The sequence below is a fragment of the Streptomyces tatrensis genome, assembly GCF_049310065.1.
GTDB lineage: Bacteria > Actinomycetota > Actinomycetes > Streptomycetales > Streptomycetaceae > Streptomyces.
Genome location: NZ_JBMDLB010000011.1, coordinates 2,412,686 through 2,470,356, shown reverse-complemented (window position 1 = coordinate 2,470,356; position 57,671 = coordinate 2,412,686). Strand labels below are relative to the sequence as shown.

At 70.7% G+C, this 57,671-nt stretch carries 51 protein-coding genes (2 of these 51 running past the window's edge); 35 read left to right on the top strand and 16 right to left on the bottom strand.

What is annotated here, in order from left to right; genetic code table 11:
• The 5 genes from uvrB to ACODT5_RS26900 form a co-directional block, all read left to right on the top strand.
• A protein-coding gene (gene uvrB / locus ACODT5_RS26920; protein ID WP_422521790.1) for an excinuclease ABC subunit UvrB crosses the window boundary here: on the top strand, positions 1–1,837 show its 3' portion. It extends 323 nt beyond the left edge of the window; 1,837 of the gene's 2,160 nt are visible here — the last part of the coding sequence; its start codon lies off the left edge, out of view; the stop codon is at positions 1,835–1,837.
• An 87-nt stretch (positions 1,838–1,924) separates the two neighbouring features.
• Positions 1,925–2,503: a TerD family protein gene (locus ACODT5_RS26915; protein WP_385369842.1), complete on the top strand. Its 579-nt coding sequence runs from the start codon at positions 1,925–1,927 to the stop codon at positions 2,501–2,503.
• A gap of 103 nt (positions 2,504–2,606) precedes the next feature.
• Positions 2,607–4,568 carry a TerD family protein gene (locus ACODT5_RS26910; RefSeq protein ID WP_422521789.1) on the top strand — a complete coding sequence of 654 codons (1,962 nt, stop codon included), beginning with the start codon at positions 2,607–2,609 and terminating at the stop codon, positions 4,566–4,568.
• A gap of 267 nt (positions 4,569–4,835) precedes the next feature.
• A complete protein-coding gene (locus tag ACODT5_RS26905) occupies positions 4,836–5,819 on the top strand; it encodes a TerC family protein (protein ID WP_422521788.1) in 984 nt (327 codons plus the stop codon).
• 112 nt (positions 5,820–5,931) lie between these two features.
• A complete protein-coding gene (locus tag ACODT5_RS26900) occupies positions 5,932–7,155 on the top strand; it encodes a serine hydrolase domain-containing protein (protein WP_422521787.1) in 1,224 nt (407 codons plus the stop codon).
• Between the two features lie 13 nt (positions 7,156–7,168).
• Here ACODT5_RS26900 and ACODT5_RS26895 read toward each other — a convergent pair whose 3' ends face one another.
• The 3 genes from ACODT5_RS26895 to ACODT5_RS26885 all read right to left on the bottom strand — a co-directional run bounded on the left by ACODT5_RS26895 (position 7,169) and on the right by ACODT5_RS26885 (position 10,086).
• Positions 7,169–8,500, bottom strand: coding sequence for an MFS transporter (locus ACODT5_RS26895; protein WP_422525049.1), 1,332 nt, complete (start codon positions 8,498–8,500; stop codon positions 7,169–7,171).
• A gap of 200 nt (positions 8,501–8,700) precedes the next feature.
• Positions 8,701–9,357 (bottom strand): MBL fold metallo-hydrolase, encoded by a 657-nt coding sequence (locus ACODT5_RS26890; RefSeq protein WP_422521786.1) that lies wholly within the window; start codon positions 9,355–9,357, stop codon positions 8,701–8,703.
• A 27-nt stretch (positions 9,358–9,384) separates the two neighbouring features.
• A complete protein-coding gene (locus ACODT5_RS26885) occupies positions 9,385–10,086 on the bottom strand; it encodes a maleylpyruvate isomerase family mycothiol-dependent enzyme (protein WP_422521785.1) in 702 nt (233 codons plus the stop codon).
• 188 nt (positions 10,087–10,274) lie between these two features.
• On the opposite strand from ACODT5_RS26885, the gene uvrA reads away from it, so the two are divergent.
• Entirely contained in the window at positions 10,275–13,250 is a 2,976-nt protein-coding gene (gene uvrA, locus ACODT5_RS26880; protein ID WP_422521784.1) for an excinuclease ABC subunit UvrA, read from the top strand.
• A gap of 55 nt (positions 13,251–13,305) precedes the next feature.
• On the opposite strand, the gene ACODT5_RS26875 is transcribed toward uvrA, so the two are convergent.
• Together ACODT5_RS26875 and ACODT5_RS26870 are read right to left on the bottom strand one after the other, a co-directional pair.
• On the bottom strand, positions 13,306–14,046 hold the full coding sequence (locus ACODT5_RS26875; RefSeq protein WP_422521783.1) for a hypothetical protein: 741 nt from the start codon (positions 14,044–14,046) through the stop codon (positions 13,306–13,308).
• Positions 14,047–14,229: 183 nt separating this feature from the next.
• On the bottom strand, positions 14,230–14,880 hold the full coding sequence (locus ACODT5_RS26870; RefSeq protein ID WP_422521782.1) for an NAD(P)-dependent oxidoreductase: 651 nt from the start codon (positions 14,878–14,880) through the stop codon (positions 14,230–14,232).
• 100 nt (positions 14,881–14,980) lie between these two features.
• Here ACODT5_RS26870 and ACODT5_RS26865 point away from each other — a divergent pair, with 100 nt between their 5' ends.
• Positions 14,981–15,586 (top strand): TetR/AcrR family transcriptional regulator, encoded by a 606-nt coding sequence (locus tag ACODT5_RS26865; protein ID WP_422521781.1) that lies wholly within the window; start codon positions 14,981–14,983, stop codon positions 15,584–15,586.
• Here the strand turns inward: ACODT5_RS26865 and ACODT5_RS26860 are convergent.
• Positions 15,561–16,460 carry a carbohydrate kinase family protein gene (locus tag ACODT5_RS26860; protein ID WP_422521780.1) on the bottom strand — a complete coding sequence of 300 codons (900 nt, stop codon included), beginning with the start codon at positions 16,458–16,460 and terminating at the stop codon, positions 15,561–15,563. The genes ACODT5_RS26865 and ACODT5_RS26860 overlap by 26 nt on opposite strands.
• Before the next feature lie 126 nt (positions 16,461–16,586).
• Between ACODT5_RS26860 and ACODT5_RS26855 the strand changes: the two genes are divergently transcribed.
• Complete coding sequence (locus tag ACODT5_RS26855) at positions 16,587–17,018, top strand: Rieske (2Fe-2S) protein (RefSeq protein ID WP_422521779.1); 432 nt, start codon at positions 16,587–16,589, stop codon at positions 17,016–17,018.
• Between the two features lie 65 nt (positions 17,019–17,083).
• On the opposite strand, the gene ACODT5_RS26850 is transcribed toward ACODT5_RS26855, so the two are convergent.
• Positions 17,084–18,127: a hypothetical protein gene (locus ACODT5_RS26850; RefSeq protein ID WP_422521778.1), complete on the bottom strand. Its 1,044-nt coding sequence runs from the start codon at positions 18,125–18,127 to the stop codon at positions 17,084–17,086.
• Positions 18,128–18,376: 249 nt separating this feature from the next.
• Between ACODT5_RS26850 and ACODT5_RS26845 the strand changes: the two genes are divergently transcribed.
• From ACODT5_RS26845 to pgi, 13 genes are all read left to right on the top strand, one after another.
• Complete coding sequence (locus ACODT5_RS26845; RefSeq protein ID WP_422521777.1) at positions 18,377–19,018, top strand: papain-like cysteine protease family protein; 642 nt, start codon at positions 18,377–18,379, stop codon at positions 19,016–19,018.
• A gap of 19 nt (positions 19,019–19,037) precedes the next feature.
• Entirely contained in the window at positions 19,038–19,862 is an 825-nt protein-coding gene (locus tag ACODT5_RS26840; RefSeq protein ID WP_422521776.1) for a hypothetical protein, read from the top strand.
• 115 nt (positions 19,863–19,977) lie between these two features.
• Positions 19,978–21,990, top strand: coding sequence for an excinuclease ABC subunit UvrC (gene uvrC, locus ACODT5_RS26835; protein WP_422521775.1), 2,013 nt, complete (start codon positions 19,978–19,980; stop codon positions 21,988–21,990).
• Positions 21,987–22,991, top strand: a complete 1,005-nt coding sequence (gene rapZ / locus ACODT5_RS26830) for an RNase adapter RapZ (protein ID WP_422521774.1) — start codon at positions 21,987–21,989, stop codon at positions 22,989–22,991. The genes uvrC and rapZ overlap by 4 nt, the downstream gene beginning before the upstream one ends.
• Complete coding sequence (locus tag ACODT5_RS26825) at positions 22,988–24,058, top strand: gluconeogenesis factor YvcK family protein (protein ID WP_422521773.1); 1,071 nt, start codon at positions 22,988–22,990, stop codon at positions 24,056–24,058. The genes rapZ and ACODT5_RS26825 overlap by 4 nt, the downstream gene beginning before the upstream one ends.
• Positions 24,049–25,050: a DNA-binding protein WhiA gene (whiA, locus tag ACODT5_RS26820; protein ID WP_112449750.1), complete on the top strand. Its 1,002-nt coding sequence runs from the start codon at positions 24,049–24,051 to the stop codon at positions 25,048–25,050. The genes ACODT5_RS26825 and whiA overlap by 10 nt, the downstream gene beginning before the upstream one ends.
• A gap of 158 nt (positions 25,051–25,208) precedes the next feature.
• Positions 25,209–28,166 carry a M14 family metallopeptidase gene (locus tag ACODT5_RS26815; protein ID WP_422521772.1) on the top strand — a complete coding sequence of 986 codons (2,958 nt, stop codon included), beginning with the start codon at positions 25,209–25,211 and terminating at the stop codon, positions 28,164–28,166.
• A gap of 208 nt (positions 28,167–28,374) precedes the next feature.
• The gene (gene gap, locus ACODT5_RS26810) at positions 28,375–29,379 is read left to right on the top strand and encodes a type I glyceraldehyde-3-phosphate dehydrogenase (RefSeq protein ID WP_243338363.1); all 1,005 of its coding nucleotides are present in this window, start codon (positions 28,375–28,377) and stop codon (positions 29,377–29,379) included.
• A gap of 140 nt (positions 29,380–29,519) precedes the next feature.
• Positions 29,520–30,731, top strand: coding sequence for a phosphoglycerate kinase (locus tag ACODT5_RS26805; RefSeq protein WP_422521771.1), 1,212 nt, complete (start codon positions 29,520–29,522; stop codon positions 30,729–30,731).
• Positions 30,732–30,737: 6 nt separating this feature from the next.
• A complete protein-coding gene (gene tpiA / locus ACODT5_RS26800) occupies positions 30,738–31,526 on the top strand; it encodes a triose-phosphate isomerase (RefSeq protein WP_422521770.1) in 789 nt (262 codons plus the stop codon).
• Positions 31,527–31,669: 143 nt separating this feature from the next.
• Positions 31,670–31,906, top strand: a complete 237-nt coding sequence (gene secG, locus ACODT5_RS26795) for a preprotein translocase subunit SecG (protein ID WP_385369804.1) — start codon at positions 31,670–31,672, stop codon at positions 31,904–31,906.
• A gap of 177 nt (positions 31,907–32,083) precedes the next feature.
• A complete protein-coding gene (locus tag ACODT5_RS26790) occupies positions 32,084–32,419 on the top strand; it encodes an RNA polymerase-binding protein RbpA (protein WP_007263454.1) in 336 nt (111 codons plus the stop codon).
• A gap of 155 nt (positions 32,420–32,574) precedes the next feature.
• Entirely contained in the window at positions 32,575–34,278 is a 1,704-nt protein-coding gene (pgi, locus tag ACODT5_RS26785; protein WP_422525048.1) for a glucose-6-phosphate isomerase, read from the top strand.
• 72 nt (positions 34,279–34,350) lie between these two features.
• Here the strand turns inward: pgi and pgl are convergent, their stop codons facing one another.
• The 5 genes from pgl to tkt form a co-directional block, all read right to left on the bottom strand.
• A complete protein-coding gene (gene pgl, locus ACODT5_RS26780) occupies positions 34,351–35,133 on the bottom strand; it encodes a 6-phosphogluconolactonase (protein ID WP_422521769.1) in 783 nt (260 codons plus the stop codon).
• A 271-nt stretch (positions 35,134–35,404) separates the two neighbouring features.
• Positions 35,405–36,436, bottom strand: coding sequence for a glucose-6-phosphate dehydrogenase assembly protein OpcA (gene opcA / locus ACODT5_RS26775; protein ID WP_422521768.1), 1,032 nt, complete (start codon positions 36,434–36,436; stop codon positions 35,405–35,407).
• Positions 36,433–37,959, bottom strand: coding sequence for a glucose-6-phosphate dehydrogenase (zwf, locus tag ACODT5_RS26770; protein WP_243338381.1), 1,527 nt, complete (start codon positions 37,957–37,959; stop codon positions 36,433–36,435). Before zwf ends, opcA begins: the two co-directional genes overlap by 4 nt.
• A gap of 5 nt (positions 37,960–37,964) precedes the next feature.
• Entirely contained in the window at positions 37,965–39,083 is a 1,119-nt protein-coding gene (gene tal / locus ACODT5_RS26765) for a transaldolase (RefSeq protein ID WP_422521767.1), read from the bottom strand.
• 35 nt (positions 39,084–39,118) lie between these two features.
• Complete coding sequence (gene tkt, locus ACODT5_RS26760; protein ID WP_422521766.1) at positions 39,119–41,206, bottom strand: transketolase; 2,088 nt, start codon at positions 41,204–41,206, stop codon at positions 39,119–39,121.
• Between the two features lie 270 nt (positions 41,207–41,476).
• On the opposite strand from tkt, the gene ACODT5_RS26755 reads away from it, so the two are divergent.
• From ACODT5_RS26755 to ACODT5_RS26745, 3 genes are all read left to right on the top strand, one after another.
• On the top strand, positions 41,477–42,424 hold the full coding sequence (locus ACODT5_RS26755) for a heme o synthase (protein WP_250742345.1): 948 nt from the start codon (positions 41,477–41,479) through the stop codon (positions 42,422–42,424).
• Positions 42,425–42,493: 69 nt separating this feature from the next.
• Entirely contained in the window at positions 42,494–42,844 is a 351-nt protein-coding gene (locus ACODT5_RS26750) for a hypothetical protein (protein ID WP_422521765.1), read from the top strand.
• 141 nt (positions 42,845–42,985) lie between these two features.
• A complete protein-coding gene (locus ACODT5_RS26745; RefSeq protein ID WP_422521764.1) occupies positions 42,986–44,104 on the top strand; it encodes an amidohydrolase family protein in 1,119 nt (372 codons plus the stop codon).
• A gap of 55 nt (positions 44,105–44,159) precedes the next feature.
• Here the strand turns inward: ACODT5_RS26745 and ACODT5_RS26740 are convergent, their stop codons facing one another.
• From ACODT5_RS26740 to ACODT5_RS26725, 4 genes are all read right to left on the bottom strand, one after another.
• Positions 44,160–45,128 (bottom strand): COX15/CtaA family protein, encoded by a 969-nt coding sequence (locus ACODT5_RS26740; protein ID WP_422525047.1) that lies wholly within the window; start codon positions 45,126–45,128, stop codon positions 44,160–44,162.
• A 25-nt stretch (positions 45,129–45,153) separates the two neighbouring features.
• Positions 45,154–46,290 (bottom strand): hypothetical protein, encoded by a 1,137-nt coding sequence (locus ACODT5_RS26735; RefSeq protein ID WP_422521763.1) that lies wholly within the window; start codon positions 46,288–46,290, stop codon positions 45,154–45,156.
• A 79-nt stretch (positions 46,291–46,369) separates the two neighbouring features.
• A complete protein-coding gene (locus ACODT5_RS26730) occupies positions 46,370–47,137 on the bottom strand; it encodes an ABC transporter permease (protein WP_422521762.1) in 768 nt (255 codons plus the stop codon).
• Complete coding sequence (locus ACODT5_RS26725) at positions 47,134–48,060, bottom strand: ABC transporter ATP-binding protein (RefSeq protein ID WP_422521761.1); 927 nt, start codon at positions 48,058–48,060, stop codon at positions 47,134–47,136. The genes ACODT5_RS26730 and ACODT5_RS26725 overlap by 4 nt, the downstream gene beginning before the upstream one ends.
• Positions 48,061–48,388: 328 nt before the next feature.
• On the opposite strand from ACODT5_RS26725, the gene ACODT5_RS26720 reads away from it, so the two are divergent.
• From ACODT5_RS26720 to ACODT5_RS26670, 11 genes are all read left to right on the top strand, one after another.
• Complete coding sequence (locus ACODT5_RS26720) at positions 48,389–49,180, top strand: formate/nitrite transporter family protein (RefSeq protein ID WP_422521760.1); 792 nt, start codon at positions 48,389–48,391, stop codon at positions 49,178–49,180.
• Between the two features lie 119 nt (positions 49,181–49,299).
• A complete protein-coding gene (locus tag ACODT5_RS26715; protein WP_327252122.1) occupies positions 49,300–50,061 on the top strand; it encodes a helix-turn-helix transcriptional regulator in 762 nt (253 codons plus the stop codon).
• Entirely contained in the window at positions 50,058–51,473 is a 1,416-nt protein-coding gene (sufB, locus tag ACODT5_RS26710; RefSeq protein WP_422521759.1) for a Fe-S cluster assembly protein SufB, read from the top strand. The genes ACODT5_RS26715 and sufB overlap by 4 nt, the downstream gene beginning before the upstream one ends.
• A gap of 59 nt (positions 51,474–51,532) precedes the next feature.
• Positions 51,533–52,711, top strand: coding sequence for a Fe-S cluster assembly protein SufD (gene sufD, locus ACODT5_RS26705; RefSeq protein ID WP_422521758.1), 1,179 nt, complete (start codon positions 51,533–51,535; stop codon positions 52,709–52,711).
• Positions 52,711–53,028, top strand: a complete 318-nt coding sequence (locus tag ACODT5_RS26700; protein ID WP_030292248.1) for a bifunctional 3-phenylpropionate/cinnamic acid dioxygenase ferredoxin subunit — start codon at positions 52,711–52,713, stop codon at positions 53,026–53,028. The genes sufD and ACODT5_RS26700 overlap by 1 nt, the downstream gene beginning before the upstream one ends.
• A gap of 7 nt (positions 53,029–53,035) precedes the next feature.
• Positions 53,036–53,803, top strand: a complete 768-nt coding sequence (sufC, locus tag ACODT5_RS26695) for a Fe-S cluster assembly ATPase SufC (RefSeq protein WP_327307359.1) — start codon at positions 53,036–53,038, stop codon at positions 53,801–53,803.
• Positions 53,800–55,059, top strand: a complete 1,260-nt coding sequence (locus tag ACODT5_RS26690; RefSeq protein ID WP_422521757.1) for a cysteine desulfurase — start codon at positions 53,800–53,802, stop codon at positions 55,057–55,059. The genes sufC and ACODT5_RS26690 overlap by 4 nt, the downstream gene beginning before the upstream one ends.
• Positions 55,060–55,088: 29 nt before the next feature.
• Positions 55,089–55,550, top strand: a complete 462-nt coding sequence (gene sufU, locus ACODT5_RS26685; protein ID WP_422521756.1) for a Fe-S cluster assembly sulfur transfer protein SufU — start codon at positions 55,089–55,091, stop codon at positions 55,548–55,550.
• Positions 55,547–55,891 (top strand): metal-sulfur cluster assembly factor, encoded by a 345-nt coding sequence (locus ACODT5_RS26680; RefSeq protein WP_073913993.1) that lies wholly within the window; start codon positions 55,547–55,549, stop codon positions 55,889–55,891. Before sufU ends, ACODT5_RS26680 begins: the two co-directional genes overlap by 4 nt.
• Positions 55,892–56,085: 194 nt before the next feature.
• Positions 56,086–57,510 carry a hypothetical protein gene (locus ACODT5_RS26675; protein ID WP_422521755.1) on the top strand — a complete coding sequence of 475 codons (1,425 nt, stop codon included), beginning with the start codon at positions 56,086–56,088 and terminating at the stop codon, positions 57,508–57,510.
• Positions 57,507–57,671, top strand: the 5' end (the start) of a protein-coding gene (locus ACODT5_RS26670; RefSeq protein WP_422521754.1) for a DUF3616 domain-containing protein. It continues 1,227 nt past the right edge of the window; the window shows 165 of its 1,392 coding nt (coding positions 1–165); it begins with the start codon at positions 57,507–57,509; its stop codon lies beyond the right edge, outside the window. The genes ACODT5_RS26675 and ACODT5_RS26670 overlap by 4 nt, the downstream gene beginning before the upstream one ends.

The following is a 57,671-nucleotide window of genomic DNA, read 5'->3' as shown; positions in this document are numbered from 1 at the left end:
GGCGTACGTACCGCAGTCGGACACCTACATCGAGAAGGACTCCTCGATCAACGAGGAGGTGGAGCGGCTGCGCCACTCCGCGACGAACTCCCTCCTCACCCGGCGCGACGTCATCGTCGTCGCCTCCGTGTCCTGCATCTACGGCCTCGGCACCCCGCAGGAGTACGTGGACCGGATGGTCCCCCTCAAGGTCGGCGAGGAGATGGACCGGGACCAGCTCCTGCGCCGCTTCGTCGACATCCAGTACACCCGCAACGACGTGGCCTTCACCCGGGGCACCTTCCGGGTGCGCGGCGACACCATCGAGATCTTCCCGGTCTACGAGGAACTGGCCGTCCGCATCGAGATGTTCGGCGACGAGATCGAGGCCCTGTCCACCCTGCACCCGCTGACCGGCGAGGTGATCAGCGAGGACCGCGAGCTCTACGTCTTCCCCGCCAGCCACTACGTCGCCGGCCCCGAGCGCATGGAGAAGGCGGTCCGCGGCATCGAGGCCGAGCTCGCCGAGCGCCTCGCCGAGCTGGAGAAGCAGGGCAAGATGCTGGAGGCGCAGCGCCTGCGCATGCGCACCACCTACGACCTGGAGATGATGCGCCAGATCGGCTCCTGCTCCGGCATCGAGAACTACTCGCTGCACATGGACGACCGGGAGCGCGGCTCCGCCCCGAACACCCTCATCGACTACTTCCCCGAGGACTTCCTCCTCGTCATCGACGAGTCGCACGTCACCGTGCCCCAGATCGGCGCGATGTACGAGGGCGACGCCTCCCGCAAGCGGACCCTCGTCGACCACGGCTTCCGGCTCCCGTCGGCCCTCGACAACCGGCCGCTGAAGTGGGAGGAGTTCCAGGAGCGGATCGGCCAGACCGTCTACCTGTCGGCCACTCCGGGGAAGTACGAGCTCTCGCGCGGCGACGGCTTCGTCGAGCAGATCATCCGCCCGACCGGTCTCATCGACCCGGAGGTCGTGGTCAAGCCCACCGAGGGCCAGATCGACGACCTGGTGCACGAGATCCGCGCGCGCGTGGAGAAGGACGAACGCGTCCTGGTCACCACCCTCACCAAGAAGATGGCCGAGGACCTCACCGACTACTTCCTGGAGCTCGGCATCCAGGTCCGCTACCTGCACAGCGACGTGGACACCCTGCGCCGCATCGAGCTGCTGCGCGAGCTGCGGGCCGGCGAGTACGACGTCCTGGTCGGCATCAACCTGCTCCGCGAGGGCCTCGACCTGCCCGAGGTGTCGCTGGTGGCCATCCTCGACGCCGACAAGCAGGGCTTCCTGCGGTCGGGGACCTCGCTGATCCAGACCATCGGCCGCGCGGCGCGCAACGTCTCCGGCGAGGTCCACATGTACGCGGACAGCATCACCCCGGCGATGGCCCAGGCGATCGACGAGACGAACCGGCGCCGCGAGAAGCAGGTCGCCTACAACACGGCCCACGGGATCGACCCGCAGCCGCTGCGCAAGAAGATCAACGACATCGTGGCCACGATCGCCCGCGAGGAGCTCGACACCGAGGAGCTCCTCGGCACCGGCTACCGGCAGACGAAGGACGGCAAGGCCCTCAAGGCGCCCGTCCCGGCGCTGGGCGGCAAGGCATCGCAGGCCGCGTCGGGCGGCAAGGCCGGGGCCAAGGGCGCCAAGGGGTCGAAGGGTCCCGTGGTCGCGACGGACCGTCCCGCCGCCGAACTGGCCGCGCTCATCGAGCAGATGACCGAACGGATGCGGGGCGCGGCCGCCGAGCTGCAGTTCGAGGTCGCGGCCCGGATCCGGGACGAGGTCGGCGAGCTGAAGAAGGAGCTGCGACAGATGAAGGAAGCGGGCCTCGCCTGAGCCGGAGGCGGTCAGTAGGGTTGGCACCAGCCGCAGGTACACGCTGCGCACCCCCATCGGGGGAGGGCTATGGAGAGGGGACAGCGCGTGACGGTCAACATGACCAAGGGTCAGGCCATCAATCTGCAGAAGGCGGACGGAGGCACGCTGACCGCGGTCCGGATGGGCCTCGGCTGGCAGGCGGCCAAGCGCCGTGGGCTGTTCGGCTCACGGACCCGGGAGATCGACCTCGACGCCTCGGCGGTGCTCTTCGCCGACAAGCAGCCCGTGGACGTCGTCTTCTTCCGGCACCTGCAGAGCGACGACGGCTCGGTCAAGCACACCGGTGACAACCTCGTCGGCGGCGTCGGCCAGGGCGGGGACGACGAGTCGATCCTCGTCGACCTGCAGCGCGTGCCGGTGCACATCGACCAGATCGTCTTCACGGTGAACTCCTTCACCGGCCAGACGTTCCAGGAGGTGGAGAACGCCTTCTGCCGCATCGTGGACGAGACCAACGGCCAGGAGCTGGCCCGCTACACGCTGGACGGTGGCGGCCAGTACACCGCCCAGATCATGGCGAAGGTGTCGCGCGTCGGCGCCGGCTGGCAGATGACGGCCCTCGGGAACCCGGCCAACGGCCGTACCTTCCAGGACCTGATGCCGTCCATCCTGCCGCACCTGTAAGCAGGACCGGCAGCACCGCAGTACGTCAGAACAGCACGGCACAGCACGACCGGGCACGATCGAGGGCCCGGCGGAAGAACGGGTACGGGGGAGGGGCTGCACGATGACGGCCGAACTGGTCCGGGGGCAGAACCACCCCTTGTCCCGGAGCCGAGTGGAGATCAGGGTCTCGGCGGGCACACCCGTGCTCGCCCTGGCCCAGCTCGGCGACGACACGGGTCGGCTCGCCGGCCCCGGTGCGGTCGCCCACCCGGGCGCCCGCACCCTCCCCGGGCTGGAAGTGCCCGGGGAGGCCTCCGGGCAGCACCGCATAGCGGTCGACCTCGACGCGGTCGCACCGGCCGTCCACCGGGTCGGCTTCGTCCTGGTCCTGCCGCCCGGCGGACCGGGGCACTTCGGCGCGGTCCCCGCCTCCTACGTGTCCGTGGCCGACCCGGAGGGCGCGGAGCTCGCCGGGTACACGCTGACCGGACTGGAGTCGGAGACCGCGGTCGTGGCCCTGGAGCTGTACCGGCGCCAGGGCGCCTGGAAGGTGCGCGCCGTCGGCCAGGGGTACGCCGCCGGCCTCGGCGCGCTCCTGACCGACGCCGGGCTGCCCGCCCCGGCCGCGGTCGAACTGGCCGCGGCCGCCCTGGGCACGGCGCCGGCCGGAGACATCACCCTCGCCGTCATGCCCGGCGGGCCGGCCCCGACCGTCCCGCGCGGGCTCCGGGCCCCGGCCACGGCCCAGACACCGGCCCAGACACCGGCCCCGACCCCGGCCCCGCAAGACGTTCCGGCCGCCCCCACGCCCCCGCCGATGCCCCCGCAGCCGGTCGCGGACACCGCGGGCGGCCCGCCCACCATCAGCTACTCCCATCCCCGCCGCCGCACCAGCACCGAGTCGCCCGAGCCCGGGCCGCGCCCGGCCGCGCCACCCGGGCCGGGCGAGGCGCCCCGCCCCGTCGCCGGGGACGCGAGCGGCTGGTCCATGGAGGAGCGGCTCTACAACCAGGTCTGGGGCATGTTCGAGGACCTGGCCCGCGCCGTCGCCGCCTACCGCGGCGCCGTCGAGTTCGCCGACTCCCGGATGGACCGCGAGCTCGACGAGGCGCTGTCCGACCCCCGCCACCGGCTCGGCGGCTCCGGAAACGCCGCCCGGGACACCGCCCGGGCCCGCCGCGAGGAACTGGTCGCGCGGGCGCAGGAAGTCCTCGACCGGGACCTGGTCCAGCTCACCTCCGAGTCCGAGGTGGTCGAGCCCGCGCTGCCCGCCGCGTACGCGCGCTGGGACAACCCGGTCTGGCAGGCGCACGCCGTGCCCGCCGAGGCCCCCCTGGCCCTGCGCCTGGGCGACCTCCACCTGCCCGAGCGGCCCGACCTGCGCATCCCCATGCTGGTCCGGGTCCCGCTGGAGCGCGGCCTGTGGATCGACAACGGCCGCACCGGCTCCGAGGCGGCCATGGCGATGGACACCGACCGGCTGCGCCGGGCCGCCATGGACATGGCCGTCGCACACGCGGCGCGGATGCTGGCAGCCCACCCCGCCGACCGGTTCGCCGTCCACGTCATCGACGCGGCCGGCGCCGGAGCCGCCTCGCTGGCCCCGCTGGTGCGCGCCGGAGTGCTGGCAGGGCCGCCCGCCGCGGGGGCCGCGGGGGTCACCGAGACCCTGGAGCGGCTGACCCGCCGGGTGGACCTCGTACAGATGGCGGTGCGGGCCGGGGCTCCCGAGGACCTGCCGCCCGATGTGGACACCTCCGACCAGCTGCTGATCGTGCACGACTTCCCGCACGGCTTCGACGACCGTGCCGTCACCCGTTTGCGCTACCTCGCCGACGAGGGTCCGGCAGTCGGCGTGCACCTGCTGATGGTTGCGGACCGTGACGAGGCCTCGGCGTACGGGCCGCTGCTGGATCCGCTGTGGCGCTCGCTGATGCGGCTGTCGCCCGTACCGGACAACCACCTCGCCGACCCCTGGGTCCACCACGCCTGGATCTTCGAGCCGGACCTGCCCCCGCAGGCCAGCCGGGTCCTCGACCAGGCACTGGAGCGGGTCGCGGCGGCCCGGGGAGGCGCGCGGTAGCGGCGGCCGGGCGGTCCGCCGCCCGCCCCGGATGACCGGCTACTGACCAGTTCTTGGGGTCCCCTTTACCTTTCGCGCCCACGGCGGGTACCCTTGTGAGTGCGGAGGGGAGTATTCCTGCTTTCCTGCTACGGCGTGCCCGTCAATACGGACTGCAATCGGTCCCGGGGCGCCGGCCCGTGGCCTCCTGGCCGTCCGGGTGGAAGAGACCTCCGGCAGCGATGACGCTGACAAAGTTCTGAGCCATCTGCCGGAGGCGTGTAAATAGTGGACGTTTCGTTGACCCTCTGGGTGCTGACCATTCTCGGTCTGAGCATCCTCATCGGCGCCGATTTCTTCATCGGCCGCAAGCCGCACGACGTCTCCATGAAGGAAGCGGGCATCTGGACGGTCGTCTGGATCGTCCTCGCGGTGCTCTTCGGCCTCGGCCTGCTGGTGTTCGGGAACGGCCAGGCCTCGCAGGAGTTCTTCGCCGGCTTCATCACCGAGAAGTCCCTGAGCGTGGACAACCTCTTCGTCTTCGTCCTGATCATGGCGAAGTTCGCGGTCCCCTCACAGCTCCAGCAGCGCGTCCTGCTGATCGGCGTACTGATCGCCCTGGTCCTGCGCGCCATCTTCATCGCCGCCGGCGCCGCGATCATCACCAACTTCTCGTGGGTCTTCTACATCTTCGGCGCGTTCCTCATCTACACCGCGTGGAAGCTGATCCAGGAAGCCCGCAAGGACGAGGACGACGAGGAGTTCGAGGAGAACCGCCTCCTGAAGTCCATCGAGAAGAAGTTCGGCGTCGCCGACCGCTACCACGGCACCAAGCTCTTCATCCAGAGCAACGGCAAGCGCATCCTGACCCCGCTGATGGTCGTCATGCTCGCCATCGGCACCACCGACGTGCTGTTCGCCCTGGACTCGATCCCCGCGATCTTCGGTCTCACCCAGGACCCGTACATCGTCTTCACCGCCAACGCCTTCGCGCTGATGGGTCTGCGCCAGCTGTACTTCCTCATCGGCGGCCTGCTCAAGAAGCTGGTCCACCTCAGCTACGGCCTCTCCGTGATCCTCGGCTTCATCGGCATCAAGCTCGTGCTGCACGCCCTGCACGAGTCGGGCCTGCACGTCCCGCAGATCTCCATCCCGGTCTCCCTGGGCGTCATCTGCGGTGTCCTGGTGATCACCACGATCACCAGCCTGATCGCCTCGAAGAAGCAGGCGGAGGCCGAGGCCGCTGCCGGCCCGGAGCGCATCGACGCCTGATCCCGGTCCACCCCGGTCCGATCCCGTGCCACCCCGGTCGCCGCGCGACCGGGGTGGCACGCGCCTAGGCTGAGGATGTTGTCCTGGCCGTCGTACGACAGGAGGCCCTGCGATGAGGCCGACCCGTATGCGCATGCGCAGGGCCTGCGTGGCCGTCTCGGCCGCAGGCGCACTTCTCGTCCCGGCTGTCGCGGGCACCGCGTACGGGGCCACCGCCCCGGCGCGGTCCGTGACCGCCGCTCCGTCACCGGACGGCGAATTCCCACAGCTCACGCCGGCCGTCGCGGCCCGGCTGGACGCGGCCGTGCGCCAGGTCATGGAGCAGACCAAGGTGCCGGGCGTGACCGTGGGCCTGTGGGCCCCCGGCAAGGGCAGCTACGTGAAGTCCTTCGGCGTGGCCGACAAGGCGACCGGCGCACCCATGACGCCCGGTCTCGGGGTCCGGATCGGCAGCGAGACCAAGACGTTCACGGTCACCGCCCTCCTCCAGCTCGTCGACCAGGGCAAGCTCGCCCTCGACGACCCGATCGGCAAGTACATCAGCGGCGTCCCGAACGGGGACCGCATCACCTTGCGCGAACTCGCGGGCATGCGCAGCGGGCTCTTCAACTACAGCGACGACGCGGGCTTCGCCAAGGACTTCAACGGCACTTCCGTCTTCACGCCGCAGCAGCTGCTCGACATCTCCTTCAAGCACCCGGTGAACTTCGAGCCGGGCGCGAAGTTCGAGTACTCCAACACCAACCTGATCCTGCTCGGCCTGGTGGTGGAGAAGATCACCGGCCGGCCGATCCACGAGGTCATCGGGCAGGACGTGGTGAAGCCCGCCGGGCTGAGCAGCCGCACGCTCTTCCCCGTCGGCAGCGAGTTCCCCGAGCCGCACGCGCACGGCTACACCAATGACCTGCCCGGCGGGAAGATCGTGGACGCGACCGACTTCGACCCGTCCTGGGCCTGGGCCGCCGGAGCGATGGTCTCGGACCTGGAGGACCTGCGCAGCTGGGCGAAGACCCTGGCCACCGGCACCCTCCTGACCCCCGCGACCCAGGCCGAGCGGCTGAAGACCCAGCCGATCGGCATCATCCCCGGCGCGGGCTACGGGCTCGGCATCTTCAACGTCCAGGGCTGGATCGGCCACAACGGCTCGCTGCCCGGGTACGAGTCGCTGACCGTCTACCTGCCGGAGGAGCAGGCCACCATGGTCATCGTGCTGAACACCGACGACACGTACGAGACCCAGGAGCCCAGCACCCTCTTCGGGGAGGCCGTCACCGGGATCGTGACCCCCGGCCACGTGTACCCGGGCCACAAGCCGGTCGAGCCCCAGAAGGACTGACCCGGGCCCCGCGCTACACGGCGGCCGCTTCGGCCGCCCCCTTCCCGGCGTCCGTGCCGGCGTCCATGTCGGTGTCCGTGCCCGTCCGCTGCCGGACGACCACCGGGTTGGTCTCCGGGAGCAGCGCGAAGCAGGCCAGCGAGACCAGGGCGATCGCCGTCAGGTACACGGCTACGGCCCACGGCGGCCCCGAGCCGTCCGCCAGGGCCGTCGCGACGATCGGGGTCAGCGCACCGCCCAGCACACCGCCGAGGTTGTAGCCGACGGCCGCGCCCGTGCAGCGGATCCGCGGGGCGTACAGCTCGGGCAGGTACGCGCCCACCACCGCGAACATCGTCACCATGCCGAGCAGGGCGCCGAGCAGGCCCACCGTCATCAGCAGCGGGTCCGCGGTGCGCAGCAGCGCCACGAACGGGAACATCCACAGCGCGGAGGCCGCGCAGCCCGCCAGGCACAGCGGGCGCCGGCCGTGGCGGTCGCCGAGCACCGCGATCACCGGGGTGGCCACGCCCTTGAGGGCGACGGCCACCATGATGCAGGCCAGCATCACCGAGCGGTGCACGCCGAGGTGCTCGGTGGCGTACGCGAGGGACCAGGTGGTGACCGCGTAGAAGACGGCGTAGCCCACGGCCAGTGCCCCGCCGGTCAGCAGGAGCAGGCGCCAGTGGCCCCGTAGGACCTCGGCCAGCGGGGCTTCGGCCCGGTGGCCGGTCTCGGCCAGTGCGAGGAACTGCGGGGTCTCCTCCACCGAGCGGCGCAGCCACAGCCCGGTCAGGGCCAGCAGCCCCGCCACCCAGAACGGCACCCGCCAGCCCCAGGCGGCGAACTGCCCGTCGGACAGCGTGCTCGACAGGGTCAGCATCAGGCCGTTGGCCAGCAGGAACCCGACCGCCGGGCCCATCTGCGGGAAGCTCGACCACAGTCCGCGCCGCCCCTCGGGGGCGTGCTCCGAGGTCAGCAGCACGGCGCCGCCCCACTCCCCGCCGAGGCCGAGGCCCTGGAGGAAGCGCAGCAGGACCAGCAGGACGGGGGCGGCCATCCCGATGGAGGCGTACGAGGGCACGCAGCCCACCGCCACCGTGGCCAGGCCGGTGAGCAGCAGGGAGGCGAGGAGCACCGGGCGGCGGCCGTACCGGTCGCCGATGTGGCCGAAGAGGGCGGAGCCGAGGGGCCGGGCGAGGAAGCCGACGCCGAAGGTGCCGAAGGCGGCGAGGGTGCCGGCGAGCGGGGAGAAGGAGGGGAAGAAGAGCGGTCCGAGCACCAGGGCGGCGGCGGTGCCGTAGACGAAGAAGTCGTAGAACTCGATGGCGGTGCCGACGAGGGAGGCCGAGGCGAGCCGGAGCATCGAGGGGGAGGAGGTGTCCGGGTCGGCGGCGGCCGCGACGGCCTTGTCCTGGGAGAGGGGAGCGGGGGCGGGGTGGTCCTGTTGCATGGTGCAGCAATTACCCTGCCCCGCCCCCTCAGGACGTGCGTTCGGCCATCAATGACCAAAAGGGAGTGCGGTCCGGCGTGAGGTTGACGGGCCGGCGCCCCCTTCGGCGCCCGTCACCAGCCGCGCTCGCGCCATTCGGCCAGGTGGGGGCGCTCGGCGCCGAGCGTGGTGTCGTTGCCGTGGCCGGGGTACACCCAGGTCTCGTCCGACAGCTCGCCGAACAGCTTGTGCTCCACGTCGTCGAGCAGGCTGGTGAAGGCTTTCTGGTCGCCCGAGGTGTTGCCGACGCCGCCCGGGAAGAGGCAGTCGCCGGTGAACACGTGCGCGTGGCCGTGCGGGTCGTCGTAGACCAGCGCGATCGAGCCGGGGGTGTGGCCGACCAGGTGGCGGGCGGTCAGCGTGACCCGTCCGACCGTGATGGTGTCCCCGTCCTCGACGGGCACGTCGGTCGGGACCGGGATGCCCTCCGCGTCGAAGCGGCCCGCGTACGTCCGTGCGCCGGTCCCCTGGACCACGTCCGCCAGCGCGCCCCAGTGGTCGCCGTGCCGGTGGGTGGTGACCACGGAGATGATGCCGCTTTCACCGATCAGGCTCAGCAGGGTCTCCGGCTCCGCCGCCGCGTCGATCAGCAGCTGCTCGTCGGTGGCCCGGCAGCGCAGCAGGTAGGCGTTGTTGTTCATCGGGCCCACCGCGACTTTGGAAATCATCAGGTCCGAGAGTTCGTGCACGTCGGCCGGACCGCCGACCTTGACCGCTCCGCTGTACGTCATGTTCTCGATCCTAAGGGTGTCGTCCGGCTAGAGCGGGGGCAGCTCGGGAAGGCGGTCGCCTTCGATCAGCGTGAGGTGCGCGCCCTGGTCCCCGCGTCCCGCGAGCCAGCCGAGCAGCTCGTCGCGGGTGCCGCCCAGGGTGACGGGCGAGCCCTCGGTGCCACCGGTGTGCCAGGTGAGGTCGGTGCCGTCGTACCCGAGCCACAGGGTGACCGGCGGGACGTCGGGGCGGCCCGACCAGCGGTCGGCCAGGAAGGCGATCTCGCGCTCGGCGAACTCGTCCGGGAGGTCGGACAGCTCGTAGCCGATGTTCAAGTCGACGTGGTGCAGCTCGACCTCGATCAGGCGCCGGAAGGGCACCCGGGCCGCGGTGTCGGTGACCCCGTTGCGCAGTTCCACGGTGCGGGTCCAGTCCTGCGGGCGGTCGGCGACGGCCTGCCAGCGGTCCCCGGAATTCCGGACGTCCTCGAGCTGTTCCAGCAGGGGACGGCCCGCATCCCGCTCGATGTCGGACTCCCGGGAGGTGGCGCTCTCGTACATCGGGCGGCCCTCGAAGACCTCGACCAGGGCGTCCGCGTTCCGGGCGAGGTGGGCCAGGACGTGCCCCCGGCTCCAGCCGGGGAGACGTGACTCTTCGGCCAGGGAAGCGTTGTCCAGCTTCGCGACCGCGGTCAGCAGCCGATCGGTGGCCTCACGTACGGAGCGCAGGTCGTGCGCATGATCAATCATGCGGCCGAGCCTAGTGGTTGAGGGGCCCTCGCCACACGATCGGGTGAAGAGGGCTGCGGAGTGCCGGAAATCGAATGCACGTGCTATACGCTCGGAGTCCAGTCTCCCACTCCACCGCAGAGGCGCCCCCCAATACCCTTGGGACGGGGGTCCGTGCCCCCGCTCTCTCAAGAAAGGTGCGGACCGGCGTGACCGACCGTCTCATCGTTCGTGGCGCTCGCGAGCACAACCTCAAGAACGTCTCTCTTGACCTGCCGCGCGACTCGCTCATCGTCTTCACCGGACTCTCCGGGTCGGGCAAGTCCTCCCTGGCCTTCGACACGATCTTCGCCGAGGGGCAGCGCCGCTACGTCGAGTCGCTGTCCTCGTACGCCCGCCAGTTCCTCGGGCAGATGGACAAGCCCGACGTCGACTTCATCGAGGGCCTCTCCCCGGCCGTCTCCATCGACCAGAAGTCCACCTCGCGCAATCCGCGCTCCACCGTCGGCACCATCACCGAGGTCTACGACTACCTCCGCCTGCTCTTCGCGCGCATCGGCAAGCCCCACTGCCCCGAGTGCAGCCGGCCGATCTCGCGGCAGTCGCCGCAGGCGATCGTCGACAAGGTGCTCGCGCTGCCCGAGGGAAGCCGGTTCCAGGTGCTGTCGCCGCTGGTGCGCGAGCGCAAGGGCGAGTTCGTCGACCTCTTCGCCGATCTCCAGACCAAGGGCTACAGCCGGGCCCGGGTGGACGGGGAGACGATCCAGCTCTCCGAGCCGCCCACGCTGAAGAAGCAGGAGAAGCACACCATCGAGGTGGTCATCGACCGCCTCACCGTCAAGGACAGTGCCAAGCGCCGGCTGACGGACTCCGTGGAGACCGCCCTCGGGCTGTCGAGCGGCATGGTGATCCTTGACTTCGTCGACCTCGCGGAGGACGACCCCGAGCGTGAGCGGATGTACTCCGAGCACCTCTACTGCCCGTACGACGACCTCTCCTTCGAGGAGCTGGAGCCGCGCTCCTTCTCCTTCAACTCGCCCTTCGGCGCCTGCCCCGAGTGCACCGGCATCGGTACGCGCATGGAGGTGGACCCGGAGCTGATCGTCCCGGACGAGGACAAGTCCCTGGACGAGGGCGCGGTCTCGCCGTGGTCGCTCGGCCACACCAAGGACTACTTCCAGCGGCTGGTCGGCGCGCTCGCCGAAGAGCTCGGCTTCCGCACCGACATCGCGTGGGCCGGTCTGCCGCTGCGGGCGAAGAAGGCCCTGCTGTACGGCCACAAGACGCAGATCGAGGTCCGCTACCGCAACCGGTACGGGCGCGAGCGGGCCTACACCACGGCCTTCGAGGGCGCCGTGCCGTTCGTGAAGCGGCGGCACTCGGAGTCCGAGAGCGACGCCAGCCGCGAGCGCTTCGAGGGCTACATGCGCGAGGTGCCGTGCCCCACCTGCCAGGGCACCCGGCTCAAGCCGATCGTGCTCGCGGTGACGGTCATGGACCGCTCGATCGCGGACGTCGCGGCGATGTCGATCAGCGAGTGCGCGGACTTCCTCGGGCGCCTCAAGCTCGACGCCCGCGACAAGAAGATCGCCGAGCGGGTCCTCAAGGAGGTCAACGAGCGGCTCCGCTTCCTCGTCGACGTCGGCCTGGACTACCTCTCGCTCAACCGCGCCGCCGGCACCCTCTCGGGCGGCGAGGCCCAGCGCATCCGCCTCGCCACGCAGATCGGCTCCGGCCTGGTGGGCGTGCTCTACGTCCTGGACGAGCCCTCCATCGGCCTGCACCAGCGGGACAACCACCGGCTGATCGAGACCCTCGTCCGGCTGCGGGACATGGGCAACACCCTGATCGTCGTCGAGCACGACGAGGACACCATCAAGGTGGCCGACTGGGTCGTGGACATCGGCCCGGGCGCCGGCGAGCACGGCGGCAAGGTCGTGCACAGCGGCTCGCTGAAGGACCTGCTGGAGAACCCCGAGTCGATCACCGGCCAGTACCTGTCCGGCAAGCGGTCCATCCCGCTCCCAGACGTACGCCGCCCCGTGGACCCCGCGCGCAAGCTCACGGTGCACGGCGCCAAGGAGAACAACCTGCGGGACATCGATGTGTCCTTCCCGCTGGGCGTGCTCACGGCGGTGACGGGCGTATCGGGCTCCGGCAAGTCGACGCTGGTCAACGACATCCTGTACACGCACCTCGCCCGCGAGCTCAACGGCGCGCGGTCGGTGCCGGGACGGCACACGCGGGTGGACGGCGACGACCTCGTCGACAAGGTCGTGCACGTGGACCAGTCGCCGATCGGCCGAACCCCCCGGTCCAACCCGGCCACCTACACCGGTGTCTTCGACCACGTCCGCAAGCTCTTCGCGGAGACGATGGAGGCGAAGGTGCGCGGCTATCTGCCGGGCCGCTTCTCCTTCAACGTGAAGGGCGGCCGGTGCGAGAACTGCTCCGGCGACGGCACGATCAAGATCGAGATGAACTTCCTGCCGGACGTGTACGTCCCGTGCGAGGTCTGCCACGGCGACCGGTACAACCGGGAGACGCTGGAGGTCCACTACAAGGGCAAGTCCATCGCCGAGGTCCTGAACATGCCGATCGAGGAGGCCGCAGGCTTCTTCGAGGCGGTCCCGACGATCTCGCGGCACCTCAAGACGCTGAACGAGGTCGGGCTCGGGTACGTCCGCCTCGGCCAGTCGGCGCCGACGCTTTCGGGCGGCGAGGCGCAGCGCGTGAAGCTGGCCTCGGAGCTCCAGAAGCGGTCGACGGGGCGGACGGTGTACGTCCTGGACGAGCCGACGACGGGCCTGCACTTCGAGGACATCTCGAAGCTCATCAAGGTGCTGTCGGGGCTGGTCGACAAGGGCAACACGGTGATCGTCATCGAGCACAACCTCGATGTCGTCAAGACCGCGGACTGGGTCGTGGACATGGGTCCCGAGGGCGGGTACGGAGGCGGCCTCGTCGTCGCCGAGGGCACGCCCGAGCAGGTCGCCTCGGTGGGCGCGAGCCACACGGGCAAGTTCCTGCGGGACATCCTGGGCGCAGACCGCATCTCCGACGCCGCCTCCGAGCCGGCCCGGCCGGTGAAGAAGGCGGCCGCGCGGAAGAAGGCGGCGGCTCCCGCCAAGAAGGCGGCGGCCCCGGCTCCTGCGAAGAAGGCAACGCGGGCGCGCAAGGCCTAGCCCTTCGGAGGCGGCGCCCGTCCCGTTGTCGGGGGCGGCGCCGCCTCCCGGGCCGCTACTGGCTGGGTGCGCCGCCGATGAGGTAGTCCACCCGGCGCCGCAGTCCGCTCCAGCGCCGGTCGTGGTGATAGGACCGCTTGAGGGCCCGGGCGCGGGTCTTGGCCCGGCCGCCGTAGAGGCGGCGGGCCCAGGGGGACGCGGGCCGGGCCAGCCGTACGGCGGCGACCATCGCGATGAGCGGAACGACCGCGCCGAGAACGGCCATCCGGGGTTTCCCCTTGAACAGGGCCACGACCGCGAACAGCAGGTTCGCCACCACCGTGGCGACCGCCGTCATCCGGTTGCGCTGCTCATCGGGCGTCAGCCCGTCCACTCCCAGCGGGAGGAACCCGCAGAGCAGCAATGACGCAAGCGCCGCGGTCATGATCACGACCTCGATGCTGATCGTGCCCTGCTTGGTCCAGTAGACGTCGCTCAGGTGCAGGATCAACGCGAACTCGTCCAGGACCAGCCCCGTCCCCATCCCGAACAACACTGCCGCCACTGCGGCCCCCCACCCTGACCGGCCGGCCGAGGCGATGCCCGTGAAACCGCCGACGGTCATCAGGATCACTCCCGGAACGGCGTGGTGGATGTGCAGCCCGCCCGGAGTGACGTTGCGGAACGGCCCCTTGCCCGCGCGGATCATCCGGGTGATGACCCGGGTCACGGTGAAAGCGGCGACGAACGCCGCCAGCGCGAGGAGCAGCGGCAGCTTCCCCGGCTCCAGGACATTGCGGTACCACCAGTGGCCCATGCCGTCACCCTCCCGGCCGGGGCCGTACCCCGCACGACGGGAACCGCCGTTCGGGGTGGGTCCTGACCGGAAGGCGCGAGCGTCGACGTCGTCGTCCCCCGCCGATGACCACGCCCACCCCTGCGGGGGATGGCCGCGGGCTTCGTGCCCTCGCCGATCAACAGGCGACGGTGCACGAGGCCGTCAGGCGGCGACGCCGATGGCGTGGCCCGACGTCGAGGGGTCGGACAGGGTGGTCAGGAGGGCGTCGGCGACGTCGGCCCGGGCGATCACCTTGCCGCCCGGGACGTTGGCGTCGACCGCCCGCCGGTACGTCCCCGTGAACGGCCGGTTCAGCAGCCGCGGCGGCCGGATCACCGTCCACTGCGTACGGCTCGCGGCGATCGCCGCCTCCATGACGGTGAGGTCCGCGTACACGTCCCGCAGCGCCCTGCGCAGCAGCGGGTAGACGACCACTCGGGTGAGCGCGCCGTCCCCCGGCGATTGCGGACCCACCGGCGCCGCGCTGACCGCCGACAGGCGGGTCACCCCGGCCCGGTCCATCGCGGAGACGATCGACCGCAGGGCCGGCCCCGCCACCGGGGTGAGCCGGGCCTGCTTGTTGCTCGTCGGGCCGAGCGCGGAGACCACCGCCTCCTGTCCCTCCAGCACCGCAACGAGCGCGTCCTCGTCGGACAGGTCCCGCACGACCGCCACCCGCAGCCGTTCGTGCGCCGGTACGTCCAGCCGCGCCGGGTCGCGGACGACCGCCGTCACCTCGTGACCCGCTTCGAGTGCCTGCCGGACCACCTCGTGGCCGATCCCGCCCGTGGCTCCGAACACCGTGAGTTTCATCCTGGCTCCCAGATTTGCGTGACGCATGACGTGTGGCGCATGACAGAGAGAGGGGGGTTGGTGAGTATTCACTCACCCCCGCTTCCGTTATGGTGAGTGAATGCTCACCCCAAAGTCAAGCCGGTCCACCCCGGAGCGCCTGCTCGATGCGGCCGAGACCCTGATGCGCACCACCGGACTGGCCAACGCCACCACGAAGGCCATCGCCCGTGAGGCGGGCTGCTCGGAGGCCGCGCTCTACAAGTACTTCGCGAACAAGGAAGAGCTGTTCGTCCGCGTGCTGATGGAGCGCCGCCCCAACGCCGGGGCGATGATGGCGGCCCTGACCAGCGATCCGGGGGACCAGCCCGTCGAAGAACGACTGACCGAGATCGCCCGGTACGCCTCGCTCTTCTACGCCGAAGCCATGCCCATGTCCGGCTCGCTCTTCGCCGATCCCGTCCTGCTCACCCGCCACCGCGAGGGCGTACGGAGCATCGGCGCGGGTCCGCACGTCGTGCTGGAGGCCCTCACCGGCCACCTGTTCCGCGAGCTCGAACGGGGCAGGCTGCGCCCCGACGCCGACCCGGCCGCCGCCGCCGCGCTGCTGCTCGGCGCCTGCTTCCAGCGGGCCTTCTTCCTGCACTTCTCCGGGCCCGACACGGTCGGGCCGGTGGAGGAGTTCGCCCCCGCGGTGGCCGCTACGGTGTGGGCCGCGCTCCGCTGAGCTCGCAGGCGTACGGAGGCTCCGCGCCCGCCCGGGTGCACGTCAGCGCCGCCGCCGCGGCGGCGTACGACAGCACCTCGGGCCAGTCCACCCGATCCGGGCCCCCCGCGCCGGCCGCGAGCCGGTGCAGCAGGGCCGCGTTCACGGTGTCGCCCGCGCCGATGGTGTCCACCACCGGGACCCGGCGTGCGGGCACCGAGTGCTCCGCGCCCTCCCGCGTCCACACCGTCAGGCCGCCGGCGCCCCGGGTGAGCACCACCGCGGAGGGACCGGCCGCCAGCCAGTCGCCCGCGCCGCCGCCCAGCCACGCCGCGTCCTCCTCCGACAGCTTCAGCACGCCGACGTGCGGCAGCCAGGACAGGAAGCGGGCCCGGTAGGCCGCCGGGTCGGCGATCAGCGCCGGGCGGATGTTGGGGTCGAGCAGGGTCAGCAGCCCGCGCCCGGACTCCCGGCGCAGCAGGGTCTCGTAGGCACTGGCCCCGGGCTCCAGCACCAGCGAGCAGGTGCCGAGCGCGAGGGCCCGTACCCCCTCGGGGAGCGCGGGCGGCAGCCGGAACAGCCGGTCGGCCGTTCCCTCGACGTAGAAGCCGTACGCCGCCGAGCCGTCCGGGGCCAGCGAGGGCACCGCCAGCGTGGTCGGCTCCGGTCCGCGCTGGACCAGGGAGAGGTCCACCCCGGCCGCGCGCAGCCCGTCGAGCAGCGAGGCGCCGAAGCCGTCCGTCGAGATGCGGGAGCAGAAGGCGGTCCGGACGCCGAGCCGGCCCAGCGCGACGGCGGTGTTGTACGGTCCGCCGCCCGGCCGCGGCAGCAGGGCGCCCGGCGGCTGTGCGACGGGCACCAGGTCGATCAGGGCTTCTCCACCGACGACGATCACGCGGGGGAAGGTATCCCATCGGGCGCGGGTATCGTCGGGTGGGCCCGCCGGGGCCCGGCCGGGCCCATGCCGGCCGCGCCGCTTCCTCGCGCCGTCCGCACGTCGTCCTCACTCCGGGAGAACCGCATGTCCGCCTCGCAGTCCGCCGCCCGCCGTACCGTCCTCAAGGGCGCCGCCGCGATCGTTGGAGCCGTCGGCGGCGGTGCTGCGCTGACGGCCTGCTCCACCGAGACCAACAGCGGCTCCGGCTCCCCGGCGGTCCCCGCGGAGCCCGTCGAGCTGGGTGCGGCGGCCGAGGTGCCGGTCGGCGGCGCGAAGCTGTTCCGCGAGAAGAAGCTCGTGGTCAGCTGCGCGGAGGCCGGCCAGTACAAGGCCTTCAGCGCCCAGTGCACCCACTCCGGCTGCGTACTGGACAAGATCGTCGAGGGCGAGGGCAACTGCCCCTGCCACGGCAGCCGCTTCGACGTGACCACGGGCAAGGTGCTGCGCGGCCCGGCCACCGACCCGCTGCCGGAGGTCCCGGTGAAGGTCGAGGCCGGCAAGCTCGTCGCGGGCTGACGTCGCGGGCTGACGTCGCGGGCTGGCGGCGCTGGCTGACGGCGCGGGGGGCGCCGCACCGGCGCTCACTCCCAGTCCCACCCGATCCCCAGGATCCCGCGCCGCACCCCCTGCTCCACCAGGTGCACGGCCCGGTGCGGTCCGCTCGGGTTCAGGTCCGCGAGCCGGCCGCGCGGGGCGTCCGGCCCGCTGCGCGTGAAGCGGCGGCAGCGCACCGGCAGGGCCGCCTCGTCGAAGCGGACCTGGAGCACGTACTGCCCGCCGGTGTAGCTGAAGCCGCGCACGTACTCGGTGCTGCGGCCCGCGGTGCCGTCCTCGAAGCCGTAGCCGAAGACGTAGGTGTCCCCGGCCCGCAGCCGGGCGTCGAAGAGCAGCTCGGCGACGACCAGCTCCGCTCCGGGGTGGCGGCGGATCCGCCCGGTCCGGCAGTTCTCGTCGGCCCGGACCCGGATCCGCTCCGGATCGCAGCCCGGGTCGCCGTGGTGGACCGCGATGTACCGGTCGACCCCGTCGCGGTGGGCCCGTACGACGTGCTGCGATTCGCGGCCGAGCAGCTCCCCGGCGGGCCCGATCCGCACGCGCTCGTGGTGGCCGACGGTGTGCAGGCCGCCGTCGGCGGGCAGTTCCATGCCGGCCAGCAGCTCCTCCACGGCCGCGCCCACGCTGAACAGCGCCCGGTACGAGCGCGCGGGCGGCCGGGCCGTCCCCGGTGCGGCGGGATCCGGCGCGGCCAGCAGCCGCAGCAGGGCGCCCTCGGGCAGTTCCAGGATCTGCTCCAGGGCCCGTACGGCCTTCAGGGACTCGGGGCGGCCCGGCCGCCGGGCGCCCTGCTGCCAGTAACTGAGGCTGGTCACCCCGAGCTTGATGCCGCGGGCCGCGAGCCGGTGCTGCACCCGGTGCAGGGGCAGGCCGCGGGCGGTGAGGGCGGCGCGGAGCGCGAGGTGGAAGGGGCCGTCGCGCAGCAGGCGCGGCAGGTCCCGGGCGCCCTCCGCACGGGCGGTGTCCGAAGGGGAGCCGCTCGGAGGGGAGGCGGCCGGAGGGGCGCCGCTCGCAGCGGAGGCGGCCGGAGGGGCGGTGTCCGAGAAGGTGCCGTTCGCGCTCGACCGCATGGCGGCTCCTCCTGTGAACGTTCACGCGGCGGGGTGCGGGCGGTCCGGCGGGTGCCGCCCGTGGTCCCGGTGGGGGCAGGTGGGGGCAGGTGGGGTGACGGCGGACGTTCACACTCTGGCCCCACCGTTCACACCGCGATGTCACGCCGTATTGAAGCGTGTTGACCTGTTCCCGACAACACCCCGATGCTCCTCCACAGCGTCCGGACGCGCTCCTCCACCCCCACTCCCCACATAGGGAGGAACGCGATGCGCCACACAAACCGGCGGCTCACCCTCGCCGCCTTCGTCACCGCCCTGCTCCTCGCCCTGCCCACCGCTGCCGCCACCGCCGCCGATGCCGCCGCCGGTACGGGCACCACGACCGCCACCTCCTCAGTCGCCGCCGCCCCTGCCGAGAGCTCGGCCCTGGCGTCCAAGCGGCTGAACATCACCATGCAGGCCCAGCAGAAGACCAACTGGTGCTGGGCCGCAGGCGGCAACACCATCGCCACCTGGTTCGGCCGCACCTACAGCCAGAACCAGTTCTGCAACGCCGCCTTCAACCGCCAGCAGGGCTACGACTGCCCCAACAACCAGGCCACCCTCGGCAATGTGCAGACCGGCCTGCGCTGGGCCGGCATCAACGCCGGCTCCTACGTCACCGGCTGGCTCCAGTACTCCACCGTCCAGACCGAGGTCAACGCCAACCGCCCGATCGAGACCCGCATCCAGTGGTCCAACGGCGGTGGCCACATGCACGTGATCTACGGCTACGACACCGCGAACAGCTGGGTGTACTGGGGAGACCCGTGGCCCTCCAGCGACCGCTACAACTGGGCCTCCCACGCCTGGTACGTGGACAACAGCACCTTCTCCTGGACCCACTCGCTCTACCGGATCGGGGCGTGACCTCATGAATCCCCGCCTCATGATTCCCCGCCTCGTGAACCCCCGTCTCGCCGCCGCGGCCGTCGCCGCGACCGCCGTACTGGCCCTGGCCCCCACCCAGGCGTCCGCGGCGCCCGTACCGCAGCCCCAGAACGCCACCGCCGAGAACCTGGCCGCCGCGGGACGGACGGCGGCGGCCCCCGACACGCTCGCCACCCTGTCCCGCTTCTTCGCCCGCGAGGGCAAGGTCTCGCTCGCCGCCGCGCAGCCCCGCATCGAGGGCGAGACGGTTCCCGTGCACTACCTCTCGCCCGAGTTCGTGGCGGGGAAGGCGGGCGCGAGCGTGGCCCGCCTGGAATTCCTCGCCAGCAAGGCCGTCTCCTCGGACGGACAGCAGGCCGCCCTGTGGACCGCGAAGACCGAAGCGGGCTGGCAGGTGGTGAACATCGCCACCGGCGACGACGAGTTCCGCTACGCACGGCTCGGCGCGGCGAAACTCCCCGGCGGGACCGTGTTCCGCGAACCGCAGATCGACGCCTGGTACGTGACCGGCGGCGAGCGGGTCCTGCCCCTGGACGAGGACGCGGCCACGGCCGTGGGCGCGCGGGGCACGAGCCTGGCCGCCTACCGGACCCGGGTCGTGAAGGCCTACGGGGACAAGTTGCCGGGCTCCGCCTACGGCAAGTCCGGGAAGGCCGGTGGCTTCGCCCCCACGGAAGCCACGGCGGCGCACACGTCCGCGGCCCGGCCCGGGTCAGCCCTCACCGGACTCCCGATGACCGCCGGAGCCCTGGCTCTGGCGCTGGGCGCGGCCGGCGCGGTGGCCGCCCGGCGCGCCCGGCGGCAGCGGGTGGTGCGGGCGTAGCCACCCGTGGGGGCCCGTCCGCCCGGCAGCCCGCCGGGCGGACGGCTCCTGCCGGGCGGACGGACCCCGCGGGGCCGAGGCCCGCTTGTCGGCGGGCGACAGTAGGGTGGTTGGCATGGCCGACCCTTCCAGCTACCGCCCCGAGCCGGGGCAGATTCCCGACTCCCCGGGGGTCTACAAGTTCCGCGACGAGCACCGCCGGGTGATCTACGTCGGGAAGGCCAAGAACCTGCGCCAACGGCTGGCCAGCTACTTCCAGGACCTCGCCGGGCTGCACCCCCGTACCGCCACCATGGTCACCACGGCCGCCGCCGTCGAGTGGACCGTGGTCTCCACCGAGGTCGAGGCGCTCCAGCTCGAATACTCCTGGATCAAGGAGTTCGCCCCCCGGTTCAACGTCAAGTACCGGGACGACAAGAGCTACCCCTCCCTCGCCGTCACCATGAACGAGGACTACCCGCGGGTCCAGGTCATGCGCGGCCCCAAGAAGAAGGGCGTGCGCTACTTCGGCCCGTACGGGCACGCCTGGGCCATCCGCGAGACCGTCGACCTGATGCTCCGGGTCTTCCCCGTCCGCACCTGCTCCGCCGGGGTGTTCAAGCGGTCCGCCCAGATCGGCCGCCCCTGCCTGCTCGGCTACATCGGCAAGTGCTCCGCGCCCTGCGTCGGCCGGGTCACCCCCGAGGAGCACCGCGAACTCGCCGAGGACTTCTGCGACTTCATGGCCGGCCGCACCGGCACCTACCTCACCCGCCTCGAACAGCAGATGCACGAGGCCGCGGAGGACATGGAGTACGAGAAGGCCGCCCGGCTGCGCGACGACATAGGGGCCCTGCGCCGGGCGATGGAGAAGAACGCGGTCGTGCTCGCCGACGCCACCGACGCCGACCTGTTCGCGGTCGCCGAGGACGAGCTCGAAGCGGCCGTGCAGATCTTCCACGTCCGCGGCGGCCGGGTCCGGGGCCAGCGCGGCTGGGTCACCGACAAGGTCGAGGCCGTCGACACCGCCGGGCTGGTCGAGCACGCCCTCCAGCAGCTGTACGGGGAGGAGAAGGGCGAGGCCGTCCCCAAGGAGGTGCTGGTCCCCGCCCTGCCCGAGGACACCCCGGCCCTGAGCCAGTGGCTCGCCGAGCGGCGCGGCTCGCAGGTGAGCCTGCGCATCCCGCAGCGCGGGGACAAGAAGGCGCTGATGGAGACCGTCCACCGCAACGCCCAGCAGTCCCTCGCCCTGCACAAGACCAAGCGCGCCTCCGACCTCACCACCCGCTCGCGGGCCCTGGAGGAGATCGCCGAGGCGCTGGAGCTCGACGGCGCGCCGCTGCGCATCGAGTGCTTCGACATCTCCCACCTGCAGGGCGACGATGTCGTGGCCTCCATGGTCGTCTTCGAGGACGGGCTGGCGCGCAAGGGCGAGTACCGGCGCTTCCAGATCAAGTCCTTCGAGGGGCAGGACGACGTCCGCTCCATGCACGAGGTGGTCTCCCGGCGCTTCCGCCGCTACCTCCAGGAGAAGCTGAAGACGGGGGAGTGGTCCCCCGAGGACGGCGAGGACGGGCAGCAGCCCGAGGACGACGGGCGCCCCAGGCGCTTCGCGTACCCGCCGCAGCTCGTCGTGGTCGACGGCGGGCAGCCGCAGGTGGCCGCCGCCAAGCGGGCCCTGGAGGAGCTGGGGATCGACGACGTCGCCGTGTGCGGCCTCGCCAAGCGACTGGAGGAGGTCTGGCTGCCCGGGGAGGACGACCCGGTGGTGCTGCCCCGCAGCAGCGAGGGCCTGTACCTGCTCCAGCGGGTCCGTGACGAAGCCCACCGGTTCGCCATCCAGTACCAGCGCAACAAGCGGGGCAAACGCCTGAAGGCCGGGCCCCTCGACGAGGTCCCCGGGCTCGGCGAGAGCCGCAGGCTGGCCCTGATCAAGCACTTCGGTTCGGTGAAAAAGCTGAGACAGGCGACAATCGACCAGATCTGCGAGGTCCCGGGCATAGGCCGCAAGACGGCCGAGACCGTGGCCGTGGCCCTCGCCCAGGCGGTTCCCGCCGGTCCCGCCGTCAATACGGCGACCGGGGAGATCATTGAGGATGAGACCCCCGCGTCCGCGGGAGCAGCATCCGATCGGGGGACCGAGCAATGACCGAGCACGAGACCCGCCAGGGCCGAGGATCCGAGCAGGATTCCGGAAGTGGCACCGCAGACATCGCATCCGAGTACGACCGAGACGGAGCACAGGTGAGTACGGGCACGACAGTGGAGCCCGGAGATACCGCCGAGGCGGCCATCCCCGAGCTGGTGATCATCTCCGGTATGTCCGGGGCCGGCCGCAGTACGGCGGCCAAGTGTCTGGAGGACCTCGGCTGGTTCGTCGTCGACAACCTCCCGCCCGCGCTGATCACCACCATGGTGGAACTCGGCGCCCGCTCGCAGGGCAACGTGGCGCGCATCGCCGTCGTCGTCGACGTCCGCGGCCGCCAGTTCTTCGACGCGCTGCGCGAATCCCTCGCCGACCTGGAGACCCGCGGGGTCACCCGGCGGATCGTCTTCCTGGAGTCCTCGGACGACGCCCTCGTCCGCCGCTTCGAGTCGGTCCGCCGCCCCCACCCGCTCCAGGGCGACGGGCGCATCGTCGACGGCATCGCCGCCGAGCGCGACCTGCTGCGCGAGCTGCGCGGCGACGCCGACCTGGTCATCGACACCTCCAGCCTGAACGTGCACGAGCTGCGCGCCAAGATGGACGCCCAGTTCGCAGGCGACGAGGAGCCCGAGCTGCGGGCCACCGTCATGTCCTTCGGCTACAAGTACGGGCTCCCCGTCGACGCCGACCTCGTCGTCGACTGCCGCTTCATCCCCAACCCGCACTGGGTCCCGGAGCTGCGCCCGTTCACCGGCCTGAACGAGGAGGTGTCGGGCTACGTCTTCAGCCAGCCCGGCGCCAAGGAGTTCCTCGACTGCTACACCGAGCTGCTCCAGCTCATCGCCACCGGCTACCGCCGCGAGGGCAAGCGGTACGTGACCATCGCGGTCGGCTGTACCGGCGGCAAGCACCGCAGCGTCGCCATGTCGGAGAAGCTCGCCGCCCGCCTCGCCTCCGAAGGAGTCGAGACCGTCGTCGTCCACAGGGACATGGGGCGCGAGTGACCGGACGTACCATGCGGCTCCGCCGCCTGCGCCGGCTCACCACCGGCAAGGGCGAGGACCCGGCGGGCCGCACGGGCCTGCGCCGGGGCGAGGCGCCCGAGGCGGTCTCGCCCAAGGTCGTGGCGCTGGGCGGCGGCATGGGCCTCTCGGCCTCGCTGACCGCCCTGCGCCGGATCACGGGCGAGCTGACCGCCGTCGTCACCGTCGCCGACGACGGCGGCTCCAGCGGCAGGCTGCGCGAGGAGCTCGGGGTCCTGCCGCCCGGCGACCTGCGCAAGGCGCTGGCCGCGCTGTGCGGTGACGACGACTGGGGCCAGACCTGGTCGCGGGTCATCCAGCACCGCTTCCAGTCCAAGGGCGACCTGCACGAGCACGCCGTCGGCAACCTGCTGATCGTCGCCCTGTGGGAACAGCTCGGCGACCCCGTCCAGGCCCTGGACCTGGTCGGCAGGCTGCTCGGGGCCCAGGGCCGGGTGCTGCCGATGTCGGCGGTCCCGCTGGAGCTCCAGGCCCTGGTCAAGGGCCACGATCCGGCCCGCCCCGAGGACGTGGACACCGTACGGGGGCAGGCCACCGTGGCGCTGACCCCCGGCGAGGTGCTCTCCGTACAGGTGGTGCCGAGCGACCCGCCGGCGGTGCCGGAAGCGGTCGCGGCGGTGCTCGACGCGGACTGGGTCGTGCTCGGTCCGGGGTCCTGGTTCTCGTCGGTGATTCCGCACCTGCTGGTGCCCGAATTGCTCGACGCGCTGGTCGAGACCAAGGCCAGAAGGGTGCTCTCGCTGAACCTCGCACCACAACCCGGCGAAACAGAGGGCTTCTCTCCGCAGCGTCATTTGGAGGTTTTGGCCCGACACGCCCCTAAACTCGCCCTGGACGTGGTGCTGGCCGATCAGGCTGCCGTGCCCGATCGCGAGTCCCTCGCCGATGCCGCAAAACGGTTCGGTGCCGCGGTCGAGCTGGCGCCGGTTGCCCGGCTGGACGGCTCTCCGAAGCATGATCCGGAGCTGCTGGCCGCCGCGTACGACCGTATTTTTCGGATGCATGGAAGGATCGGCCCATGGCGATGACGCCCGCGGTGAAGGATGAGATCGCCCGCCTGCCTGTCACCCGCACCTGCTGCAGGAAGGCGGAGGTCTCGGCGATCCTTCGGTTCGCGGGCGGGTTGCACCTGGTGAGCGGCCGGATCGTCATCGAGGCGGAACTGGACGCGGGGATCGCGGCCCGCCGCCTGCGCAAGGACATTCTGGAGATCTTCGGACACTCCTCGGATCTGGTGATCATGGCTCCGGGCGGTTTGCGCCGGGGCAACCGGTACGTGGTCCGCGTGGTCGCCGGCGGCGACCAGCTGGCCCGCCAGACCGGCCTCGTGGACGGCCGCGGCCGTCCGATCCGGGGTCTGCCCCCCCAGGTGGTCTCCGGGGCCACCTGTGACGCCGAGGCGGCCTGGCGCGGGGCCTTCCTGGCCCACGGCTCGCTGACCGAGCCGGGTCGCTCCTCCTCCCTGGAGGTCACCTGCCCCGGTCCGGAGGCCGCCCTGGCCCTCGTCGGCGCCGCCCGCCGGCTCTCCATCGCCGCGAAGGCCCGTGAGGTCCGCGGCGTGGACCGGGTCGTCGTACGGGACGGGGACGCCATCGGCGCCCTGCTGACCCGGCTCGGCGCCCACGACTCGGTGCTGGCCTGGGAGGAGCGGCGGATGCGGCGCGAGGTGCGCGCCACCGCGAACCGCCTCGCCAACTTCGACGACGCCAACCTGCGCCGCTCGGCGCGGGCCGCGGTGGCCGCCGGAGCCCGGGTGCAGCGCGCCCTGGAGATCCTCGCCGAGGAGGTCCCCGAGCACCTCGCCGCGGCCGGCCGGCTGCGCATGGAGCACAAGCAGGCCTCCTTGGAGGAGCTGGGCGCGCTCGCCGACCCGCCGCTGACCAAGGACGCCGTCGCGGGCCGGATCCGCCGCCTGCTGGCGATGGCCGACAAGCGGGCCCAGGACCTCGGCATCCCGGGCACCGAGTCGAACCTCGACCTCAGCGACAGCGAGGAACTGGCCGACAACATGGCCGGCTGAGCGGAGAAAACACCTCCGAAAGGGGCCCGCACGATCACTCGTGCGGGCCCCTTTCCGGTATGCCCCATTGACATGAGCATGGACTGGTCGTGAGCCTGTCGTCCGAAGCCTTCGTGGCAGACGGAGGCTTTCGTGGCAGACGACGCCCAGGGGGGCACATGAGGCACCGCGCGAGATCGATCCTCGCCGCAAGCGCATTCGTCTTCGGCACCACACTCGCCGCACTACCAGCAGCGGCCCAGGCCCAGCCCGGTCCGGCGGACACGTCCGCCGCGGACGAGGTACGGGTCTACGACGCCGACATCACCAAGGAGCAGGTCCCGCTGGTCCTGGCGGCCGGCCAGGACGCGCACGAGCTCTCCGAACGCGCCCCCGAGACCGGGACCGCCAAGGTCGAGCTCTTCCTCACCGGGGGACAGGCCAAGGAACTGGCGGCGAAGGGGATCAAGCTCGCCGAACGCAAGGTCGGGGCCAAGGCCGCGGCGCGCTCGCTGGCGGCCGGCGACGGGGTCTTCCGCCCGTACAGCGGCAAGGGCGGGCTCCAGGAGGAGATCCTGCGCACCGCCCAGGAGAACCCGGGCCTCACCAAGGTCGTCTCCATCGGCAAGACCGTCCAGGGCAAGGACATCCTCGCCCTGAAGGTCGCTAAGGATGCCAAGAAGTCCAGGGACGGCGCCAAGCCCTCCACGCTCTACATGTCGAACCAGCACGCCCGTGAGTGGATCACCCCCGAGATGACCCGGCGGCTGATGCACCACACCCTCGACAACTACGGCAAGGACCAGCGGATCACCAAGCTGGTGGACTCCACCGAGCTGTGGTTCCTGCTCTCCGCCAACCCCGACGGCTACGACTACACCTTCGCCCCCGACGGCCAGCGGCTGTGGCGCAAGAACCTGCGCGACAACAACGCCGACGGCAAGATCACCGCGGGCGACGGCGTCGACCTCAACCGCAACTTCACCTACAAGTGGGGCTACGACAACGAGGGCTCCTCGCCCAACGAGTCGAGCGAGACCTACCGCGGCGCCAAGGCCTCCTCGGAGCCCGAGACCGTAGCCCTCGACGGGTTCCAGAAGCGCATCGGCTTCGACTACGGCATCAACTACCACTCCGCGGCCGAACTGATCCTGTACGGCGTGGGCTGGCAGGTGGCCACCCCCACCCCCGACGACGTCGCCTACAAGGCGCTCGCCGGCACCCCGGAGAACCCGGCGGTCCCCGGCTACTACCCGCAGGTCTCCTCCGAGCTCTACACCACCAACGGCGAGGCCGACGGCCATGCCGCCAACGCCAACGGCATGATGATGTTCACGCCGGAGATGACCACCTGCCAGACGGCCTCCGCGATCGACCCGGACGACCAGTGGAAGCCCGAGGACTGCGCCTCCGGCTTCAACTTCCCGGACGACGAGAAGCTCATCCAGGCCGAGTTCGCCAAGAACATCGACTTCGCGCTCTCCGTGGGCGAGAGCGCCGAGCGTCCGGACCAGCCGAAGTCCTCCCTGGGCCTGACCGCCGCGGACTTCACCCTCGACCCCTTCACCACCTCCTACGCCGCCCGCGGCGAGGACCAGGAGGTCGCCGTCACGGCCCGCAAGGCGCTGAAGGACAAGGAACTCAACTATCGGATCAACGGGGGCCGCACCCACGACGAGGACCTCGAGGCCTGGAAGGGCGGTGAGGTCTACGGCGGCGAGGACAACAACTGGTTCGACGAGTACCGCGCCGAGGTCGAGGGTGCCAAGCCCGGCGACAAGGTCGAGGTCTGGTTCACCGGCCGCGACCGCGGCAAGCAGGTCTCCAGCGAGCACTTCACGTACACGGTGGCCTCGCGGCCCCGCGCCGACGTGCTGGTGATCGCCGAGGAAGGCGCCCCGGCGCAGCACGCGCAGTCCTACGTCGACGCCCTGCGCGCCAACGGCAAGAGCGCGGCGGTCTGGGACGTGGCCGTCCAGGGTGCCCCGCACCACCTCGGAGCCCTCTCCCACTTCCGTACGGCCGTCCACTACACCGGGGCCAAGTCCCCGGGCGGCGACACGCAGCTGGCGGTACGCGACTACCTCAACGAGGGCGGCAAGCTGATCGAGGCCGGCGAGCTGGCGGGCGGCAACGCCCAGGTCGGCCGCGCCGTGACCAACGACTTCAGCCAGTACTTCCTCGGCGCCTACGGCCGCTCCGGGGTCACCGGCCCCACCGGCTTCACCGGCGCGGGCTCCCTGACCGGGGCCAATGGCGCCCTCGGTAACGCCACGGGCAACCCGCTCGACCGCCCGGGCTCCTACACGGTCACCTCCGACACGCTGCCCGTGGCGCAGTTCCCGCAGTTCAAGAGCGCGCAGGCGGGCCAGTACGCCGGAGTCGTGAACCCGTACGCCCCGTACGCCGGCGCGTCGATGGCCTCGGCCACGCACGCCGACGACGACTGGAAGCGCCTCACCCGCACCATCGACCTCACCGGGGTCACCGCGGCCGACCAGCCGAAGCTCAAGATGGCGCTCAACTGGAACACCGAGGAGGGCTACGACCACGCGGTCCTGGAGTCCCGTACCGCGGGCGGCGACGACTGGACCACGCTGCCCGAGCTGGGCGGCCTGACCACCACCACCGTTCCCGAGGAGTGCGGGGCCGGGTTCTTCATCAACGGCCACCCGTTCCTGCGCCGCTACCTCACCCTCGACGCCGGGGGCTGCACCCCGCAGGGCACCAGCGGCACCTGGAACTCCTTCACCGCCTCCTCCGGCGGCTGGAAGCAGGTCTCCTTCGACCTGAGCGCGTACGCGGGCAAGACCGTCGAGGTCTCCCTCGCCTACATCACCGACCCGGGCTCGGGCGGCCGCGGAGTCTTCGCGGACGAGGCCCGCGTCTCGATCGGCGGCGCCGACCAGGCGGTCGAGGGCTTCGAGTCCTCGTTCGGTGTCTGGACCGCCCAGGGTGCACCTGCCGGAAGCCCTGATGTTCCGGGCGATTGGTCCCGGTCGGGCGAGCTGTTCAAGTCCTACGCCTCCGTCACTACGCGTGACACCGTGCTCCTGGGCTTCGGCCTGGAACACGTGCCGGCCGCGGCCGACCGCGCCGTACTCGTCGGTAAGGCGCTCCGCTCGCTGAACCACTGATCAGAGCCCCCGACCGGGCTCACCGTGAGTGACCGGGCACAAAGTCCCCGAGGTCCCGTACTCGTCTTGGAGTGCGGGGCTTCGGGGCGTGTCACAGGATGGTCGATGTCACTCCGAAGCTCACGGAGAGGTAGTGTCGTAAGCGGTCGGGGACATCCCATACAGCTCGCTGGCGGACAGGCCGGCGCACCAACGAGGAGATCGGTTCGTGACGATCCGCGTAGGCATCAATGGTTTTGGCCGAATTGGCCGCAACTACTTCCGGGCGCTCCTGGAGCAGGGAGCGGACATCGAGATCGTCGGTGTCAACGACCTGACTGACAACGCAACCCTGGTTCACCTCCTCAAGTACGACACGATCCTGGGCCGTCTCAAGGCCGAGGTCAGCCACACCGACGACACCATCACCGTCGGTGGCAACACCTTCAAGACCTTTGCCGAGCGCGACCCCGCGAACCTCCCCTGGGGCGAGCTGGGTGCCGACATCGTCATCGAGTCGACCGGCATCTTCACCAAGAAGGCCGACGCCGCCAAGCACATCGCGGCCGGCGCGAAGAAGGTCCTCATCTCGGCTCCGGCCAAGGACGAGGACATCACGATCGTGATGGGCGTCAACCAGGAGAAGTACGACGCGGCCAACCACCACGTCATCTCCAACGCCTCCTGCACCACCAACTGCGTGGCGCCGATGGCCAAGGTCCTCCTGGAGAACTTCGGCATCGTCAAGGGCATGATGACGACGGTCCACGCGTACACGAACGACCAGCGCATCCTGGACTTCCCGCACTCGGACCTGCGCCGGGCGCGCGCTGCCGCCGAGAACATCATCCCGACCACCACCGGTGCCGCCAAGGCCACCGCGCTGGTGATCCCGGAGCTGGCGGGCAAGCTCGACGGCATCGCGATGCGCGTCCCGGTCCCCACCGGTTCCGTGACCGACCTCGTCATCGAGCTCGAGCGCGAAGTCACCAAGGACGAGGTCAACTCGGCCTTCCAGAAGGCCTCTCAGGGCCAGCTCAAGGGCATCCTGGACTACACCGAGGACGCGATCGTCTCTTCCGACATCGTGAACTGGCCGTACTCCTGCACCTTCGACTCCTCCCTGACGATGGTCCAGGGCAAGAGCGTCAAGGTCATCGGCTGGTACGACAACGAGTGGGGCTACTCCAACCGCCTCGTCGACCTGACCGTGTTCGTCGGCGGTCAGCTCTAAGCACCAAGGCAGGCACCACGATGTGAGCACCGGGGCTCGGGCAGCGCGATGAAGCGCTGTACGGGCCCTGTTGCTTGCCTCGTACCCCTCTCGTCCCGCACGGGTAAAGTCCTGGGCTGGGAAAAGGAGTAGAAAACAGCATGAAGACGATCGACGAACTTCTCGCCGAGGGCGTGTCCGGCAAGCGTGTCTTCGTACGCGCCGACCTGAACGTGCCGCTCTCGAACGGTGAAATCACCGACGACGGCCGCATCCGCGCCGTGCAGCCCACCATCGCGAAGCTCGCCGAGGCCGGCGCCCGCGTGGTCGTGGCCTCGCACCTGGGCCGCCCCAAGGGCGCCCCGGACCCGGCCTTCTCGCTGGCGCCCGCCGCCGCCCGCCTCGGCGAGCTGCTCGGTACGGACGTCGCGTTCGCCACGGACACCGTCGGCCCCTCCGCCAAGGAGACCGTCGCGGCCCTCGCCGACGGCCAGGTCGCCGTCATCGAGAACCTGCGCTTCAACGCCGGTGAGACCGCGAAGGACGACGCCGAGCGCGGCGCCTTCGCGGACCAGCTCGCCGAGCTGGCCGACATCTACGTCGGCGACGGCTTCGGCGCTGTCCACCGCAAGCACGCCTCGGTCTTCGACCTCCCCGCGCGCCTCCCGCACGCGGCCGGCTACCTCATCGCCACCGAGGTCGGCGTCCTGAAGAAGCTGACCGCCGAGGTCAAGCGCCCGTACGTGGTCATCCTCGGCGGCGCCAAGGTCTCCGACAAGCTCGCCGTCATCGACGAGCTGCTCGGCAAGGCCGACCGCCTGCTCATCGGCGGCGGCATGGCGTACACCTTCCTCTACGCCAAGGGCTACGAGGTCGGCATCTCTCTGCTCCAGAAGGACCAGGAGGACGTCGTCAAGGAGTACATGGAGCGCGCCGAGAAGAACGGTGTCGAGCTGGTCCTCCCCGTCGACATCCTCGCCTCCAAGGACTTCCCGGACCTGAAGACCAAGGCCCCGGCGGACTTCATCACCGTCGACGCGGACAAGATCCCCGCCGACCAGGAGGGTCTGGACATCGGTCCCAGGACCCGCGAGCTGTACGCCTCGAAGATCGCCGACGCCGAGACCGTCTTCTGGAACGGTCCCGTGGGCGTCTTCGAGCACCCCGACTACGCCGGCGGCACCAGCGCCATCGCGCAGGCCCTCGTCGACAGCAGCGCCTTCACCGTCGTCGGCGGTGGCGACTCGGCCGCCGCCGTGCGCACGCTCGGCTTCGACGAGAACGCTTTCGGCCACATTTCGACCGGTGGCGGCGCCTCCCTCGAGTACCTCGAGGGCAAGACGCTCCCCGGCCTCGCCGCACTGGAGGTCTGAACCCTGATGACTGAGAACACCGCCGGCCGTACCCCGCTGATGGCGGGCAACTGGAAGATGAACCTCAACCACCTCGAGGCCATCGCCCACGTCCAGAAGCTCGCCTTCGCCCTGGCCGACAAGGACTACGACTTCGTCGAGGTCGCGGTCCTGCCGCCCTTCGTCGACCTCCGTTCGGTCCAGACCCTGGTCGACGGCGACAAGCTGAAGATCAAGTACGGCGCCCAGGACATCTCGGCCCACGACTCCGGCGCCTACACCGGCGAGATCTCCGGCCCGATGCTCTCGAAGCTGAAGTGCACGTTCGTGGCCGTCGGCCACAGCGAGCGCCGCCAGTACCACAGCGAGAGCGACGAGATCTGCAACGCCAAGGTCAAGGCCGCCTACAAGCACGGGATCACGCCGATCCTGTGCGTCGGCGAGGGCCTGGACATCCGCAAGGCCGGCCAGCAGGTCGAGTACACGCTGAAGCAGCTCGACGGCGGCCTCAAGGACATCCCGGCCGAGCAGGTCGAGTCCATCGTGATCGCGTACGAGCCCGTCTGGGCGATCGGGACCGGCGAGGTCGCCACCCCCGAGGACGCGCAGGAGGTCTGCGGCGCGATCCGCGGCCGTCTCGCGGAGCTGTACTCGCAGGAGCTGGCCGACAAGGTCCGCATCCAGTACGGCGGCTCGGTCAAGTCCGGCAACATCGCCGCGATCATGGCCCAGCCCGACGTCGACGGCGCCCTGATCGGCGGCGCGGCGCTGGACGCGGACGAGTTCGTGAAGATCGTCCGGTTCCGCGACCAGTGACGTTCATCGTGAGTATGCGGTAGGGCGGATCCGTCGTACCCTTGCGGGGGCCAGCAGGCTGAACCAGCCGCTGGCCCCCGTGCTCGTTATCGGCAATACGGGAAAGCCGGAAAGCCAGTAAGCCCAGAAAGTAGGAATCAGCCGTGATTTTGGGGTTCGAGATCGCCTTGGTCGTCTTCAGCGCCCTGCTGATGCTGCTCGTGCTGATGCACAAGGGCAAGGGCGGCGGTCTTTCCGACATGTTCGGCGGCGGTATGCAGTCGTCGGTCGGCGGCTCCTCGGTCGCGGAGCGCAACCTCGACCGCATCACCGTCGTGGTCGGTCTGCTCTGGTTCGCCTGCATCGTCGCGCTCGGTCTGCTCATGAAGACCGGCAGCTGAACCGTTCTGGCCATTCCGGCCGTCCGGTCGGCTCCCCCCGGCCTATCATGAGGTCCGGCGTTCTTGTCTGGAATGGGTAACTCCACTCCTTGACGGGCGCCCGCCTTACGTAGACTTGGGCGCCCGCGACGGAATCCACTCACGTTTCGCGGCACCATCACGCAGGGAGTTACGACCGTGGCAAGTGGCAACGCGATCCGTGGTAGTCGGGTCGGAGCGGGGCCGATGGGTGAGGCCGAGCGCGGCGAGTCCGCGCCCCGCCTGCGCATCTCCTTCTGGTGCTCGAACGGGCACGAGACGCAGCCGAGCTTCGCCAGCGACGCGCAGGTGCCGGATACCTGGGACTGCCCGCGCTGCGGGTTCCCGGCCGGCCAGGACCGGGACAACCCGCCCGCGCCGCCGCGCACCGAGCCGTACAAGACGCACCTGGCGTACGTACGGGAGCGGCGCACGGACGCCGACGGCGAGGCGATCCTCGCCGAGGCGCTCGCCAAGCTGCGCGGCGAGATCTGACGCGTCCCCACCGAACGACCGAAGTGACATACGGCCCGGCCCGCAGGAGTCTTCCCTCCTGCGGGCCGGGCCGCTTTGTGTCGGTTGTGCGCTTCCCATCCCTTAGGTTGGAACCGGCGGGGCACGACAGGACAGGAAGTGGGTTGATGTCCGAGATGAACGCAAACCAGGCCGCCGCGCGAAGCGCGTCAAGCGAGGGTGGTGGTGGGCGACGGGAGGGCCGTACGAGGCTCAACCGGACGCCGGAGTGGCACGCACTCGGCAAGCACCGGGACGAGTTGGGGCAGACGCATCTGCGGGAGCTGTTCGAGACGGATCCGGGCCGGGGCGCCGGCTACACCCTGCGGGTCGCAGACCTGCACATCGACTACTCGAAGCACCTCGTGACCGACGAGACGCTGACGCTGCTGCGCGAACTGGCCGCGGCGACAGGCGTGGCCGAGCTGCGCGAGGCCATGTTCCGCGGCGAGAAGATCAACACGACCGAGGACCGGGCGGTCCTGCACACCGCGTTGCGCGCACCGGCCGACGCGGTCGTCGAAGTGGACGGGGAGAACGTCGTACCCGGCGTCCACGCGGTCCTCGACAAGATGGCGGCCTTCGCGGGCCGCATCCGGTCGGGGGAGTGGACCGGCTCCACCGGCAAGCGCATCAAGAACGTCGTCAACATCGGCATCGGCGGCTCCGACCTCGGTCCGGCGATGGCGTACGAGGCGCTGCGCGCCTTCTCCGACCGGGGCCTGACGGTCCGTTTCGTGTCCAACGTGGACGGCGCGGACCTGCACGAGGCCGTGCGCGACCTGGACCCGCACGAGACGCTCTTCATCATCGCCTCGAAGACCTTCACGACGATCGAGACCATCACCAACGCCACCTCGGCGCGGGAATGGCTGCTCGCGGGCGTGGGAGGCGACCAGGCCGCCGTGGCACGGCACTTCGTGGCGCTCTCCACCAACGAGGAGAAGGTCTCCGCGTTCGGCATCGACACGGCCAACATGTTCGAGTTCTGGGACTGGGTCGGCGGACGCTACTCCTTCGACTCCGCGATCGGGCTGTCCCTGATGATCGCGATCGGCCCGGACGCCTTCCGGGAACTGCTCGGCGGATTCCACACCATGGACGAGCACTTCCGCACGGCACCCGCCGAGGAGAACGCCCCGCTGCTGCTGGGCCTGTTGGGGATCTGGTACGGGGCGTTCTTCGACGCCCAGTCGCACGCGGTGCTCCCGTACAGCCACTACCTCTCCCGGTTCACCGCGTACTTGCAGCAGCTGGACATGGAGTCCAACGGCAAGTCGGTGGACCGCGAGGGCAACCCGGTGGACTGGCAGACCGGCCCGGTGGTGTGGGGCACGCCCGGCACCAACGGCCAGCACGCCTACTACCAGTTGATCCACCAGGGCACCCGGGTGATCCCGGCGGACTTCATCGGCTTCGCACGGCCGGTGGGCGAACTCTCCCCGGCGCTGGCGGCCCAGCACGACCTGCTGATGGCGAACTTCTTCGCGCAGACGCAGGCGCTGGCCTTCGGCAAGACCGCGGACGAGGTGCGGGCGGAGGGCGTCGCCGAACCGCTGGTCCCGCACAAGACCTTCGCGGGCAACCACCCGACGACGACGATCCTGGCGGCCGAGCTGACTCCTGCCGTACTGGGCCAGTTGATCGCGCTCTACGAGCACAAGGTGTTCGTCCAGGGCGCGGTGTGGAACATCGACTCCTTCGACCAGTGGGGCGTGGAGCTCGGGAAGGTGCTGGCCAAGCGGGTCGAGCCGGCGCTCACCGAAGGTGCGGAGGTGCCGGGCCTGGACGCGTCCACGCGCGCGCTGGTGTCCACGTACCGCTCGCTGCGGGGCCGCTGACCGTCCGGTCGGCCTGATGCGCAAAAAGGGGCCCGCTCTCCGGTCGGAGAGCGGGCCCCTTCGCGTACGGGATCAGGCGGAGGCCGGCGGGTACATGTCGGTGGGGAGCTTCGCCGCCGCCGCGCGGTCCAGGAGCCACAGGGTGCGCGAGCTGCCGCGGGCCTCGGCAGCCGGGGCCTGGACCCCGCCCGCGCCGCCCAGGGCGATCGCCACCGCGCCCGCCTTGTCCTCGCCGGCCGCCAGGAGCCAGACCTCGCGGGCCGCCCGGATCGCCGGGAGGGTGAGGGAGATCCGGGTCGGCGGCGGCTTGGGCGCGCCGTGGACGCCGACGACCGTGCGCTCGGCCTCGCGGGACGCGGGGTGCTCGGGGAACAGGGAGGCCACGTGCGTGTCGGGGCCCACGCCCAGCATCAGGACGTCGAAGCGGGGGACCGGGCCGTGGTCCTCGGGGCTGGAGGCCTCCCGGAGCTCCGCCGCGTAGGCGGCGGCCGCCGCGTCCACGTCGACCCCGTACGGGCCGTCGGAGGCGGGCATGGCGTGGACCCGCGCGGGGTCCACCGGGACGGAGTCCAGCAGGGCCTCACGGGCCTGGACGTGGTTGCGCTCGGGGTCGTCGGCGGGCACGTAGCGCTCGTCGCCCCACCACAGGTCGATGCGCGACCAGTCGATGGCGTCCCGGGCCGGGGCCGCGGCCAGCGCGGCGAGCAGGCCGTTGCCGTTGCGGCCGCCGGTGAGGACCACGGACGCGGTGCCGCGGGCGGCCTGTGCGTCCACGATCTTCGTGATCAGCCGGGCGGCCGCGGCCTGGGCCATCAGCTCCTTGTCCCGGTGGACGACGACCTGGGGAGTCGTCATACCCATGTGCTGCCGCCTTGTTGTCGGTAGTTCGGAGTCTTGTGGTGCGGGTACGAACGCCGCTGCGCGGGGCTCCCCCCACCCCGCCCCTTCCCGAAACCGGGGCTGCGCCCCGGACCCCGTACGTGCGCTCCGCGCACGTGTCCTCAAACGCCGGACGGGCTGGATACATCCAGCCCCGCCGGCGTTTGAGGCGCGGGGTCCGGGGCGGAGCCCCAGGGAACGGGCGAAGGGCGGGTAGGGGACTGCCCCGCGCGGCGGCCCGTGCGTACTACTTCGCCGCGGCCTTCTTGGCCGGCTTCGCCGGAGCCGGCTTCGCGGCCGGGGCCTCCGCCTTGGCCGGAGCCGGCTTCGCGGGCGCCGGCGCCGGCTCGGCCGTGGGGGCCAGGCGGGACACGCCGAACTTCAGCGAGGCCTCGTAGGTGTTGTCCGGGTCCAGGCGGCGGAGTTCCTCCGCCAGGAGCTCGGCCGTGTCGCGGCGCTTCAGCGCCACCGCACGGTCGGGCTGCCCCGGCATGCACAGCGTGGCCAGCGCCCCGTCGGCCCGGTCCAGGACGATCTCGCCGTCCTTGGTCTCCAGGCGCACCGCGGTGAGCCCGGGGCCCGCCGAGGAGGTGCGCTTGACGGGGACGCCCAGCCGGTCCGCGAGCCACATCGCCAGCAGCTCGCAGCTCGGGTTGTCGTCCTCGCCCTCGACCGTCGCCGAGGACACCGAGTGGACCTGCTGGTCGAGCGCCGCCGCCAGCATGGAGCGCCACGGGGTGATCCGGGTCCAGGACAGGTCCGTGTCCCCGGGCGCGTACGCCGCCGCCCGGCTGCCGAGCGCCTCGATCGGGTCCTCGGCGGAGTAGGTGTCCGTGATCCGGCGCTGACCGAGGGCCCCCAGGGGGTCGCCCGCCAGGTCCTGCGGAGCGCCCTCCGGCCACCAGACGACGACGGGCGCGTCCGGGAGGAGCAGCGGGAGAACCACCGACTGGGCGTGGTCGACCAGTTCCCCGTGCAGGCGGAGCACGACCGTCTCGCCGGTGCCGGAGTCCGTCCCCACGCGGACTTCCGCGTCGAGACGGGCGTCGCGGCGGCTGCGCGGCGAGCGGCTGACCCGCTTGATGACCACGACGATCCGCGAAGGGTGTTCGCGCGACGCGTCGTTCGCCGACTTGAGCGCGTCGTACGCGTTCTCCTCGTCGGTCACGATCACCAGCGTGAGCACCATCCCGATGGCCGGCGTGCCGATGTCCCGGCGCGCCTGCACCAACGAGGCGTTGATCTTGCTGGAGTTGGTCTCCGTGAGATCGATCTTCATGGCCGGCGCCAGCTCCGTCCGTCTCGTGCGAGCATCTCGTCCGCCTCGACCGGTCCCCAGGTGCCCGACGGGTACTGCGCGGGCTTGCCGTGCGTGTCCCAGTACCGCTCGATCGGGTCGAGGATGTTCCAGGACAGCTCGACCTCCTGGTGGCGCGGGAACAGGTTCGCGTCACCCAGCAGCACGTCGAGGATCAGCCGCTCGTAGGCCTCGGGGCTCGACTCCGTGAACGACTCGCCGTAGGCGAAGTCCATCGTCACGTCCCGGACCTCCATGGAGGTGCCCGGAACCTTGGAACCGAAGCGCACCGTCACGCCCTCGTCCGGCTGGACCCGGATGACCAGGGCGTTCTGCCCCAGCTCCTCGGTCGCGCCCGATTCGAACGGCAGGTACGGGGCCCGCTTGAAGACGACCGCGATCTCGGTCACCCGGCGGCCCAGGCGCTTGCCCGTCCGCAGGTAGAACGGGACGCCCGCCCAGCGGCGGTTGTTGATCTCCAGGCGGATGGCCGCGTAGGTGTCGGTCTTCGACTTGGGGTCGATGCCGTCCTCTTCGAGGTACCCGACGACCTTCTCGCCGCCCTGCCACGCCGCCGAGTACTGGCCGCGCACGGTGTGCTTGCCCAGGTCCTCGGGCAGCTCCACGGCAGTCAGCACCTTGAGCTTCTCGGCCACCAGCGCCTTCGGGTGGAAGGAGCCGGGCTCCTCCATCGCGGTGAGCGCCAGCAGCTGGAGCAGGTGGTTCTGGATGACGTCGCGCGCCGCGCCGATGCCGTCGTAGTAGCCGGCCCGGCCGCCGATGCCGATGTCCTCGGCCATGGTGATCTGCACGTGGTCGACGTACGACCGGTTCCAGATCGGCTCGAACATCGTGTTCGCGAAGCGGAGCGCCAGGATGTTCTGGACGGTCTCCTTGCCCAGGTAGTGGTCGATCCGGAAGACCTCGTTGGGCGGGAAGACGTCGTGCACGAGCTGGTTGAGCTCCTGCGCACTGGTCAGGTCGTGCCCGAACGGCTTCTCGATGACCGCGCGCCGCCAGGAGCCTTCCTTCTGCGCCAGCCCGTGCTTCTTGAGCTGGGCGACCACCTTGGGGAAGAACTTCGGCGGTACGGACAGGTAGAAGGCGAAGTTGCCGCCGGTGCCCTGCGCCTTGTCCAGCTCCTCGATCGTCGACTTCAGCGTCTCGAACGCCTGGTCGTCGTCGAAGTCGCCCTGGACGAAGCGGCAGCCCTGGACGAGCTGCTGCCAGACCTCTTCACGGAAGGGGGTGCGCGCGTGCTGCTTGACCGCGTCGTGAACCTCCTGCGCGAAGTCCTCGTCCTGCCACTCCCGTCGGGCGAAGCCGATCAGGGAGAAGCCCGGCGGGAGCAGGCCGCGGTTGGCGAGGTCGTAGACGGCAGGCATCAGCTTCTTGCGCGACAGGTCACCCGTAACGCCGAAAATGACCAGGCCGGACGGCCCCGCGATGCGCGGGAGCCGCCGGTCCTGTGCGTCACGAAGCGGGTTCGCTCCGTTTACAGACAAAGTGTTCAGGCCTCCGTGGGGGCGAGGCGCTCAAGCTCCGCCTCGGTCGACTTCAGCAGGTCGTTCCAGGACACCGCGAACTTCTCGACGCCCTCTTCCTCGAGCAGCTGCACCACATCGTCGTACGAAATGCCCAGCTTCGCGACCGCTGCGAGCTCGGCGCGGGACTGCTCGTACGTGCCGCGGATGGTGTCGCCCTCGACCACGCCGTGGTCGGCGGTGGCCTCGAGGGTGCCCTCGGGCATGGTGTTCACGGTGCCGGGGGCGACCAGGTCCACCACGTACAGGGTGTCCTTGTACGCCGGGTCCTTGACGCCGGTCGAGGCCCAGAGCGGACGCTGCTTGTTGGCGTGCGCCTTGTCCAGGGCGGCCCAGCGCTCGGTGGAGAAGACCTCTTCGTAGGCCTCGTAGGCCAGACGGGCGTTCGCGAGCGCCGCCTTGCCCTTGAGGGCCTTGGCCTCGTCGGTGCCCAGCGCGTCCAGGCGCTTGTCGATCTCGGAGTCCACGCGGGACACGAAGAAGGAGGCGACCGAGTGGATCTTGGAGAGGTCCAGGCCCGCGGCCTTCGCCTTCTCCAGGCCCGCCAGGTACGCGTCCATGACCTCGCGGTAGCGCTCCAGCGAGAAGATCAGCGTGACGTTGACGCTGATGCCCTTGCCGATGACCTCGGTGATCGCCGGCAGGCCGGCCTTGGTCGCCGGGATCTTGATGAGCGTGTTCGGACGGTCCACCAGCCACGCGAGCTGCTTGGCCTCGGCGATGGTCGCCGTGGTGTTGTGGGCCAGACGGGGGTCGACCTCGATCGAGACGCGGCCGTCCTGGCCCTCGGTCGAGTCGTAGACGGGGCGCAGGATGTCGGCGGCGTCGCGGACGTCCGCCGTGGTGATCATGCGGATCGCCTCTTCGACGGTGACCTTGCGGGCGGCCAGGTCCTCGAGCTGCTGCCCGTACCCCTCGCCGCCGCTGATCGCCTTCTGGAAGATCGCCGGGTTGGTGGTGACACCCACCACGTGCTGCTGGTCGATGAGCTCGGCCAGGTTGCCGGACGTGATCCGCTTGCGGGACAGGTCGTCCAGCCAGATCGCCACGCCCTCGTCGGAAAGGCGCTTCAGTGCGTCTGTCATGGGAATTGCATCTCCTACTGGTCTGGGTGCGGGAGTCAGCGCGCGGTGGCGGCGAGCGACTCGCGTGCGGCGGCGGTCACGGCTTCGGCGGTCAGGCCGAACTCGCGGTACAGCACGGCGCCGTCGGCCGAGGCACCGAAGTGCTCCAGCGAGACGATCCGGCCCGCGTCGCCGACGTAGCGGTGCCAGGTCAGGCCGATGCCGGCCTCGACCGCGACACGCGCCTTGACCGAAGGCGGCAGGACGCTGTCCTTGTACTCCTGGGACTGCTCCTCGAACCACTCGACGGACGGCATCGAGACGACGCGCGCCGGGACGCCCTCGGCCTGCAGGGCCTCGCGGGCGGCGACGGCGAGCTGGACCTCGGAGCCGGTGCCGATGAGCACGACCTGAGCGTCGCCGCCCTCGGCCTCGAAGAGCACGTACCCGCCCTTGGCGGCGTCCTCGTTGCGCTCGTAGGTCGGCACGCCCTGGCGGGTCAGCGCCAGTCCGTGCGGGGCGCCCTTGCCGAAGACCTTGGTGTGGCGCTTGAGGATCTCGCGCCAGGCGACGGCCGTCTCGTTCGCGTCGGCCGGGCGGACCACGTTCAGGCCCGGGATGGCGCGCAGCGCGGCGACGTGCTCCACCGGCTGGTGGGTCGGGCCGTCCTCGCCGAGGCCGATGGAGTCGTGCGTCCACACGTAGGTGACCGGCACGTGCATCAGGGCGGAGAGGCGCACGGCGTTGCGCATGTAGTCGGAGAACACCAGGAAGGTGCCGCCGTAGATGCGGGTGTGGCCGTGCAGGGCGATGCCGTTCATGGCCGCGGCCATGGCGTGCTCGCGGATGCCGAAGTGGATGGTGCGGCCGTACGGGTCGGCCTCCGGCAGCGGGTTGCCCACCGGCAGGAACGAGGAGTTCTTGTCGATGGTGGTGTTGTTGGAGCCGGCGAGGTCGGCCGAGCCGCCCCACAGCTCCGGGATGACCGCGCCGAGCGCCTCGAGGACCTTGCCCGAGGCGGCGCGGGTGGCGACGCCCTTGCCGGCCTCGAAGACGGGGAGCTTGTCCTCCCAGCCCGCGGGCAGCTCGTTGGCGTTGATCCGGTCGAACTCGGCGGCGCGCTCGGCGTTGGCGGTGCGCCAGGCGGAGAACTCCTTCTCCCAGGCGGCGCGGGCCTCGCGGCCCCGGTCGCCGAGGGAGCGGGTGTGCGCGATGACCTCGTCGGAGACCTCGAAGGTCTGCTCCGGGTCGAAGCCGAGCACGCGCTTGGTGGCGGCGACCTCGTCGTTGCCGAGGGCCGAGCCGTGCGAGGCCTCGGTGCCCTGGGCGTGCGGGGCCGGCCAGGCGATGACCGAGCGGGCCGCGATGAAGGAGGGGCGCTCGGTCTCGGCCTTGGCGGCCTGGAGGGCCTCGAACAGGGCCTTCGGGTCGAGGTCGCCGTTCTCCTGCTGCGCGACGCGCTGGACGTGCCAGCCGTACGCCTCGTAACGCTTCAGGGTGTCCTCGGAGACGGCCGTCTCCGTGTCGCCCTCGATGGTGATGTGGTTGTCGTCCCACAGCAGCACCAGGTTGCCGAGCTTCTGGTGGCCGGCCAGGGCGGACGCCTCGTGGGAGATGCCCTCCTGGAGGCAGCCGTCGCCCGCGATCGCGTAGACCATGTGGTCGAACGGGGAGGTGCCCGTGGGAGCCTCGGGGTCGAACAGGCCGCGCTCGTAGCGGGCGGCCATGGCCATGCCCACCGCGTTGGCGATGCCCTGGCCCAGCGGGCCGGTGGTGGTCTCGACGCCCGCGGTGTGGCCGTACTCCGGGTGGCCGGGGGTCTTGGAGCCCCAGGTGCGGAAGGCCTTCAGGTCGTCCAGCTCGAGCCCGAACCCACCCAGGTACAGCTGGGTGTAGAGGGTCAGCGAGGAATGACCGGCGGAGAGCACGAAACGGTCGCGGCCGACCCACTCCGGGTCCGCCGGGTCGTGCCGCATCACCTTCTGGAAGAGGGTGTACGCGGCGGGGGCCAGGCTCATCGCCGTGCCGGGGTGGCCGTTACCGACCTTCTGGACCGCGTCGGCGGCCAGGATCCGGGCGGTGTCGACAGCACGCTGGTCCAGTTCGGTCCAGTCGAGCTCTGTGGTCGTCGGCTTGGTGCTCACCGTGGGTCAGGGCTCCTCTCCACATGTCTGGTTCCCGGTGACGAACGGTGCACCGGCGCGATTCCGAGCCTACCCCCGCCACAGCGTGCAGCTATTCGAGTTCGGGCGGTCCACACGTGACGTCTCACCGCCGATCGGACCAACACGGGGCGACCCCCGCGCGGGACGAGCCAATGGCTACGTCTAGAGTGGCGTGGTACGCGCAAGCCTTTACGGGACCTACATGTTTAAAAGGGTTCACGTCGGAGCTTGCTGGATTCTCTGTCAGGGGTGTGCGTGACGGCCGTCGAATCCCGTCCAGCGGGGGTGCTCGGGACGAGCCCCAACCACCGGCCGTTCGGGGCCCGGGCCATGGCTTTCGTGGCACTGACCAAGCCGCGGATCATCGAGCTTCTGCTCATCACGACCGTGCCGGTGATGTTCCTCGCCGAGCAGGGCGTGCCCTCGCTGTGGCTGGTCCTCGCCACCTGCTTCGGCGGTTACCTGTCCGCGGGCGGCGCCAACGCGCTGAACATGTACATCGACCGCGACATCGACGCGCTGATGGACCGGACCTCGGGACGCCCGCTGGTGACCGGCATGGTCAGCCCGCGCGAGTGCCTGGTCTTCGGCATCACCCTCGGGATCGCGTCCACGCTGTTCTTCGGGCTGCTGATCAACTGGCTCTCGGCCGCGCTCGCGCTCGGCGCGCTCCTCTTCTATGTCGTCGTCTACACGATGCTGTTGAAGCGGCGCACCTCGCAGAACATCGTCTGGGGCGGCATCGCGGGCTGCATGCCGGTGCTCATCGGCTGGTCGGCGGTGAAGAACGAGGTCTCCTGGGCCGCGGTCATCCTCTTCCTCGTCATCTTCTTCTGGACGCCGCCGCACTACTGGCCGCTGTCGATGAAGGTGAAGGACGACTACGCGCGGGTCGGCGTGCCGATGCTGCCGGTCGTGGCGGGCAACAAGGCCGTGGCCAAGCAGATCGTCCTCTACAGCTGGGTGATGGTGGCGGTCTCGCTGCTGCTGACCCCACTGGGGTACACCGGCTGGTTCTACACCTCGGTCGCACTGGTGGCCGGCGGCTGGTGGCTGTGGGAGGCGCACGGGCTCAACGCGCGCGCCAAGTCGGGCGTGACGGGCGCGAAGCTCAAGGAGATGCGGCTGTTCCACTGGTCGATCACCTACGTGTCACTGCTCTTCGTCGCCGTCGCCGTGGATCCCTTCCTCCGCTGACGCTTCCCCCGCTCAAGCTTCCCCAGGTCGTGCTTCCCCCGTCCATTACCGGCCGGTAGCATGCTGCCCATGGCAGACACCGAGGAGACCGCCGCCACGGCGGACAAGAAGCAGGACCGCAAGGCCGCGAAGCTGGCCAAGCAGATCGGCGCGTTCGCCAAGCTGCACGGCGGCGCCGAGGGCCACCTCGCGCACATGGGCCAGGCGGGCACCCGGATCGTCCTCGTCGGCACCGACGGGGGCTGGGGCGACCTGGTGGCCCCGGCGTACGACACCGCACGGCTCGCGGCCGAGAAGGCCGGGCTGACCCTCCACGAGGAGTTCGACGGCGAGTTCGCCGCACGGGTGCGGACGGGGCCGTACGAGTGGTCCCGGATGGCCGGCATGCAGCTCGGCGGAACCGCGAACCCGGCCGCCTGACCCGGTCGATCTTGGCTTGATCATTGGCTTGATCGTTCCCGCGCCACCCGCTCGGTCAACAGCGCGAGCAACACCTCACACCCCGCTCACCCGTTAGGACGTGTGGAAGCCCCTTCCTCACGTCCGCAACGGGATGCCCGGATGATCGAAACGCCGCCCCTGGTGGACCAGTACTGCCAGGGAGTGCTCCGCACGGAGCTCGGCCTCGCCACCTTCGAGGCCCAGCTCGTCCCCTCGGCCGGCCCGCCCGCCGCCGGCACCACCTTCTTCGACACCCAGACCGGCTTCGCGGTGCGCCGCTGGTGCCCGCCGCTGCTGGGGCTCGAACCGCACTGCGCCCCCGTCCGCTACCTCGCCCGGCGGCGCGAACTCGGCGTCGCCGAGACGACCCGCCTGCTGCTGCGCGGCTGCGGGGTCGGCGCCCGGCTCGTCGACACCGGGGTGCCCGGGGACCTCACCGGGCCCAAGGAACTGTCCCTGGCCGGCGAGGCCGAGGCCTTCGAGCTGGTGCGGCCGGAGCTGCTGGCCGAGCAGGCGGCGGACACCTCCGGCAGCGTGGCCGCCTTCCTGGCCAACCTCGCCGGGGCCGTCCACCACGCCGCCGCCGGGGCCGTGGCCTTCACCTGCGGGGCCGGGGCGGGAGGCGTCGCCGCCCGGGCCTGGGGAGCGGCCCTCGAAGCCGCGCCCGAGCCGCCCGGGCCGGGCGAGGTGCGGGGCGCGGCCGGGCGCTGGCTGGCCGCGCGGTCCAGGGGCGGGGCGGTACGGGATCCCGTACTCCTGCGGCACCTGGCGTGGAGCGCGGTGTCCGCCGGGCTGCCCCTCCAACTGCACACGGGCGGGGAACCGGGGGAGCCGGAGCGGCTGACCGGGTTCCTGCGGGCGACCGAAGGCCTGGGCGCGCGGCTGGTCCTGCTCGGCGGGTACCCCCACCACCGGCAGGCCGCACGGCTGGCCGCGGCCTTCCCGCACGTCCACGCCGACCTCGGCGCGGCGCTGGGACCCACGGGGGCGCGCGCGGCCGCCGTACTGGCGGAGTGCCTGGAGACCGCGCCGTTCGGGAAGCTGATGTTCTCCGGTGGCGGACGGCAGCTGCCCGAACTGCACGCGGTGGGTGCGCTGCTCTTCCGGGAAGCGCTCGGCCGGGTGCTCGGCGGCTGGGTCGCCGACGGCTCCTGGTCCTGGCGGGACGCGGAGCGGGTGGCGGCGATGGTCGCGGCGGGCAATGCCCGCCGCGTCTACCGGCTGGACGAACGGGGCTGACGAGGAGGCCGACGGGCGGGGCCGACGAGCGGTCGGCCCCCGGTGGGTCGGCGGGTCAGACCGCGGCGAGCCGGGCGTCGTCCCGGGCCGGGGTCCCGTCCTGATCGGACGGGCGCTCGCGCAGGCTCAGCGCCACCCGGACCACCGAGATCCACACCAGGCAGGAGCCGAGCATGTGGGCCGCCACGAGGGCCTCGGGCACCTCGGTGAAGTACTGGACGTAGCCGATGGCGCCCTGGGAGAGCAGCACGATCAGCAGGTCGCGGGCGCGCGCCCGGGTGTCCACGGGGGCGTCGACCACGCGCAGCACCAGCCACATCGCCACGGCGAGCGCGCACACCACCCAGGCGGAGACCGCGTGGACGTGGGCGGTGGCCGACCAGTCGAAGGGCATCCGCTTGATCTCGCTGCTGTCCCCGGCGTGCGGGCCGGAACCGGTGACCACCGTGCCCGCCGCGATCAGCACGACGGTGGCCGCGAGCAGCGCCCACGAGAGTTTGCGCACCGGAGCGGGCACGCGCGGCCGGGCCGGGCCGTCACCCTCGCGGGTGCGCTGCCAGGTGATGGTCGTCACGGTGATCAGCGAGGTGGCGAGCATGAAGTGCCCGGCCACGCTGTAGGGGTTGAGACCCGTCAGCACGGTGATGCCGCCGAGGACCGCGTTGCCCATCACGATGGCGAACTGGAGCCAGCCGAGCCGGGTCAGCGAGCGGCGCCACGGCTTGGCGCAGCGGGCCGCGGTGATCGCCCAGCCAACGGCCGCGCAGAGCACGTACGTCAGCATGCGGTTGCCGAACTCGATGACGCCGTGGAAGCCCTGCTCCTGGGTCACGATCAGGCTGTCGTCGGTGCACTTGGGCCAGGTGTCGCAGCCGAGACCGGATCCGGTCAGCCGTACCGCGCCGCCGGTGACGACGATGACGACGCTCATGAGCACCGCTGCGAGCGCGGCCCGCTGGACGGTCCGGGGTGACGGCGTCCAGCGGCGGGCGAGATATGCGAGTGGGGTCAACACGGCGCTTATCGTACGCGGACACTTGTGCAAAGTTTCACGAGGGGGTGGCGGCCGCCGCGTCGGGGCCGATGACCAGCCGGAACCGGGCCCCGGCGGGGTCGCCTTCGGTATGCCACCACACGCGGATCCGCCAATGCGCGGCCTCGCCCGGGTAGTCGGCCGAGGCCGCGAAACCCTGTACCAATTCGGCGCCTACGTCCTCGGCCGTCCTGTTCCTCACTTCCGCCCCGCTGTGCCAGGGATGGGACTGTACGTTCCACAGTCCGTCGGAGCCGCGGACCTCGACGCGCCACACCGCGACCCAGGGGGTCACCTCCAGCATCGTGTGGACCTGGTCGGCCTCCAGACCCAGCCGGTCGGCGATCTCCGCCTCGGGGACGCCCTGGACGCGGGCCGCCACCACGGCCTGGGGCAGCAGCCGTTCGGGCAGCAGCCCGCGCGTGCGCAGACCGGCCAGGGAGGCGAAGGAAAGGAAGCGCAGCCGAAGTTCGAGCTGGCGGCCGATGTGGTCCAGGGCCTCCTCGGCCTCCTGCGACTCCTCGGAGCCGGGATCGGCGAGCAGCAGCCGCCGGAAGGAGCCCTCCGCGTCGACCGCCCAGGCCACGGACTCCTCGGCCAGGCCCAGCTCCGCGAGCCGGTCGCCGAGGAACACCTTCGCCTGCGCGAGGCCCCGCTGATTGACCGGATCCTCCTGGTCCAGGGCCGCCCAGACCTCCACGGCGCCGCGCGTCAGGTCCCGGGCCCGCTCTCCGGCGGCCCGCTCCATGGCGCTCGGGCCGCTCTCGGAGCCGGGGCCCAGCGGGTGCTTCGGCAGCCGCTCCCCGTCGCTGAGGGGCCAGGACAGCCAGACCCCCTGGTTGATCAGACCCCGGGCGTACCAGCGGGCGTACTCGGCCGCGTGTCCGGCCGCCTGCTGCGAGAACCGCAGCCCCTCCTCGATGGCGGACAGGGCCCCGGCCCGGTCCCCGCCGGCGAACCGGCGGGCCGCCAGGTCGCCGAGGCGCAGACCCAGCCGGGCAGCGCACTCGGCGTCGGTGCGGGCCGGTTCGCGCAGGGCTCCGATCAGCTCGGCCAACAGGGCGTCGGCCTCCGCGGGCTCCGCGTGCGCCGCGCCCGACCGGATCCGTGCCCACTGCTCGTCCAGCCGCAGAACGGCTTCCCGCTGCGCCATGCCGCCCCCCGGCGTCTGTGGTGCGCTCCCCTGTGGAGGCGCCCATCCTCCTGCCAGGGCAACGATCGGGGGAAGGGATTCACTCCCAGCGGAACAGCCGCGCCGCGGCCCCCAGACCGAGTACCGCCCAGACCGCCAGGACCGCCGCGTCGCCCCAGGGCAGCGCGGCCCCGTGCTGGAGCACCTCGCGCAGCCCGTCGGAGAGCGCGGAGATCGGGAGCAGGCCGAGGACGGACTGGACCGCGCCGGGGAACTTGTCCATCGGCACGATCACCCCGCCGCCGACCAGGAGCAGCAGGAAGACCAGGTTGGCGGCGGCCAGGGTGGCCTCCGCCCTGAGGGTGCCCGCCATCAGCAGGCCGAGCCCGGAGAAGGCGGCGGTGCCGAGCAGGATCAGCACGGCGACGGACAGCGGGTTCCCGTGCGGGGACCAGCCCAGGGCGAAGGCGATCACCGTCAGCAGCGCGATCTGCAGCACCTCGGTGACCAGCACGGACAGCGTCTTGGCGGCCATCAGGGCCCAGCGCGGCAGCGGGGAGGCCCCGAGCCGCTTGAGGACCCCGTAGCGCCGGTCGAAGCCGGTGGCGATGGCCTGGCCGGTGAAGGCGGTGGACATCACGGCCAGCGCCAGGATGCCGGGGGCGAGGAAGTCCACGGAGTTCCCCGTACCCACATCGATGATGTCGACCGCCGAGAACAGCACCAGCAGCAGCGCCGGGATGATCACGGTCAGCAGGAGCTGCTCCCCGTTGCGCAGCAGCATCCGGGTCTCCAGCGCGGTCTGCGCCAGGATCATGCGGGACACGGGCGCGGCCCCCGGGCGGGGGGTGAACGTACCGGCGCTCATGCGCGCAGCTCCTTGCCCGTGAGTTCCAAAAAGACGTCTTCGAGGGTGTGCCGCTCCACCGAGAGGCTGTCGGGCATCACCCCGTTCTGCGCACACCAGGAGGCGACGGTGGCCAGCAGCTGGGGGTCGACGTCGCCGGTGACCCGGTAGACGCCGGGGAGGAGCTCGGCGGCCTGGGTGCCGTCGGGCAGGGCCTTGAGCAGGGAGCCGACGTCGAGCGCGGGGCGGCCGGTGAAGCGCAGGGTGTTCTCGGCGCCGCCGCGGCACAGCGCGTCGGGGGTGCCGTGGGCGATGACCTTGCCGGCGTCGACGATGGCGACCTCGTCCGCGAGCTGCTCGGCCTCGTCCATGTGGTGCGTGGTGAGGACGACCGAGACCCCGTCGGCGCGCAGTTCCCGTACGAGTTCCCAGGTCGCGCGGCGGGCCTGGGGGTCGAGGCCGGCGGTCGGCTCGTCCAGGAAGACCAGCTCGGGGCGGCCGACGACGGCCATGGCGAGGGCCAGGCGCTGCTGCTGGCCGCCGGAGAGCCGGCGGTAGGGGGTGCGGCCGCAGCCGCCGAGGCCGAGGCGTTCCACCAGGACGGGGACGTCCAGGGGGGCGGCGTAGAGCTTGGCCATGTGGCGCAGCATCTCGACGGCCCGGGCGCCGGAGTAGACGCCGCCGGACTGGAGCATCACGCCGATGCGCGGGCGCAGGGACTCGGCCTGCGCCACGGGGTCGAGGCCCAGGACACGGACGGATCCGGCGTCGGGGCGGCGGTAGCCCTCGCAGGTTTCCACGGTGGTCGTCTTGCCCGCGCCGTTGGGACCAAGGACTGCGGTGACCGAGGCCCTCCGGACGGTGAGGTCCAGGCCGTCCACCGCCGTTTTGGGGCCGTACCGCTTCACCAGTCCGCGGATTTCCACGGCGGGGTCGTTGCTCATGGGGAGTGAGTCTACGGAGCCGGGGAGGGGGTCCTAGGTCCCGGGGGTGAGGGGTTACTGGCCCGCACATTGATGACCTTTTCGCGCGGACCAACCCTCGCCGCGGACCCTAACGTCGAATGTTGAACCCTCCCACTCGCGAACGAGGGGGATTCCTGGCTCACGCTGCTCGTTCGCTCAGCGAACGATCGAGTCTTCCGCGATCAGCACCAGCCGGGTTGGAACCAGCCCGGATGTATGAAGTTATGGAAGGAGTTGCTGTGCGGGCTTGGTTCTCGCTCCGCGATCCACGACCCCATCAGCCGTCGCTGACCCTCGGGGAGGTTTGGTGAACAGCATCGCTCAGAACGTCGAAGCCACCTCGGGGCAGGCCGAGCACAAGGCCCATGACCTCGGGCATCCGCCGCGCTACTTCGTGTCGGCGATGCTCGCCGGCGCCTACATCGCCGTCGGCGAGGTGCTTCTGCTGGTCGCGATCTCGCCGTTCGTGGCCAAGGGCTCGCCGGCCGTGAAGCTGCTGGAGGGTGCGGTCTTCCCGATCGCCCTGACCATCGTGATGTTCGCCGGCGCCCAGCTCTTCACCAGCAACGTGATGGTGATGCTGGTCGGCGCCCTGTCCGGGCGGACCGGCCCCAGGGACCTGATCCTGTCCTGGGTGCTCTCGCTGGCCGGGAACCTGGCCGGCGCCTTCGCCTTCGGCGCGATGGTGCACGCCTCGGGCGTGGTCTCTTCGGCCTCGGCGCGGTCCATGCTCACCGAGATGGTGCACGGGAAGATGGCGCTGAGCGGCGGGCAGCTGTTCTGGCGCGCGGTCCTGTGCAACATGCTGGTCTGCCTGGCCATCTGGATGTTCACCCGGGCCCGCGGCGATGCGGCCAAGATTTTCGTCCTGTGGCTGCCCGTGGCTGTTTTTGTTGCCGTCGGATTCGAACACTGTGTAGCGAACATGGCTGTTTTCAGCCTCGCGATCCTGGATGGCTCAGCCGGGTTCGGTGATCTTTTCCGCAATTTGATGTTCACCGTACCCGGGAACATCGTGGGCGGAGGATTGCTGGTGGGAGCCGTGTACTGGTTCACCGGCGGGGCCCTGCGGGAAGCCGGAGAGTCTACTTCCGCTTAACGCTCCGTAGATAAATAAGGTAACCCTTAGTGATGGAGGCCACCAGAGGTGGCCTCCGTCACGGCTTGTCGGGGCCCGGCTAATTACGCAACAATGGCGTTGTGAAATACGGCGAACGGATGAGCGAGGCCCCCCAGGGCGAACTCGCGACCGGGGAGCGGTCAACCCGCAACCGGGTCGCGCGGTCGATCCTGGACCACGGTCCTTCCACCGTCGCCGACCTCGCCCAGCGCCTCGGCCTTACCCAGGCCGCCGTTCGCCGCCACCTCGACACGCTCGTCGCCGACGACGTCGTCGAACCCCGTGAGCAGCGCGTGTACGGTGCGCGGACCCGAGGTCGGCCCGCCAAGGTCTTCGCGCTGACCGACTGCGGTCGGGACGCCTTCGACCAGTCCTACGACTCCCTCGCCGCCGACGCCATGCGCTGGATCGCGCAGGCAGCCGGGGGCGGGGAGCAGGGCGAGGCGGCCGTCGCCGCCTTCGCGAAGGCCAGGCTGACGGCGCAGGCGGAGACCTACCGCGAAGCCGTGGAAGCCGCCGACCCCGCGGAGCGCACCGAGGCCCTTGCCAAGGCGTTGACCGGGGACGGGTACGCTGCTACGGCGAAGAGCGCTCCCGGTCCGCACAGCGGTGAACAGCTCTGCCAGCACCACTGCCCGGTCGCACACGTCGCCGAGCAGTTCCCGCAGCTCTGCGAGGCGGAGACCGAGGTCTTCTCCCGCCTGCTCGGGACGCACGTGCAGCGTCTCGCCACGATCGCCCACGGCGACGGGGTGTGCACGACGTTCATTCCACGCAGTGGGAACGGCGTCCGTGCCACAGGCGCCACACAGACCGACACATCAGTATCTGCAAGTACGGCCGGGAGGAACCCCGCATGACCACGGAGACTGCTCACCCTGAGCTCGATGGCCTGGGCACCTACGAATACGGATGGGTCGACTCCGACGCGGCCGGTGCGGTCGCCAAGCGAGGCCTGTCCGAGGAGGTCGTCCGCGACATCTCGGCGAAGAAGTCCGAGCCGGAGTGGATGCTGAACCTCCGTCTCAAGGGCCTCAAGCTGTTCGGCAAGAAGCCCATGCCCAACTGGGGTGCCGACCTCTCGGGCATCGACTTCGACAACATCAAGTACTTCGTGCGTTCCACCGAGAAGCAGGCCGCTTCTTGGGAGGACCTGCCGGAGGACATCAAGAACACGTACGACAGGCTCGGCATCCCGGAGGCGGAGAAGCAGCGCCTCGTCGCCGGTGTCGCCGCCCAGTACGAGTCCGAGGTCGTCTACCACCAGATCCGTGAGGACCTGGAGGAGCAGGGCGTCATCTTCCTCGACACGGACACCGCGCTGAAGACGCACCCGGAGCTCTTCCAGGAGTACTTCGGCACGGTCATCCCGGTCGGCGACAACAAGTTCGCCTCGCTGAACACCGCCGTGTGGTCGGGCGGCTCGTTCATCTACGTCCCCAAGGGCGTCAAGGTCGACATCCCGCTCCAGGCCTACTTCCGTATCAACACGGAGAACATGGGCCAGTTCGAGCGGACGCTGATCATCGTCGACGAGGACGCCTACGTCCACTACGTCGAGGGCTGCACCGCCCCGATCTACTCCTCGGACTCGCTGCACAGCGCCGTGGTCGAGATCATCGTGAAGAAGGGCGGCCGCTGCCGCTACACGACCATCCAGAACTGGTCGAACAACGTCTACAACCTGGTCACCAAGCGCGCCGTGGCGTACGAGGGCGCGACCATGGAGTGGATCGACGGCAACATCGGTTCCAAGGTCACCATGAAGTACCCGGCCGTCTACCTGATGGGCGAGCACGCCAAGGGTGAGACCCTCTCCATCGCCTTCGCGGGCGAGGGCCAGCACCAGGACGCCGGCTCCAAGATGGTCCACATGGCGCCGAACACCTCCTCCAACATCGTCTCGAAGTCGGTGGCCCGTGGTGGCGGCCGCACCTCGTACCGCGGTCTGGTCGAGATCGGCGAAGGCGCCCACGGCTCCAAGTCCAACGTGCTGTGCGACGCGCTCCTGGTCGACACCATCTCCCGCTCGGACACCTACCCCTACGTGGACGTCCGCGAGGACGACGTGTCCATGGGCCACGAGGCGACCGTCTCCAAGGTCTCCGACGACCAGCTCTTCTACCTGATGAGCCGCGGTCTGACGGAGTTCGAGGCCATGGCGATGATCGTGCGCGGCTTCGTCGAGCCGATCGCCCGTGAGCTGCCGATGGAGTACGCGCTGGAGCTGAACCGGCTGATCGAGCTGCAGATGGAAGGCTCGGTCGGTTAGTCCCGGCCCGCCCGACGTCCCGCAGCAGATTCTTTAAGGAAGAGAGCAACACGACAGCCATGGCTGAGGCTCAGAACATTCCGGCGGGTTCCACCACCGCCGGCGCGATCGCGGTGGCCGCCGAGTCCACCGTCGCCACCCGGATGAGTGCCCCCCCGTCCTTCGACGTGGCGGACTTCCCCGTGCCCACCGGCCGCGAGGAAGAGTGGCGCTTCACGCCGCTCGCCCGCCTCAAGGGTCTGCACGACGGCACCGCGGTCGCCAACGGCACCATGAAGGCCCAGATCGACGCGCCCGAGGGCGTGACGATCGAGTCCGTGGAGCGCGGCGACGCGCGCATCGGTAAGGCCGGCACCCCGGTGGACCGGATCGCCGCCCAGGCGTTCTCGTCCTTCGCCAAGGCCACGGTCGTGACCGTGCCCAAGGAAGCGGTGCTCACCGAGCCCGTGCGCGTCACGCTGCACGGCGAGGGCGGTACGACCTTCGGTCACACCGTCTTCGACGTGCAGGCCTTCGCCGAGGCCGTCGTGGTCATCGACCACACCGGTGACGGCGTGCGCGCCGCCAACGTGGACTTCCTCGTCGGCGACGGCGCCAAGCTCACCGTGGTCTCCGTGCAGGACTGGGACGACACCGCCGTCCACTGCTCCCAGCACAACGCCCTGATCGGCCGCGACGCGACCTTCAAGTCGATCGTGGTCACCTTCGGCGGAGACGTCGTACGCCTGCACCCCCGTGTGAACTACGCGGGCCCCGGCGGCGAGGCCGAGCTCCTCGGCCTGTACTTCACGGACGCCGGTCAGCACCAGGAGCACCGCCTCCTGGTCGACCACAAGGCCCCGCACTGCAAGTCGCACGTGGTCTACAAGGGCGCGCTCCAGGGCCAGGACGCCCACGCCGTCTGGATCGGTGACGTGCTCATCGAGAAGACCGCCGAGGGCACCGACACCTACGAGATGAACCGCAACCTCGTCCTCACGGACGGCGCGCGGGTCGACTCGGTGCCGAACCTGGAGATCGAGACCGGCGAGATCGTCGGCGCCGGCCACGCCTCCGCGACCGGCCGCTTCGACGACGAGCAGCTCTTCTACCTCCAGTCCCGCGGCATCCCGGCCGACACGGCCCGCCGGCTGGTCGTGCGCGGCTTCTTCGCCGAGCTCGTCCAGCAGATCGGTGTCGCGGACATCGAGGAGCGACTGCTCGCGAAGATCGAAACCGAGCTGCAGGCGTCCGTCTGATGACCTACGTCAAGGCCTGTGCGCTGAGCGAGCTCGAGGAGAACACCCCCAAGCGGGTGGAACTCGACGGCACGCCGGTGTCCATCGTCTCCGCCGAGGGGGAGGTGTTCGCGATCAACGACATCTGCTCGCACGCGAACGTCTCGCTCTCGGAGGGCGAGGTCGAAGACTGCATGATCGAGTGCTGGCTGCACGGGTCGTCCTTCGACCTGCGCACCGGCAAGCCGTCCGGTCTGCCCGCGACGCGCCCCGTCCCCGTATACCCCGTAAAGATCGAAGGGGACGACGTGCTCGTCTCCCTCACCCAGGAGTCCTGAGGTATCCATGGCAACGCTTGAAATCCACGACCTGCACGTCTCCGTCGAGGCCGAGAACGGCGCCCGCGAGATCCTCAAGGGCGTCGAGCTCACCATCAAGCAGGGTGAGACGCACGCCATCATGGGTCCGAACGGCTCCGGCAAGTCCACCCTCGCGTACGCGCTGGCCGGTCACCCGAAGTACACCATCACCAAGGGCACCGTGACCCTCGACGGCGAAGACGTCCTGGAGATGTCCGTCGACGAGCGCGCCCGCGCCGGCATGTTCCTCGCGATGCAGTACCCGGTCGAGATCCCCGGCGTCTCGGTCTCCAACTTCCTGCGCACCTCGGCCACCGCCATCCGCGGCGAGGCGCCGAAGCTGCGTACCTGGGTGAAGGAGGTCAAGTCCGCGATGGAGCAGCTCCAGATGGACACGGCCTTCGCCGAGCGCAACGTCAACGAGGGCTTCTCCGGCGGTGAGAAGAAGCGCCACGAGATCCTGCAGCTGGAGCTCCTGAAGCCGAAGATCGCGATCCTCGACGAGACCGACTCCGGCCTCGACGTAGACGCCCTGCGCCAGGTCTCCGAGGGCGTCAACCGCGTCCACTCGACCGGCGACACCGGCACCCTGCTGATCACGCACTACACGCGGATCCTCCGGTACATCAAGCCCGACTTCGTCCACGTCTTCTCCGAGGGCCGCATCGTCGAGTCCGGCGGCGCCGAGCTCGCCGACAAGCTGGAGGCGGAAGGCTACGAGTCCTACAGCACGAAGGGTGGCGCGACCGCGTGACACAGCTGCCTGGCCTCCTCGTCGACATCGAGGCGATCCGCAAGGACTTCCCCCTTCTGGATCGTGTGGTCCACGACGGGAAGAAGATCGTTTACCTGGACAACGCTGCGACCTCGCAGAAGCCGCGCCAGGTGCTCGACGCGCTGAACGAGTACTACGAGCAGCACAACGCCAACGTCCACCGCGGCGTGCACGTGCTCGCCGAGGAGGCCACGGCGCTGTACGAGGGCGCCCGCGACAAGGTCGCCGCCTTCATCAACGCGCCGAGCCGCAACGAGGTGATCTTCACCAAGAACGCCTCGGAGTCGCTCAACCTGGTCGCGAACATGCTCGGCTGGGCGGACGAGCCCTACCGGGTCGACCGCGAGACCGAGATCGCCATCACGGAGATGGAGCACCACTCCAACATCGTCCCGTGGCAGCTGCTCTCGCAGCGCACCGGCGCGAAGCTGAAGTGGTTCGGCCTCACCGACGACGGCCGGCTCGACCTGTCCAACATCGAAGAGGTCATCACGGAGAAGACGAAGATCGTCTCCTTCACGCTGGTCTCCAACATCATGGGCACGGTCAACCCGACCGAGGCGATCGTCCGGCGCGCGCAGGAGGTCGGCGCACTGGTGCTGATCGACGCCTCGCAGGCCGCTCCGCACATGCCGCTCGACGTGCAGGCGCTCGGCGCAGACTTCGTGGCCTTCACCGGCCACAAGATGTGCGGCCCGACCGGCATCGGCGTCCTCTGGGGCCGCCAGGAGCTGCTCGAGGACCTGCCGCCCTTCCTGGGCGGTGGCGAGATGATCGAAACCGTCTCGATGCACTCCTCGACGTACGCCCCGGCGCCCCACAAGTTCGAGGCCGGTACGCCCCCGATCGCCCAGGCCGTCGGCCTCGGCGCGGCCGTGGACTACCTGACCGCGATCGGCATGGACAAGATCGCCGCGCACGAGCACGCGATCACCGAGTACGCGATCAAGCGCCTCGCGGAGGTCCCGGACCTGCGCATCATCGGCCCCACCACGGCCGAGGACCGCGGCGCCGCGATCTCCTTCGTGCTCGGTGACATCCACCCGCACGACGTCGGCCAGGTACTGGACGAGCAGGGCATCGCGGTCCGCGTGGGACACCACTGCGCCCGCCCGGTCTGCCTCCGGTACGGAATTCCGGCGACGACGCGAGCGTCTTTCTACCTGTACTCCACTCCGGCCGAGGTCGACGCACTGATCGACGGGCTGGAGCACGTACGGAACTTCTTCGGATAAGACGAAGCGACGAAGGCGACGAGGGCGCAGTGAAGCTGGAATCCATGTACCAGGAACTGATCCTGGACCACTACAAGCACCCGCGCGGGCGTGGCCTGCGCGACGGCGACGCCGAGGTGCACCACGTCAATCCGACGTGCGGTGACGAGATCACCCTGCGCGTGAAGTACGACGGCGAGACCCTCACGGACATCTCGTACGAGGGCCAGGGCTGCTCCATCAGCCAGGCCAGCGCGTCGATACTGAACGAGCTGCTCGTCGGCAAGGAGCTGGGCGAGGCGCGGAAGATCCAGGAAGTCTTCCTGGAGCTGATGCAGTCCAAGGGCAAGCTGGAGCCCGACGAGGCCATGGAGGAGGTGCTGGAGGACGCGGTCGCGTTCGCCGGCGTCTCCAAGTACCCGGCCCGGGTGAAGTGCGCCCTGCTGAGCTGGATGGCGTGGAAGGACGCGACCGCCCAGGCACTGGGCGACGCCGAGAGGAAGACGGCATGACCGAGAACGCGACGCCCGAGGCGTCCATCAAGCCGGCCACCGAGGAAGAGGTCCGCGAGGCCCTCTACGACGTGGTCGACCCCGAGCTGGGCATCGACGTCGTCAACCTGGGCCTGATCTACGGCATCCACGTCGACGACGCGAACATCGCCACCCTCGACATGACCCTCACCTCGGCGGCCTGCCCGCTGACGGACGTCATCGAGGACCAGGCGAAGTCGGCTACGGACGGCATCGTCAGCGAACTGCGCATCAACTGGGTCTGGATGCCGCCGTGGGGCCCGGACAAGATCACGGACGACGGCCGCGAGCAGCTTCGCGCGCTCGGCTTCAACGTCTGATCGACGCCTGCCCCGAGCAAGACCCCGCACGACGGCCGTCCGACGGCCGAGTGAACGGACGACCCCCGGCACACCCGTGCCGGGGGTCGTGTGTTTTCCCGGCGGACGGGCCGCGTGCACCGGGAGTTGGCCACGGTGGCCGAATCTTCTCGACGGCCGCCACGACGTGACGGCGCACACGAGAGGACTCTCCGTTGACCGTTCGCCTTTCGCCGGCACGCCGCCTCGGTGCCGTGGGAGCCGCCGGGGCCGCCGCCCTGCTCGCCGCCGGACTGACCGCGCCCGCCCACGCCGCCCAGGAAACCGCCGCCGAACCGACCATCGCGCTCTCCGCCGGACACCTGTCCGGGGCCGTCGGCGCGATCGGCGACCCGGGCGTCACCGTGGACATCGCGCAGGAGGGCATGCCCGCCGCCTTCCTCAAGGTCGAGGTCCTCTCCTCCAGCAACCCGGCGGTCGCCGGGCCCGGCGACGTGCACATCGGCCGGACCGGCCACGGCGACCGCGAGCTGACCGTCCGCCCGCAGGCCCAGGGCTACACCGACCTGACGCTCCGGGTGACCGGCCGCGGCGGCAGGACGGCCACGGCCACCCTCTCCTACGCCGCTTCGGCACGGGTCGGCACCGGCGGCCTCTCCACCCGCTACCTCACGGGCTCCGCCGACTCCTCGGCCGCCGTGGACGTCGGCGACGGCTACGCGCTGGTGGCCGACGACGAGACCAACGTGCTGCGCCTGTACGACCGGTCCCGCTCGGGCGCCCCCGTGAAGACCTGGGACCTCGGCCCCGCGCTCGGCGTCAAGAAGGAAGCCGACATCGAGGCCGCCGCCCGGGTCGGCGACACCGTGTACTGGGCGGGCTCGCTCGGCAACAGCAAGGACGGCAAGTACAAGGCCGAGCGCAACACCGTCTTCACCACCCGGCTCACCGGGACGGGCGTCGACACCGAGATCGTCTTCGGCTCCGCGTACAAGGGCCTGCGCGAGGACCTGATCGCCTGGGACACGGCGAACGGGAACCGCTACGGCTTCGCGGCGGGCACGGCGGCCGGCCGGATCCCGAAGAGCATCGACGGGTTCAACGTGGAGGGCCTGGAGTTCGCCCCGGGGTCGACCACGACCGCCTACCTGGGCTTCCGTGCCCCGCTGGCGCCCGCCGCGCCCGGCGGCAAGGCACTGGTCGTGCCCGTCACCAACATCGACCAGGTCGTGGCCGGCGCGGCCAAGCCGGTCTTCGGCGAGCCGATCGAGATGGACCTCGGCGGGCTCGCGATCCGCGACATCCGCAAGAACGCCGCCGACCAGTACCTGGTCCTGGCCGGCTCCTGGGCGGCGGACGACAACTCCGACCCGTACGCCCTCTACCAGTGGGACGGCGTCCCGGGCCACGCCCCGGTCAAGCGGGCCGACCTGCCGACCACCGACCCCGGCGGCTGGGAAGCCGTGGTCTCCGTACCCGACCTGCGGTTCCCCGGCGCCCGCGTCCAGCTGATCACCGACAGCGGCTCCGCCGACCTGTACGGGGACGGCACCGAAGCCAAGGACCTCGACCACCCGGAGTGGAAGAAGTCCCGGTCCGGATGGTTCGCGCTCGGCCCGATTCGCGGAGGTCACCGATGAACACGCAGCATGGGAAGACGATGAAGACGACGTACCTCGGGGCCGCCGGCATCGCCGCGCTGCTGATCGCCGCCACGACGATGCCCGCGCAGGCGGAGACGTACGGCACGCCCACCATCGCGCTGTCCGCCTCCTACCTGTCCGGGGCCGTCGGCGCGACG

Excerpts from the sequence above, each read along its gene's own strand:
- ACODT5_RS26910 (WP_422521789.1), top strand. The coding sequence starts at position 2,607 with ATGACGGCCGAACTGGTCCGGGGGCAGAACCACCCCTTGTCCCGGAGC.
- ACODT5_RS26900 (WP_422521787.1), top strand. The coding sequence starts at position 5,932 with ATGAGGCCGACCCGTATGCGCATGCGCAGGGCCTGCGTGGCCGTCTCG.
- ACODT5_RS26895 (WP_422525049.1), bottom strand. The coding sequence starts at position 8,500 with ATGCTCCGGCTCGCCTCGGCCTCCCTCGTCGGCACCGCCATCGAGTTC.
- ACODT5_RS26890 (WP_422521786.1), bottom strand. The coding sequence starts at position 9,357 with ATGACGTACAGCGGAGCGGTCAAGGTCGGCGGTCCGGCCGACGTGCAC.
- ACODT5_RS26885 (WP_422521785.1), bottom strand. The coding sequence starts at position 10,086 with ATGATTGATCATGCGCACGACCTGCGCTCCGTACGTGAGGCCACCGAT.
- ACODT5_RS26875 (WP_422521783.1), bottom strand. The coding sequence starts at position 14,046 with ATGGGCCACTGGTGGTACCGCAATGTCCTGGAGCCGGGGAAGCTGCCG.
- ACODT5_RS26870 (WP_422521782.1), bottom strand. The coding sequence starts at position 14,880 with ATGAAACTCACGGTGTTCGGAGCCACGGGCGGGATCGGCCACGAGGTG.
- ACODT5_RS26865 (WP_422521781.1), top strand. The coding sequence starts at position 14,981 with ATGCTCACCCCAAAGTCAAGCCGGTCCACCCCGGAGCGCCTGCTCGAT.
- ACODT5_RS26855 (WP_422521779.1), top strand. The coding sequence starts at position 16,587 with ATGTCCGCCTCGCAGTCCGCCGCCCGCCGTACCGTCCTCAAGGGCGCC.
- ACODT5_RS26850 (WP_422521778.1), bottom strand. The coding sequence starts at position 18,127 with ATGCGGTCGAGCGCGAACGGCACCTTCTCGGACACCGCCCCTCCGGCC.
- ACODT5_RS26845 (WP_422521777.1), top strand. The coding sequence starts at position 18,377 with ATGCGCCACACAAACCGGCGGCTCACCCTCGCCGCCTTCGTCACCGCC.
- ACODT5_RS26840 (WP_422521776.1), top strand. The coding sequence starts at position 19,038 with ATGATTCCCCGCCTCGTGAACCCCCGTCTCGCCGCCGCGGCCGTCGCC.
- uvrC (WP_422521775.1), top strand. The coding sequence starts at position 19,978 with ATGGCCGACCCTTCCAGCTACCGCCCCGAGCCGGGGCAGATTCCCGAC.
- rapZ (WP_422521774.1), top strand. The coding sequence starts at position 21,987 with ATGACCGAGCACGAGACCCGCCAGGGCCGAGGATCCGAGCAGGATTCC.
- whiA (WP_112449750.1), top strand. The coding sequence starts at position 24,049 with ATGGCGATGACGCCCGCGGTGAAGGATGAGATCGCCCGCCTGCCTGTC.
- ACODT5_RS26815 (WP_422521772.1), top strand. The coding sequence starts at position 25,209 with ATGAGGCACCGCGCGAGATCGATCCTCGCCGCAAGCGCATTCGTCTTC.
- ACODT5_RS26805 (WP_422521771.1), top strand. The coding sequence starts at position 29,520 with ATGAAGACGATCGACGAACTTCTCGCCGAGGGCGTGTCCGGCAAGCGT.
- tpiA (WP_422521770.1), top strand. The coding sequence starts at position 30,738 with ATGACTGAGAACACCGCCGGCCGTACCCCGCTGATGGCGGGCAACTGG.
- pgi (WP_422525048.1), top strand. The coding sequence starts at position 32,575 with ATGAACGCAAACCAGGCCGCCGCGCGAAGCGCGTCAAGCGAGGGTGGT.
- pgl (WP_422521769.1), bottom strand. The coding sequence starts at position 35,133 with ATGACGACTCCCCAGGTCGTCGTCCACCGGGACAAGGAGCTGATGGCC.
- opcA (WP_422521768.1), bottom strand. The coding sequence starts at position 36,436 with ATGAAGATCGATCTCACGGAGACCAACTCCAGCAAGATCAACGCCTCG.
- tal (WP_422521767.1), bottom strand. The coding sequence starts at position 39,083 with ATGACAGACGCACTGAAGCGCCTTTCCGACGAGGGCGTGGCGATCTGG.
- ACODT5_RS26750 (WP_422521765.1), top strand. The coding sequence starts at position 42,494 with ATGGCAGACACCGAGGAGACCGCCGCCACGGCGGACAAGAAGCAGGAC.
- ACODT5_RS26745 (WP_422521764.1), top strand. The coding sequence starts at position 42,986 with ATGATCGAAACGCCGCCCCTGGTGGACCAGTACTGCCAGGGAGTGCTC.
- ACODT5_RS26735 (WP_422521763.1), bottom strand. The coding sequence starts at position 46,290 with ATGGCGCAGCGGGAAGCCGTTCTGCGGCTGGACGAGCAGTGGGCACGG.
- ACODT5_RS26730 (WP_422521762.1), bottom strand. The coding sequence starts at position 47,137 with ATGAGCGCCGGTACGTTCACCCCCCGCCCGGGGGCCGCGCCCGTGTCC.
- ACODT5_RS26725 (WP_422521761.1), bottom strand. The coding sequence starts at position 48,060 with ATGAGCAACGACCCCGCCGTGGAAATCCGCGGACTGGTGAAGCGGTAC.
- ACODT5_RS26715 (WP_327252122.1), top strand. The coding sequence starts at position 49,300 with ATGAGCGAGGCCCCCCAGGGCGAACTCGCGACCGGGGAGCGGTCAACC.
- sufB (WP_422521759.1), top strand. The coding sequence starts at position 50,058 with ATGACCACGGAGACTGCTCACCCTGAGCTCGATGGCCTGGGCACCTAC.
- sufD (WP_422521758.1), top strand. The coding sequence starts at position 51,533 with ATGGCTGAGGCTCAGAACATTCCGGCGGGTTCCACCACCGCCGGCGCG.
- ACODT5_RS26700 (WP_030292248.1), top strand. The coding sequence starts at position 52,711 with ATGACCTACGTCAAGGCCTGTGCGCTGAGCGAGCTCGAGGAGAACACC.
- sufC (WP_327307359.1), top strand. The coding sequence starts at position 53,036 with ATGGCAACGCTTGAAATCCACGACCTGCACGTCTCCGTCGAGGCCGAG.
- ACODT5_RS26680 (WP_073913993.1), top strand. The coding sequence starts at position 55,547 with ATGACCGAGAACGCGACGCCCGAGGCGTCCATCAAGCCGGCCACCGAG.